Source organism: Noviherbaspirillum sp., from assembly GCF_035254685.1.
In the GTDB taxonomy this organism is placed as follows: Bacteria; Pseudomonadota; Gammaproteobacteria; order Burkholderiales; family Burkholderiaceae_D; genus Noviherbaspirillum.
In genome coordinates this window covers 1-54,815 of sequence record NZ_DATFAI010000019.1, presented here as the reverse complement: position 1 = coordinate 54,815, position 54,815 = coordinate 1, and the positions used below count along the sequence as shown (strand labels likewise).

Genomic DNA, 54,815 nt, shown 5'->3' with positions numbered 1-54,815 from the left:
CGCATGCCTGGACCACCTTCCGACGCAAATCCTCTGAATAGGGAGCAGCCATGAGGACACCTCCAGCTTCACAATCCCATGAGGACATCCTTTTGCGCCTGATGTTCCTTTCCCTTTTATTGATGTGAAAACCGCTCTAGTCCTTAATCCATGAGGTTGTTCCAACACGTTTGCGGCGGTTAACAGGCCGTACTGGTCTCCAAGATAATCCGCGCCGGAAATTGGCAGAAGTTGGTCACGTCGCATATCCCCATAAGTGCCCAGACCAAGGTGATCGTGAGCTACTGACCGGTCATGTGGCCAGCGGTACGCGAGATGCTGATGAATGCTTGAACCGAATTCGTCAATTGAACAATCTGCGCCGGATTGATCATCCTTCGACCGCAAGGCCGCATGGCGATTTCCGACACCGGGAATCTCACTCTTGATGCCGTCGGTCGTTTCACGGCGAGACAGCGTATTCGTCAGCCATGCCGGACGAGGCCTTTTTGGAGCTGCGGATGACACTGTTTCTGCGGCCTGGATGGCAATGACGCTTGCAGGCGCATCCGCCATGGCTGTATTACTCATCTGGCGGTCATCACGAGCAATCGGTGAAGGAGGCTGAGGTATTTTCATTTCACGTGAATTCTAAAAGTTCAGCAGGCCAGTCGATCTTCGACGCATCACAGGAATTCGAACGCGCAATCAGGTCGACACCCACCGGGGTGTTAAGAAACGTCGCGAGTGGGCCAGGATTGGAGGCGCGGAGTGCATACGTACGAGCAGCATGCCGTTCATTGCAGTACCCAAGCTGGCCAGGCGGCGTCACTGAGTCAGGTCAGGCATGCGCCAATTCGGTGGGGGAAATTTCTTGGCCAGGACTTGCTTCGAGTTGGGCAATCTGGCTTTCGATGTAGGGAATGGCATCTGGCGTGACGACCATCCAGACGCGTAGCAGCTCAAGTGCATCTTCCCGCGCTCCAGCCCGAAGATAGGGCAATTCTTCGGCCAGGTCGTACAGAGTGTCTGCGAGTTGGTCCGCCGGCAGATGCTCCACACGCTGGTCCAGAATATGCACCAAGTCTTGTTGTCGCGCGATGAGGTCTTGTGCGGATGCCGTGCTATTTGTACCCCCGACCTGCGCTGGCGTTCCGTCAAGTAATGCAACTTTCGCACCCACTCTGATGATATCGAAAATTGCCTTCCTCACTCTTCGAATCGTGGCTTCCAGCATTGCATCCCTGGAGATGTGCTGGACTTGCCGCTGCGGGGTGGTTCTGCTGGTCGCGGCACGGCGCAGTGGCGCCGCTGCTACGGGCGTGCGCTTGATATAAGCGTCAGGATATTTCTTCTCCCTGGCTTTCGCGACAGCTTGCGTTATTTTTTCAAGAACATCAGGCGAAACTTTGTCGAAGCGAACACGTCGCCCATCCTCCGACTCATAGGTGTTGACGGTGTTGGCCGTGTGTCGTTCATCCCACAGGTAAGGATCGACCCGCGTCGACATTGTCGCTTCAGCCCCGACGGTGATGGCATTCTCGGTGTGATATCGATGTTTGGTAACGGTACAGAAAACCGACTCTTTCACCCGTTTTGTTCCTGACTTTTCTGCTGCTTCTACTGCCTGACGCAAGACGCCTCGACATGCCGCATTAAAGGCTGCCACTTGCGCCTCCCGCTCGGCACGTGATCTGGCTATGACATAGTCGTCCCTGTGTTCAGCCGGGATGCGTGCTTCTTCATTGAACATACTGTCCGGAACCGACTTTTTGCCGATGCTGACGCTTATCAGCCGGGTTTTGTCCATCTTCGCCCCCTTATGCGTGGTCATGGCAACTTCCGTAAGCTGCTTTTCCTCCACTATCTTTTTTATCTTTTCCCTCGTGGCGAGGACTCTGGGCCGGTCATCCTCCGGCACTGCGTCCATATCGATTCTGTCATAGCGCATGACGCCTTGTGCAAGGCAATACCTGTCAAGCAAGTTACTTCGAATCCCATACCTATTTCTATAGACTTCTGCCATGGCGTTTTCAAAGCCCTCGGGTCCCACTTTTTGCTCCAGGCGATCACGAATTTCTTCAATGGCCGGAAGATTGAATGCGCTCGGTACAGGATCATGAGGCTCGCATTCTTCCACGATGGATGTATGTTTATACGAGGATTCTGAAGCCAGGCAGGAAGTGGGAACGATAGCCCAAGGATCGACCATGACGGGATTTTTTCCATCATGATCGATTAATACGTACATATGGTCATTCCATCTGTCGACAACCAAGGCCGCACGCAGATTGAGCGATTTGGCGATCAAATAGGCGGCTTGTGCGTGCTGGGCACATACTCCGGTCCGGGCAACAATGGTATTGGTCGCCATTGTGGTCCCATCAACATCTCCGTGAGAAAGGTGGAAGCGGGCGTACAACCCTACCCGGTCTGCAAGCCCGCCTGATTGCATCAACCCCAGTCTCTGATTCGGCGCATTCTTGTTGATCAAGGCTTTGACTGCGTCGGCAATCCCTTTACCTAGAACCAGTTTGTCAAATGTCTGCGGGTCTACGACGACAGGTTTCTTGCCGAACCGACCGCGAAGTATTTCACCAGGAACTTTCGCAGTCGCGTTTTGCGACGCCTCAGCGATCAGCTGCAGCACTCGTTCATTATGTGACGGCCTGTCTGCACCGGGCTGATTGTGCTCCGCCAATACGGTCTGCCTCACGTAGTTGAATTGATTTCTGATTTGGTCCATATACCTGCTCTTTGATTCACTTTTCTTGTTGGCCGGCTTGTTTTTCCATCAGCCGGGAGAGATGGTGCTGCGAACGTTGCTTCGTCATTGGCCGATCGATCCAATCCTTTGCAAAACGTGCAGTCTCAAGGGCGAAATCGAGCAATTCGATCGCGTCGCTATTGCTCATTGCGTTCAATCTCTTCCTTGTCCACAACTCTACGTTGCCGCTGGCTTCGTTATAGCCAAGCTTGAAATTGAGTTCGGGATGGATCGGTGTGAAGCAATTCAGCTTCAGGAGATTGATCAGCGCTTCTGTCCCCGATGCATCAGGCAGTTTGCCGAGATCGGCAATCACGTTCAGATACCCGACGGGAATGGAAAACAATTTCAGTTGCAGCTGTTGATCAACGCTGATTGTGTACACGTCGTTGCGCCGGTCGGGCGGCAGGTCGATTCCCATATGCTGCAGTAGTACCGTCATCAGGTTTTGAAATTGGATATCCATCGCTGCCCTTGGCATTGTTTCAGGTAGGTCATGAGCCGAATGTCGCCAGGCTTGTTCGGCTTATCGATGACGTTAAAGAAGACCGCAGTGCCATCTCGTGCCGCGCTTCAATGCGAAGCTTGAATTACCGATCCACCGGTTCACGGCTGATTGAGATCGGCTGTTCATGCCTGCATCATGTCAAGAGAAATTGAAGTCGTCCTGGGTGAGCGGTGCGGCGAGGTGTCATGGCGAGAGATGGAAAGGAGCACGGCCCTTCATCTGCTTCCGCCCTGGCGGGGCGCGACCTTGAATGCGCCACGGTTCCAATTCAATCACAACTGCAACAAGCAATTTCTCAACTTTCCTCAAAGTCTCACCAATCCTCATCGATTTCTCTTCGCGCGACGACGCCTCGCTATCGTTGCTTCACGGTAATCGCACACCACACATGCAAATCGCGATGCCCGATGTCCAGGTCGTCAATTCGAACGTAAAAAAAACCGGGAGGAGATTGTGATGAAAGAGACACTCGCTTCGGCAGAGGCCACCGCATCCAGAGAGAATGCAAGCAGCACCGCCATCGATTTGAACCAGTTGTATCGCCAGCATCATCATCACCTGCTCCGGTTCGTCCAACGCTATGTGCGCAATGCCGAAGACGCCGAAGATGTCGTGCAAAACACCTTCATGGAAGCGATGCGTTGCGCAGACCGCTTCGGTGGTTTATCGAAGCCGTCCACCTGGCTGTTCGGTATCGCGCTCAATCTGGCGCGCAACCAGGTGCGTCGCAATTGCGCCCACATGCACGAGCAGATCGACGAGGCGCTGCTGGACCAACTCGTCGACATTCATGCCGACCCGGCGCATCTTGTTGAAGTGCGTCAGATAGCCGACAAGGTCGAGGCGCTGCTCGCCTCTCTGCCGGGCGATATGCGAGCCACCTTCGAAGCCGTTCTTGACGGTGAATCGACCTACGAAGAGGCTGCGGAACAAATGAAGATTCCCGTGGGCACGGTGCGCTCGCGTGTATCGCGCGTACGCGCTTCAGTGCGCGCGGAATGTGCGTAATTCGGCGAGAGACGGACAGGCCGCGTGCTGTCGCATGCACGCAATGCGTTCACCGCTGGCTTGTCTGAATGGTGCTGGAATTTGTCAGGCGCGGGAACGGGTTCGATTCCGCATCTGACCGCGCCTGACGGCGCAGGCGGTGCAGCCAACAATGCAGCAGGTACGCGGTGCCGTGTGGCTGATATCGAGGAACGAGGAGTGGATATCGGGCGGGACGGCGGAAGAGGTGCGCGCCCCTCCGGAGCGAAGGGCGCGCTTCTGCCTGCGCAGCTTACTCGTTACCACGCATGTACTGCACCTGGAACATTTCCGGCGGCGACAGCTTGGGATCGACACGTCCCTTGAACTGGGCGGTGGTGCAGCGACGCGACTGAACGTCGACGATCGAGAAGCCGTCGTCCACGCCAATACCCATGCCCTTGTTCTGGGGCAGGTGGTGGTCGGCGTGGCTCTTGCCGACCATGAGCACCTTCCACAGGTCGCCCTTGCGGTCGTAGATTTCGTTCGCACCGTTCATGCTGCCCATCTGCGCATCCATGTAGAACACGCGCTTGCTGACAGGATGCGACGAATTGACCGGCGCGGCTTCCAGCACATATACCTTGCGCAATTGCCAGCTCCCGTTGAGGAAGCAGCCACCCTGTCCGCCGAAGCTGATGTACTTGTAGCCGTCCGGGTCCTTGAATTCGTCGCTCAACGCGAGTTCATTGTGGTTCCACGCCGGCAGCAGCACGAGCTTCTTGCCCTTGAAGGTCCACTTCATGTCGCTGATACGCCCGTTGTAGCCTTCGAAGTCTTCGATCATCATGTCCGAGCCGAGGAAGGCGTCCGTGGTCTGGCCGGTTGCCATGCGACGCACGCGCTTCTGGAAGCCGAGGTAGAGATAGGCGTCATCCACCTTCAGGTCGTCTTCGAAACGCTGAATGAGCAACTGTGTATTGCGCACGTCGTTAGGCTCCCACACTTTCAGGTACGTGCCCTTGAAGATCTGGGAAGGGTTCGGCGTGACTTCGGGCGTCGGCTGCTGCAGGACGCGATGCTTGAAGTTGAGGAAATGGATGTCCATCTTCACGCGGCGCTCTTCGCGGCCGGTTTCCATGTTCTTGTACTTCCAGATCATGTTGACGGCGGCGTTGTCGCCCCAGTTCAGGCCGTAGCGGAAATTCCATGCCAGCTTTTCGCCGGCGCGTGGGTCGTTGAGGTCCGGCTCTTCCGGGAACGGGCGACCTGCCACATAGCCGATGAGTTCGCCGGGCTTGGCGCCAAGCTTGGCCTTGTTCAGGTTGGCCTTGGTGGCGGCGACGTATGCCTTGTTGAGAGCGAAATCGGTGGTCGGCCCGACTTTGATCTCGAACAGGCCGTCCTTGATCAGCTTGTAGACGCCGGCTCCAAGAATTTCCTTGAACTGGTCGGCGTTGCCCTTGTTGATGGTCATGCCGGCGGACAGCCCCGGGAAGCTGGGCATGCCGTTCCGGTAGGGGCTGAATGCGTTGTCGACGTCGGCGTCGGTCGCCGCGTGGGCGGCGCCGAAGAGCCCTGCCAGCAGCAGGGCGATCATGCTCTTTTTCATGCTTGTCTCCTTGAATCGATCAGAACTTGTAGCTCAGCTTGAGATAGATATCGTTTTCCTTGAATGCCGTGCCGATCGGGCCGGCGCGGAAGCGGCCCAGCGGCTCGATGCCGCCGAGACCGAAGGACTGGCCGACAGCCTGCGTCGGGCCGTAATTGGTGAACGGCGCGTACGGGTTGCAGGAACGGCAGTCGTCGAAGCGGTAGTGGTCGTCGCCGTTCGCGCCCTTGTAGTTCGCGCCGAAGGTCAGCTTCAGGTCGTTGGAGAGGTTCCACTCGACCTGCGGCGATACCGCGAAGGCCTTCGCCCGGAAGTCACGCGCCAGGACCAACTGCGGGCTGACGGTGCCGTTGCGCAGCGAACCGCGGATCAGGAAGGTGCCGATCATGTTGTCCTTCCAGTCGGGCATGCCGACCTTGCCCAGCGGGCCGTCATTCAGCTCATGGTTGAAGATGTGCTGGTAGAACAGCTGCGCCGACAGCAGCGTGGCCGCGGAGGTGCTGATGAACGGGATGAAGGTCGGACGATCGACGCCGATGACCGAGCGGAACACCTTGTTCTTCGAGTACAGTTCGGGCCGCGCGGTGTTCGCGAATTCCTCGCCATTGGTCAGCGCGCCTTCGAGTCGCACGGCCGCGCCGAGCTTCTCGAGCTGCAAGTCCATCGAGCCGCCGATCAGGTTGACGCGCGGGAAATGCACGTCAAAAGCGATCAGATTGCTGACCGGCACTCCAGCGTACGGCGGCGTGGTATTGCCGTTGACCCCGGTGAACGGGTTGATCGTGCCATTGCCGTTGATGCCGCGCAGCGATGGCAACTGCGAGCGGTAGGTCAAGGCGTTCAGCGAGAAGGACAGGCCGTCCTTGGTGACGCCCTCGTATTTCATGCCGAGCTGCGTGTTCTGCAGCGACCATTCAGGCAGGTTGACGTTGCGGATCCCTGCCTGGTGCGGGCCAAAGTCGGTGGCGACATGGCCGCCCGCCGCAAAGTTGGCGACCGTGCCGCCGTTGTCCCACAGGTTCGACATCGCGCGCATCAGGCAGCCGGCGTCGAGCATGACGTTGGGCGTGCCGCACTGGCCGAGATTGCTCGCGCGGAATTTGTCGAAGTTCCACACGACCTGGAAGTTGCGGTCCTGCATGGAATCGCTGGCGCCCATGCGATATTCCGTCTGCAGCATCCACATCGGAATGCGTATGTCGGACAGCTCGTCGTAGATGTTGTTGCGCGAGTAGTCGACCGGATTGATCACGTCGAGCACGCGGAACAGGTCGGTGCGGCCCCATACCACCTGCTGCTTGCCGGCCTTGACGAAGAGTTGGTTGCCGTCGGCCATGCGGAATGTTTTCTTGGCGTAGAGTTCCCGCACGAAGTCGAGACGGCTGTTGAATTCCGGTGCTTCCAGTTCGGACAGCTTCTTGTTGCCGTATCCGCCGAAATCCCTGCAGCCGCGCGAATCGACATCGCAGGGGCGAACCGGCACGCCGAAGGCGACGCCGCCGTTGGTGGCGTGCCAGCGGTCACCGAGCACGCGCATGCCGTCGTTCGGATTCTTCGTCAGGTCGAAACCGAAACCGTTGGTGGGCGGCAGGCCAAGCGCGGTCGCGATCGGGTTGTTGATGCCGCCGCCGAACGGGACGTTGGGCAGGTTCAGCGGAGTGCCGGCGTTGGTCGGCACCGGCGGCAGCGCGGCATAGCCGGTGTTCTCGATCGTGACCGGACCGCCTGCCTTCTTGCCGTATTCGCTGCTGTTCATCCGGTAGACGCCGTCCCAGGTGCCGCGCAGCGTGCCCTGCACGGTCCAGTCGTCCTGCAGTCGCTTGTCGAATTCCACCTGCAGGGTATTGCGGAACTTCGCCAGGCCGGCATTTTCGCGATGCACGGTGTGGTTTTCGTAAGTAGTGTTGACGTTCATGGGCGAGGCGTCTTCGCCCAGTGACGGCAGATTGTTTTCTGCCAGCGCCGGGGCGGCGAATGCCAGCCAGATGGCGGCAACCCCCACCTTGAGGCGATACTGCGTGTACTGATTTGTCTCCTGCATGGATTTACTCCCCTATGCTGTTATCAGGCTGTTGGAAAGGTGCTTCTCTGCTTTCTTCCGGTGGTCCGGAAGTTCTTCTTGTCATGCGGCCTCCAGCACGCCGTCCTCGTCGTACTGGGTGGCCGTCACGAATTTCGGTTTGAACACGACGCACCAGGCCGGGACGATGAGCATGGCGGCAATGGCATTGACGATGAGCATGAATGACAGCAGGATCGCCGCATCCGACTGGAAGCGCAGGTCGGACATGAAGATCCACATGACGACGCCGGCAATGAGGGTCGCGGCGGTGAAGCTCACCGCGTAGCCGGTAGTGGCCACGGCATTGACCACCGCTTGCCGGATGTCGCGCAGCGCCGCGTACTCTTCGCGAATGCGGTCCATGAAGTACACCGCGTAGTCGATACCGACGCCCACGCCCACGGCGATGACGGGCACGGTATTGACGCTCAGTCCGATGTGCATCGCTCCCATGTAGGCATACGTCAGCAGCGTCGAAAACAGCATCGGCAGGACCATCAGCCAGCCGGCATGCAGCGAGCTGTAGTAGGCCATGACGATCAGGAAGGCGATGAGCATCACGGCCGGGATTATGATCATGTGGTCGGTATGCAGCGCCTGGTTGGCCGCGGCAGTGACGCCGATGATGCCGCCGCCGAGTTCGATGTGCAGGCCGGGGACTTCCTTCTGTATCTTTGCGATGCCCTCTTCCGCCAGCGCGACGACGCGGTTGATCGTGTCGGCCTGGTGGTCCTTGTAGTAGAAGACGATGTCTGCTTCGTTCTCGTCGGCATTGATGAACTCCTTCAATGCACCGGGGATCGGGCTGGATGCCATGTAGGCGAACATCAGGCCGCCGGTTTCATCGGCGTTGTCGGGCAGCTGCATCCAGCGCGGGTCGTCGTTGTGCGTCAGCTTGTTGACCACGCGTACCACGCCGGGAATCGCCTTGGTGCCGCCGAGCGCCGGGTCGGCCAGCATGTGCGCCTGGAAGCGTTCGATCGCGGCCATGACTTCGGGCCGCTTGATGCCGCCCTTCTCGTCCGTGCGCGCCACGACGTGCAGCTCCTCCGAGCCGGGGAAGCGCGTGTTGATGGCACGGGTGGAGATGTTGTAGTCGTGGTTGCGGTGCAGCAGCGGCGAGCCCGGTTCCGATTCGCCGAGTTGCACCTTGCTGACGAAGTACATGCCGCCGAGCGCGCCGATAAGGGCGAGGATGAGGATGGAACGCGCGCCGCCTTCGGTTCCGCCGGTGAGCGCCATGGCTTTGCCGAGGAAATTGCGCACGCCCTGGTTGGCGTTCTCGTGCTTCTTCGGCGCGGGCAGGATGGTCAGGGCCAGCGGCACCATGAAGTGCACCGTAAAGATGACGGAGAAGCCCCAGAAGCCGGCGGCCATGCCGAGCTTGTAATTGAAAGGCGCCGCGCCCAGCATCAGCACTGCGATGCCGACGGCATCCACGATGATGGCCAGCGAGCCGGGGCGGAACAGCGCGTCCAGCGCATTGCGTGCAGCGCGCTTGCCGTCGCGCACGATGGCGAGTTCCTCGTAATAGCGCACCACCAGCTGCACGCCGTGCGATGTGGCGCGCGCGGCGATCAGGAAAGGAATCGGCAGCGACAGCGGCTCGAGATTGATGCCGGTCAGCGCCATGAAGCCGAGGCCCCAGACCGAGGAGAGCGCGATGCCGAGCAGCGGCAAGGCGATGCCGTAGAAGCGACGGAAATAGACGATCAGCAAGGTCGCCAGCAGCGCGATGGTCCAGGCAAGGATCTCGACAATCTGGTTGAGGTAGGTGTAGACCCAGCCGGTCAGCACCGGATTTCCGGTGACATAAATATGGTGCCCCGGCGCGGCAAGGCTGGCGCGTACCTTCTGCAAGGCGGCGAAGGTGGCCGGGTAGTCGATGCTGGATTCATTGAGTTGCGCCTTGATGAGGGCGGCCTTCATGTCAGGCGAGACGAGCAGACCGTACATGGTCGGATTGGCGACCACGTCTTTCCTGAGCTGGTCGAGTTCGGCTGCCGTATGCAACGGCTTCATCGGATCGTAGTACGGCTGCGAAGCGAAGCCGCCCTGGTCGTCGATGAAGACCTTGCGTGCCGTGCGATGCGTCAGGCTCGATACCTGGTTGTGGTTGACGCCCGGCAGGCTGTCAATGCCCTGCGTCGCCGCATGTACGAGCTTGAGTGTCTCGTCATTGAAGATGGTGCCCTGTTCCACTTCCACAGCCATGACGATCATGTTGGCACCGCCGAAGTTTTCCTTTAGGCGGTTGTAGACCTTGATGTAGGCGTGGTTCTGCGGCAGCAGGTCGGCGAAGTCGGTGAAGATGCGCAGGCGCGGCAGCGCCAGGCCGAACAGGATGGTGACGATGAGCACCATCGAGAGGACGATCTTGGGATTGCGGAAAATCCACTCTTCGCCCCGGTGCAGTGCGTGGGTGATGGAATGACGTGCTTTGCTGACCATGTTGAGTATTCCTGAACCGCGTGAATGGCGTGAATGGCGTGAATGGCGTTATTGGGTTGCCGTGGTGCCGACGGCGCGCAGCAGGCCCCCGGGGCCCGCGATGAGCACGGCCGACTGGCCGCGCAGCGGTGCGCCGCCGCCGAGAAAGACCGGCACTGCGTCGGGATAGGGCATCGCGCGCCATGCGTCGCCTTCGAGGCGGGCGACGGTGCCACCGTTGCCGACGCCATAGGGCACGCCTTCGTGCAGGAAGAGGCGGTAGAGTGCGGCCTGGCTCAGGTTGGGCTGCTTCTGCCAGCTCTTGCCGCCGTCGGTGGTGTGCATCATCTGGCCGGCAATGCCGCTCACCCAGCCTTCCTGCCGATTGATGAACAGCGCCGCGTAGGGATAGAAATCGCCGGGAATCTTCGCGCCCTTCTGCCAGGTGGCGCCGCCGTCTTCCGTGTAAGCAGTGAGGCCGAACTCGCCAAGCGCGACGCCCGCCTTGGCGTCGATGAACTGGATTGATGTCAGTTGCGCGTCTTCGCCGAGATCGGTCACTTTCCAGGTCGCGCCCTTGTCGCGGCTGGCGGCGATGACGGAGCGAATGCCGCTCACCCACCATCCGCCCTGCTTGTCGCAAGTGACGGCAAGCGGGGTCTTCGGTTGCGAAAGCGCCACGGATTTCCAGTTGGCGCCGTCGGCATCGGCCGACCACACCTTGTGGTAGAAATCGATGGCGACGAAGCTGCCGTCGCCACAGGCGGCGGTGTCGATCAGCGAGGCCGCGCCCAGTGCCGTGCGCGTCCAGCTTTTGCCCTGGTCTTTCGATACCAGCGCAGCGCCGCTCTGTGTGCCGGCCACGATCACCTTGCCGTTGCTGGCGACTGCCTGGCCGATGTCGTAGCGTTGTACCGGCTTCTGCCGTTCGCGATCGATGGCCGAGGTGTTGGCGGCTTGGGTGCAGGCGCCGAGGATGGCGCAGGCCATCAGGGACAGCACGATCGATCGTCCTCGGGTGAGGCCGGCAGCCCGGCGAATGTGATTGGTTTGCATGCTTTGTCTCGAATATTGTTATCGTCGGAATCCGGCTGTAGGCCACGCTCACACGTTGCGGAACAGCGGGCTGCGGACCTGGCTCGCATCGGCGGCGGTGATGAACTTCTCCGTGAAAATGTCCTTCTCGAACAGGCGCCCCTGCATCAGCGTCTTGATGCAGGCTTCGATCATCACCGGCGGCCCGCACAGATACGCGCGGTGGCCGGCGAACATGCCGTCGAAGACGCGCTTTGCCACCTCATGCACGAAGCCGCGTTCACCTTGCCACGCGCTGTCCTCCGGCTCGCCGGAGAGTGCGGGCGAATAGGTGAAATGCGGGAATTGCCGAGCCAGTGCGAGCAAGCGCTCGTGGTAATACAGCTCCACCCGCGTGCGCTGCCCGTAGACGAGCGTCATCGGCCGGGAATCGCCCTTTTCCAGCAGGTCGTCGATCATCGACAGCACGCCGGCGAGCCCGGAGCCGCCGGCAAGAAAGATCAGCGGCAAGGTCGAGGATTCGCGCACGAAGAAGCGGCCATACGGTCCGGAGAAGCCGAGCGTATCGCCGACGCGCAGATCCTTGTGTATCCATGTTGTGGCGGCGCCGCCCTCGACGAGGCGCACATGCAATTCGATCTCGTCGCGCGACGGTGCACTGGCCGGAGAGAAGGCACGGCGAAGGCCCCCGCTGACCGGCAAGTCGAGATTGATGTACTGGCCGGCCTGGAAGGTCATGGGCCGGTCCGGCTTCATCCAGATGCCCTTGATGGTGGGCGTCAGGTCTTCCACGCGCGTGACGGTGGCGCGGTAATCTTCCACCGGATAATTCTTTGCATCCGGCTCAACCTCGATGTCGGCCTCGATGACAAGGTCGCTGGTCGGCGTCGCGCAGCAGGCGAGGCATTGACCGTTCTCGCGCTCGAAGTCCATCAGCGCGAAGGACGATGCCTCGCCGTGGTCGACCTCGCCATCCAGTACCTGCACCTTGCAGGTGGCGCACAGGCCGTGGCCGCAGGCATGCGGCAGATAGACACCGTGACGCAGCGAGGCGTCGAGCAGGGTCTGCCCCTCCTCCACCTCGATCGTCTGACCGAGCGGCTCAATCGTGATCTGGTAAGTCATGGAAATTTCACCTGCATAAGAAGTCAGCTAGCGGGCTGCGAGGCGCGTGGCGCCATCGAGCCTGATCACTTCGCCATTGAGCATCCGGTTGTCGAAAATCTGCTTGACGAGGAGCGCGTATTCCTCGGGCCGGCCCAGGCGTGACGGAAAGGGAATCGTCTTCGCAAGGCTGTCCTGCACCTCGGCGGACATGGCGCTCACCATCGGCGTGGCAAACACACCGGGCGCAATGGTCATCACGCGAATGCCGGATCTCGCCAGTTCGCGCGCGGCGGGCAGCGTGAGCGCAACGACACCGCCCTTGGACGCCGCGTAGGCCGCCTGTCCGATCTGGCCTTCAAAGGCGGCGATGGATGCAGTGTTGATGATCACGCCACGTTCGCCGTCTTCGGTCGGTGCGTTGCCGGCCATGGCAGCGGCGCCGAGGCGCAGCATGTTGAAGGTGCCGACGAGATTGATCCGCACCACGCGCTCGAACGTAGCGAGCGCATGCGGACCATCGCGGCCGAGAATCTTCTCGCCGGGCGCGACGCCGGCACAGTTCACGACGGCACGAACGGTGCCGGACGCGGCGGCCTGTTCAAACAACGCCGCCGCATCCTGTTCCGAGGTGATGTCCGTCCTGACGAAACGGCAGCGTTCACCCAGTTCGCCGGCGAGCGCCTCGCCCTGCTGCGCATTGATGTCGGCCAGGATCGCGTGGCCACCGTTGTCGATCACCATGCGCGCACATGCCGCCCCCAAGCCGGAGACGCCGCCGCTGATGACGACTGTTACATTCTTCAGTTCCATGTATCCCTCACAGCATTTCAACGGCAAGTGCAGTCGCCTCGCCGCCGGCCAGGCAGATGGCAGCGATGCCGCGCCTGCCGCCGGTTTTCTTCAGTGCGCCGATCAGCGTGGCGACGATGCGCGCGCCGGATGCGCCGACCGGATGCCCCAGCGCGCAGGCGCCGCCGTGGACGTTCATCTTTTCGAGCGGAATGCCGCAGTCGCGCATGGCGATCATGGGCACAACGGCGAAGGCCTCGTTCACTTCAAAGAGGTCTACCTGCCCCACATTCCAGCCGAGCTGCTCAAGCAGTTTGTTGATGACCATGGCGGGAGCGACCGGAAATGAGCGGGGCGCACCGGACCAGGTGGCCTTGCCGGCCAGGCTCGCAAGCCCCGTAACGCCAAGTCTGTCTGCAGCGGCGGCATGCATCAACACGGTCGCCGCCGCGCCATCGGAAATCGAACTGGAATTCGCCGCCGTGATCGTGCCGTCAGGACGGAAGGCCGGCTTGAGCGTCGGAATCTTGTTGGCGTCCGTGGTGAAAGGCTGTTCGTCCCTGTCGATCAGCACGGTCTTGCCGCGCGTCGTGCGCGTGACCTGCGCAGTCTCCCAGGCGAAGCTGCCGTCTTCGTTGGCCTGGCGCGCAGACTGGAGCGAGCGCAGCGCGTAGGCATCCTGCTCCTCGCGCGAGAAGCCATACTTCCCGGCCCACTCTTCGGCGATATGCCCCATCAGGTCGACTTTCTTACCCGGGCTGCGTTCGAACGCATCTTCCAGCGCGTCGTAGAGCATGTGGTCCAGCGTCGCGCCGTGCCCGAGGCGCCGCCCTTTCCGGCCGTCCGGCAAAAGAAACGGTGCATTGCTCATCGACTCAAACCCACCGGCGACAACCACGTGTGCGGAGCCGGCGAGAATTTCGTCATGCCCGATCATCATGGCGCGCATGGCCGAGCCGCAGGCCTTGTTGACCGTTGTGCACGACACCGACTCCGGCAGGCCCGCCTTGAGCGCCGCCTGCCGCGCCGGAACGTGGCCGAGGCCGGCGGGCAGCACGCAGCCCATGACGACGCTATCCACCTTGTCTGTAGCAATGCCCGCACGCGACGTAGCCGCATGGATAGCAGCCGCGCCAAGCTCGATGGCCGACACGTCGCCGAATACGCCCGTGAGCCCGCCCATTGGCGTACGGGCCGCGGATGCGATGATGACTTGATTCTCTTGTTTCAAAAACTCACCTCTTTTTTCCTGCCTTGTTGATTCCGATCCTCACCGCGTGTCGGGCATACCGAGCATCATGCTGCGCACTAGTTGCCCCCCGACCGCCCGTGTTCGATGTCCCTTGCCGGTCGTGTCTTCCGCGAGGATCACGCCGCCCGCACCAATCACCTGCTTGCAGCCGTCGGAGGTTTCGATTTCCACTGCACCTTCGAGAATGACCAGGTAGAGGCTGAACGGCGCGGTGTGCCAGCCGGAGTCATAGTCGGCGGCGGTTTCGCGAAAGAAGATGTCCGTGGCCGGCACCGGCGCGGAAAACAGGCCGAACTTGTCCTTCGGCAGGAGAGCGATCTCGTGCTCGCAGAAACGCGACTCGCCCTCCACGGCATAAATGCGGATTGCCTGCATGTCGCTCCCTAGATCGCGTGCGCGAGGAAGGAATCGATCTCCACCTCGTCGTAGTAGGACAGCGCGGCGCGGATGTTCGACTCGCTCCACACCACCGGCCTGAACCCCGGATGCGGCTCCGCGAGGCGGCCGCCGCTGCACAGTTCCAGCCGCACGCCGAAGGGATCGAAGAAATGCAGCGAGAAAGTGTTGCCGTAGGGCTGGCGCGTCGGGCCGAAGCTGTCCAGCTTCACACCGTCGTTGCGCAGGTACTGGCCGTCGAGCAGGATGTCCGAGGAGTCGTCCTTGGTGAAGGCGATGTGGTGCAACTTGCCTGCGTCGCCCGGGAAGATCGCGAGTTCCTGGCCGCCCACGTTCTTGGTCATGCGAAACATGAGTGCCGACACCGGATCGCCGCTTTCGTCTTCAATCAGTTCGGAGGTAAAGAAGCCGAGGTACTGCTTCAGGAAGGCGATGGTTTCGCGTGGATCGGGAACGCAGATGCCGACGTGGTTGAGGAATTGCGGCGCAGGTGTGCCCCGGATGCGCTTGGGCGTGACCCAGTCCGGCGCTTCAAAGCCTGTCTCGTAACCAAGCAGCGCCATGTCGGCGAACAGGCGGATGCGATGGCCACCGGGAATCGCGAAGCTGACCGAGCGGCCCAGCCCGGGAAGGTCCGAGGAGGCATCATGCCACATAATCTCAATGCTGCCGCGCGCAAGCCGCTCCGCAATATTGTCGAGATCTTCCTCATCGCGTACCTGGAAGCCGATTTCGGAGAGCCTGTGCGCATCGCTTTCGTCGATCACCACCGAGAAGTTGTAAGGCTCATGCCAGCAGCGCAACTGTACCTGCCCGGGTGCGGTTGCCGTCACAATCATGCCGAGCGTGTCGGCGTAGAATTTTTTCGCTGCGCGCAGCCCGGCGTCGTTCAATGCGAGCCTGACAAAACCGATGCGCGTGATGCCCTTGTGTTTCAATGCCATTTTCCGCCCCTCCTCAACTGACCACGGTGTAGAACTGTTCCGGAACGGACGCCTCGTAGTAGAACGTGGCCTGTCCGAGCGACTCCATACTCCAGCTGATGGACGGCACCCGGCCTGACGCGCCCGATGTCTCGTACGCACCGCACTGGAATTCATTCCGATTGCCGGAGGGGTCGAAAAAGTAGACGGTGGTCACGCCGGCCACGCCATGGCGGGTCACGCCATATTCGAGCGTGGGCACATTGCGATGCTTGAGCAGGTCGGTGCGGCGCACGACGTCGGCGCGGTCGACCACGTAAAACGCGATGTGATGCAGGCCGCCGTCCGGACCAGGGCCGATCGCCAGCTGATGCATGGTGTTGCCGGCGGAAAGGAAACCGAGGAACAGGCTGCCATCCGGCGCGGCGCCGCACTCCGAGAGGTTGAAATCGAGTACGTCGCGCAGGAAGCGGATGGTCTGGTCAGGGTTGCTGCAGACGATCAGCGCATGGTCGAGATGACTGACCGGATTGACGCCATCGACCCGCTCCAACACGAGATCGGGATCGCGCATGCCGGTTTCATAGCCGACGCATTCGGATTCATGGAACAGGTTGATGCGGTGCGCGGACGGCAGGGTGATCACCACGCCTTCACCTTGCCCGAGCAGCGTGCCGGATTCCATCCATTCCACCTTGAGCCCCGCTGCAACAGCCTTGTCCGCCGCTTCCTGCAGGTCTTCGTGCGCACTGACCTTGAAGCCGAGGTGGCACAGGCCGGCACGGTCGGACGCATTCAGGACCAGGCAATGATGGTCCTGCGAATCGGGTGCCTGCATGTAGACGCGCCCAGCCGACGTGCCCGTAGTGCGCAGGCCAACGACATGCGCATAGTGCTGCTCTGCCTTGTCCAGGTCCGTGACGTTGATGCTTGCATAGCTTAGTCTGATTACTGCCACTTACTCCTCCTTGTTTTCCTTGCCAGCTGTCGCCATCCGCCGCGACAACGGGGTCTTGTCAATGACGGACCACTGCCAGTCGGTGCTGAAACAGCAGTCTTGCGTCGGGGTCGCCTGGCACAGAAATACGGTCGCAGGCGGGCAACCCTCGAGCTTCGCCTTCGATACCGGTGAGACGTAATCTACGCTGCCCGAGCGCAGCGTCGCGGCGCAGATGCCGCAGCCGCCGCTCTTGCAGGAGGCGCGCACGCGATAGCCGGCGTCCCTCGCGGCGGCATGGATGGTCATGCCTTGCGCGCAGTCGAATTCGACCTTTGCGCCGGGATCGTTCGCGAGGGAAATCCGCCAGTGCTTCATGCGCGCACCGCTTCGCACATGCTTTGCGCAGACGCCGCCTGCTTGAGGTATTCCTCGCACTGCGGCCAATTGCCGGCCTGCTGCGCGAGCTTCGCGAGTGCTTCGCGTCCGATTGAAAGCGGATCGCCACCCTGGCGACGGATCGTAGACAGGTAACCGGCGCCCTCGGTAACGAAGGCTTCGATATCGGCCATTGCTTTCTTGCGCGTCCAGCCGTAGCCTTTCACGATGCGACCGGCCTCGGCGAGCACCAGCGCGATGCGCACATCCTCTCGTGCCGCAGCGGCGATTGCGTCGAGCCACTGCTGCATTGCCTTGGTCTCGCGCACGTGCCTTGACGAAAACGGCCGCGTCCAGCGGAATGCGGCGAGCAGCCGCAGGCTCCAGTAGCCGATCACGCCATTCGAACGCAGGCGCACCGGGAACTTGATGGAACTCGCATGTTCCCGCTTGGCGTCGTCTGACGGCTTCCGGAACAGGCGTTCGAGCGCGGGCGGCAGCGCATCAAGGAATTGCTCCAGGTCGGGCACCATGTAATCGCGCACTTCGACGATGCCCTTGGCGTTGCGGAACTCGGACGCAAGCCGCGCGAATCGGTCGGGAGACGACTTGATCTGCGCCACGCGCATGGTGTCCTCATACGCCATCCAGTTGGCCAGGTTCAGGCACAAGGGCTCGAACAGACCGGCGGCATGGCCCGGCACATTCTGCTGGAATGCCTGCTCGCACTGCGTTACCTTCCGCGCGAACTCGTCGGCGTAATCAGCATTCTGGTAGACCTCGAGCAGATTTCCGATCGAGACCAGCGTGTCGTGCGCAGCCGCATTGTCAGAAGCACGTTGCAGCAAGCCAAGGAATTGCGGGCCGGGCTGGAACACGAGTTGGGTTGCGGTTTTCGCCGGCGCCGCAACAGCGCCACTGATGCGCAGCCGCTCTTCTTCCGCCAGGCGCGCCAGTCGTCCATCGCGCGCCATCTCGTAACCGAGCAGGAAAGCCTTGCTGTTCGTTTCGACTGCGACCTGATCGGCGCGGATCGCCTCGAGAAATGGCTCGGGCGGCAGGCTGAATACCGGCGAGCCGACCGCCGCTCCGAGCAGAAAGGCATTGCTGGTCAGGGCGGGAAGCTGGTTGGTCGACACGACTTCCTGTGCGTGGACGAGGAAGTTGCGCTGCGGCGCGATGCGATTGACGGCGTTGACGATGTTGGTGGAACCGAAGATGCCGTCTTCGGAAGGCATCTTCTCCAACGTCGTCAGGTAGCGATAGGTGTTGCCGATGATGACGCAATCCTGTGCCGCATAACCGCTCTGGACGAGACGCCCCAGTTCCAGCAATTCCTGCCCGATCAGCAGGTCGACATCGCCCGCCATCGCGAACACCGAGTTGACGCGGCGCTGTTCCGATTTCGGCGCGGCTTCGCAGTAGTAAGTGACGGTGCCGGCGCGCTGCGACAGGCCGAGCAGGCCGATGCTGATGGCATCCCATCCGTGGTTGATCAGGCCGCGCACCAGCCAGGCGCTGAGCACGCCACCGCCCTGCCCGCCCACGGTGCCGATCAGGATGCGGCGGGTGCGGTTGTTGTTCAGGTTTTCCATTACTTGCCCTCCATGGCCAGCACAACATGACGCGGCAACAAGAGGCTGCGTATCGCGTTCACGAGTTTTTCCCGCCATGACGCGTTAGTGACGGTGGTCACCTTCACAAAGGACGGACAAAGCTGCGCCATGGTCGAGATCTCGCCGCAGGTGCCGCAGCCGACGCAGTTCTGGTCGATGTAGGCCTTGTCGCTCTTCTTCACCACGCCGTCCGACGGCTTGAGCGTGAGCGACGGACAGCCGTTGAAGCGCATGCAGGCGTGGTCGCCCACGCATACCTCGTCATCGACATAAAGCCGGTCGGTCGCGACACGTTTTCCCGCCTTGAGCGCCGCCGCGTTCTGCGGGCGGATGCGCCGTTGGCGCTGCAACTGACACTCCGCGTCCGAGATCAGCACGCGCACCTGCGGCTTCGACTTGTCTTCGTGGATGCGGATGAATTTTTTCTGGAAACCCTTGAAGTCATACGGATTGGCCGTCTCGATGTGCTTCACGCCCATGGCACGGAACGTCTTCTCGATGCTCATTTCCGTATTCATCGGCTCGCCGTTCATCAGCACGCCGACGTTCGGGTTCTCATGCGCGCCGGTCATCGCCGTCCAGGCGTTGTCCAGCACGATGTAGGTCGATTCCTGCTTGTTGTAGATGCCGTTGGCGACCGACGTATTGAATGCGCTGTGCCACAGCGTGCCGTCGCCGACCACCGAGACGTTCCGCTGCCGCGACAGTGCCGTGATGGCCGTCGCCGCCGCGAGCCCCGCACCCATGCCGATATTGGAATCGGCCATCTCGAAGGGCTTGAAGCCCGCCATGCCATAGCAGCCGACGTCACCCGCGTGCCAATCCTTTTCGCCGAACACGACTTCCCTGATCTTCATCTGCGAAAAGACCGGTCGCTCGGGGCAGCCGGTGCAGAAGGTCGGGATGCGTGCCGGAACCGGCTTGCCGATCGACGTCATCACGTCGCGCCCGCGCTGCAGCAGGGATTGCGCCTTGCGCTGGATCGCGCCGCCGCCGTCGATGCCCATGTCGCTAATGAGATAGCCCGACAGCGGCTCGATCAAACGTTCCGGCACGAGTTCACCAATGCCGGGAATCGCGTCGTGGCCGATGATCCGGCAGGTGATCCCGCGCTTGTGCGCCAGCGCGCGGATCTGCGATTCGATCAGGTCAGGCTGGCCTTCTTCGACGATCAGCACGGCCTTCTTGCCGGCCATGAATTCTTCGATCTGCGTCTCCGACAGCGGGTTCACCACGTTGAGCTGCAGCAGGTGCAGGCGTTCGTCCAGTTCGCCGAATTCATCGGCCATGCCGAGCAGGCTCAGCACGCGCAGGGTGGAATTGAACGTGGTGCCGTGAGTGATCAGGCCGAACTCCGCATGTGAACCGCCGAAGTACTCATTGAGGCCACGTTCGACGACGAGCCGCGCAGCAGTTGGCAGGCGGTGCAGGTAGCGATCCTTTTCCTGTTCCTGTGCATAGGGCGGCAGGGCGAACAGCGTCGGGTCCTTGCGGAAAGCTTCGACCTTGTTGACGGTGCTGATCGCGGGAATGACGTTGTCGCCGACGGTGATTTCCGCATTGGTATGCGATGCCTGCGGGCGCAACAGCAGTGCCACTACCGACTTGCTGTCACGCGACAGATCCATGCCTTCCTTGACCATGCGATGCAGCACCTGCTGGTCAGCACGCGGATCGATCACAAGCAGGCCGGACTTCACGCCCCATGCCAGCGTGCGCTGCACGACGGTGGTGCTCGATACACCGTAGTCCTCGCCGACCACGATCATCGCGCCGTCCTTCACGCCGAGCTGGGAGACATGGTCGACCACGTCGGTCGCCACGCCATTGCCGACCACCTTCCAGGTCACGGCGCCGCGCACCGGGCCATAGACCGACGTGGTGAGCAAGGCACCGGCCGACATTTCATTGCTTGAACTTTCGAAGTAAACGCCGTATTCCTTCAGCAGCGGCTCATAGGCATCAGCGACCGCATCCATCAGGTTCGCCGTGGGCGAGCCGGGATAACCGCCGAAATAGCTGATGCCGGATTCGAGCAGCGCCTTGAGGACGACCAGCGCGCCGTCACCATAAAGACGCTCGCCTTTTCCTCTGCGCAGTTGTGCTACGTCTTCCGGGGTGTATGAATGACCCATGTTGTCCAACTCATCCTTGTATGACTTCTGAAACCTTACTTAGCACTGTCCGTGCCAGCGAATAAGCAATTGTTTAGAAAGGGATTTTTGAAAATGCAGAAAAAGGGCGGCGAAATTTTCTGCAGAATTTTTAGCGCCCTCAGGGATGTGGCTAAAGACAGGGTGACAAGCCCCCGTCGACATCCACCTGCGTACCGGTGATGTAGGCCGCGTCTTCGGAACAGAGAAAGCGCACGACGCGGGCGATTTCCTCCGGCCGTGCCATGCGCTCGAGCGGCACGGCGTATTGCCGTGCCGTCAAAAGCTGGTACTCGTCCAGCGATACATCAGACGGACACCACGGCCGCCAGGCATCGGTCGCCACCAGGCCGAGGCCGACGGCGACGGCGCGAATGCCGTACGGCGCGCCCTCCTTCGCGAGCAGCTTGGTAAAGGAAAGGCAACCCGCACGGACCACGCTCGAGGCATAGAAGGAGACGTCGGGCGCGCGCGCGAACACGCTGTTGATGTTCACGATGACACCGCCGCCGTGGTCGTGCATGACATCGAACACGCCGCGCGCGGTGCGCACCATGGCCATCAGCTTCTGGTCGAATTCGCTTTGCCATTGCGCGTCGCTCAGGCTCATCAGATTGCCCGATTCCGCGCTGGCGCCGTTGTTGACGAGGATGTCGATCGTTCCGCATTCATCCAGCGCTGCGGCAATCAGCTTGTCTATGCCCTGTGCGGTACCCACATCCGCGACAATCGCCGATACGCAACCGGGAAATTCCTCGCGCAGCGGGGCGAGGGATTGCTGCAGGCGAGTGTCGTTCCGCCCGCAGTAGGTCACCCGGTCTCCCGCGGCGAGAAACTCACGCACCATGGCCTGGCCGATCCCGGCGGATCCGCCGGTGATGACAACCGATCGTTGCCCGGACACGCGGCGCCTCAGCATCCGCGAAAAACGGGAGTGCGCTTGCTCTTGAAGGCATCGAAGCCTTCTGCAAGGTCCTGCGTCGTGTGCAGGAAAGCCATGGCCAGCGATTCGGCATCCATGAAGGCATCGAAGGGCTGGCGCGGAGCGTCGCGCAGCGCGCGCTTGGCTAGCGCAATAGCCAGCGTCGGTTCCTGCGCCAGCGACTCGGCCAGCTCCATCGCCTGCGCATGCAGCTCCTGCTGCGGCACGACATGCGAGTACAGGCCTTTCTGCAAGGCTTCTTGCGCTTTGAGCTGGCGGCTACGGAAGATGATGTCACGTGCCGCCGCCACGCCGAGGTATTGCACCAGCAGGTAGATCGCCGCCGAGTCGGGCATGGCGCCGATCTTGCCGAAGGCAGGAATGAATTCCGCGTTGTCGGCGCCGATGATGAAATCGCAGGCCAGTGCGAGCGATACGCCTGCGCCCGCCACCGGCCCGTTGAGGGCGGCGATGACCGGCTTGTCCGACTGCATGATGCTGCGCAGTGCCGGCCGAATGCGGTCGTTCAGGAAACGCCGCACGGAATCCGGCGTCGCGCCGGTGAAGATTGCACGCAGGTCGCCGCCGGCGCAGAACACCGGCCCTTCGCCGGTCAGGACAATGGAGCGCACTTCCCGGTCACGGTCGGCGACAGTGATGTGCTGCGCAATGGCATCGAGCATGTCGCCATCGAGTGCATTGCGTGCGGCAGGACGGTTCAGTACGACGCGCGCGACTGCGCCGCTCTTTTCATAAGTGATCAAGTTGGGCTCCTGTTACTTGGCGGACGGCCTGGAACGCGAAAGGAAGGCGTTGACGGCGGTGTGATGGTCCTGCGTGCGGAAGGTCAGGCCCTCGAGCGCGAGCGAGGCGTGCAGGATGTGGTTGACCAGCGTGTTCACCTGGATATTGACGGAGCGCTTGGTCAGCTCGATGGCAAGGCGCGGACCGTTGGCGAGGCGTCGCGCCATGTTCTCGACACGTTCCTGCAGCTCGCCCGCAGGTACGGCGTGATTCACCAGCCCGATGCGTTCGGCCTGCGCGCCGGTGAGCGGGTCGCCCGTCATCAGGAACTCCTTCGCGCGATTAGGCCCAACCAGCAAGGGCCAGATGATTGCACCGCCGTCGCCCGCTACCACGCCGACACTCACGTGCGGATCGGCGATGACGGCGGCCTCATCCGCAAACACGATGTCGCCGAACAGTGCGAGGCTTGCGCCCACACCGATGGCGGAGCCGTTGATCATGGTGATGACCGGTTGCGGCAATTGCGCTACGCCGCGCACGATGTCCACGCCGTCGCGGAGGATTTCCTCGTAGCGTTCGCCCGACTGGGCTGCTTCGCTCACCCACTTCAGGTCGCCACCGGCACAGAAGGCCTTGCCTTCCGGATCGCCCTTGAGGATCACGACGCGCACGCTGCGGTCCTGCGAGATTTGACGCCATAGTTCGGGGATTTCGCGATGCATGATTTCATCCATCGCATTGCGGCGTTCCGGCTGGCTGAGCGCCACGGTAAGCACGCCATCGGCCTGTTCGATCTTCAGTCGCTTGTAGTGTTGATATTCCATGCTGGTCTCCATTGAAGGTCCAGCATGAAAAGCAATTTCAAGGCCAGTTGGTAAGTGCCTGTTTTGGAAGGGGAAAACTAATTGGAGGAAGTGTCGTGCTGCGGAATTTTCTGAAGAATTTTTGGTAGGGTCGGGAGTTGGCTCTCCGGGCAGCCAGTAATGTCCCGAAGAGCCATGAGCCTGGGAGTCCGTTTCGGCAGGCACTGCCTGCCGACATAGTCTCTTACTGCTTGATCTTCTTTAACGTATAGGAAACCTGCGCCCTGCTCAGTCCCAGGAACTTCGCCGCGTCGCTCAGGTTGCCCCCAGCGCGGTTCACCGCCGACAGCACCAGGTCATTCTGCAGGTCTTCCATGCTCTGCTTGTGCGCGATCATCTGGTCGAGCAAGCCGAAAGAAGGATCCGCGTCCGATGTTGTGGTCGCGTTCGGAACTGTGGTGCTCGTCTCCCGTTCCTGTGTCCCGAAGCCCTGGAGTATCAAATGCTCCTCGTCGATATAGCCGCGGTTGCTGGCGAGGATCACGCCGCGTTCGATCATGTTCTGCAGTTCGCGGATGTTCCCTGGCCAGGCGTACTCGGTGAGAATTTTCTTTGCCGCGTCCGTGATGCCCAACAGCTTCTTCGCGTGCTTGCTCGAATAGATGCGCAAAAAATCTTCCGCCAGCAGTTCGATGTCGCTCCTGCGCTGCCTGAGCGGGGGAATCGATATGGGGTAAATGTTGAGCCGGTAGTACAGGTCAAGGCGGAACCGCCCCTTGCGCACCGCTTCCGCAAGATCCACATTGGTCGCCGCGATGATGCGCACATTGATCTTCTTGCATTGCGTTCCGCCGACGCGCTCGATTTCTTCCTCCTGCAAGGCACGCAGCAGCTTCGTCTGCGCGGAGGCAGAAAGTTCGCCGACTTCGTCCAGCAGCAGCGTGCCGCCGTCGGCACGCTCGAACTTTCCGGCGCGCGAAGTCTGCGCGCCGGTGTAGGCGCCCTTTTCGACGCCAAACAGTTCCGCCTCGATCAGCTCTTCCGGAATGGCACCGCAATTCACTGCGACGAAGGGATGCTTGCTGCGGTTGCTCTGTTCATGGATGTAGCGCGCGAACCGTTCCTTTCCGACGCCGGTCTCGCCCAGCAGCAGCACGGTGACATCGGACCTGGCGACCTTGTCCGCGAGGACGATCGCATCGCGGAAGCCTTTCGATTTGCCGAGAAAGGGAACATTGCGGAAGCCTTCGTCCGCTTCCCGCCGCAGCAGGTCGATGCTCTTCTGCATGTCGAGCAAGCGTTCGACCACCGGGTCGGGCTGGTACAGCTTGAGCACGCTCTCGTCGAGGTCGTCCCACTGATCGACCGGCTTGCCGATGATGCGGCAGATCGAATCGCCCTTGCCGCGGCACTCGACTTCGCGATAGTAGACCAGACAACCCATCAGTGCACTGGTATAGCCGGTCGCGTATCCCACCGCTTCCCAGCACACGGCCTCGTCCTGCGTGCCATAGAGGTCCTTATGCACATCCGCTTCGTAGGACTGGTCCCAGATGAACTCGCCGTAGAAATGCTTGTTCCTGATGTCGATGTCGATCTTCACCACGCGGGTGGATGCGCCGCCGCGCACGCTGTGCAGGCGAGGACCGAAACGCAGGATTTCCTCCGGGTCCTTGTCACCGAGGATCTTCTTTGCCCACTCGAGATCGCGCGCACCGGACGCGAATCCCATCCGCATCAGCACGCCCTTGGCGCGTTCCATGCCGAGCGTGGAGATGAGTTCCTGGCGCAGGAAACCCATGCGGCTGGTATCGACCAGCAGCATGCGCTGGGCATCCATGAAAATCACGCCCTCCTGCGGCGATGCCTTCACGCGCGAGGAAATCTGCTCGTGCCCCAGCTCATTCAACGTCATTGTCCTGTCTCCTTCATGTCTTTTTTGTCATGCCCGCTGTCGATCATCGCCGACTCTGCCGCGCTGTCACGTCTCGGTTGCCAATCTAACCCGATACCTAAGGTAGATCGCGTTTTTTGACACACAGTTTCTCAAAAGATTCCCGCCAGCGCGAATGCACCTGCACGTCCGCCCCGGAACGTGATCAATACGATAAAAAAAGGCGCAGGGTCGCTGCGCCTTTGGTCAATTAATCAACTCTCTTGCAACATCGGGCATTCAGATCCCCAGCCCCTCGATGCCGTCGAGGCCAGGCGTGGAGAACCGGAGCGCAGTCTTGTGCCCGACGCCGTTCTCCGCGAAAGTGGCCGCAGGATCGGGCTTGAACATCGTCCCGCCCCGGTACCAGACCACCTCAGCCCAGTTGATCTTTTCCCAGTCGGGATGGCTTGCGTAGGCGGACGCCATCATGGTGTTGATGAAATCGCCAAACTTCATCTCCGGCTGGACGAGGAAGGCATAGGGATTGGTGAACATGAGGTGCCGGTCCCAGGAGATATAGACGATCCTGCCGCCATGAAAGTTGGTTTCCGCATCGCGGACATTTCCCTGGTAATCGGGATACAAGGCATTAACGGTCATTGCATGTGCTCCTTCAGGCCACTTTCTTGCCAACCGACGTCTGGCTCTTCCATTCTTCCCAGTTCTTGCGGTCGTCGGATTCCGCATAGTCGAAGTTGTCGTGCCCGCTGTCGATGCCAGACCACTTCAGCACGTCGTCCAGCGACGCGCCGCCGCAGTTGCCCTGGTAGACTTGGTGCGTCGGCAGCCATGCCTGCACATACTTCTCCGGTTCCGCCTGGAAGATGTCACGGCATCCATCCGAGCAGAGATGATAGTGCTCACCCTTGTACTCGACTTCGCGGTGGCACAACTGCGTCGGGTCGTCCGGCTCGGTGAACCACGCGGGAATCTGGCAGACCTGGCACAGCTGCGGGAGCGTCGTGCTGTAGAAGCGCTTGCCCTGCTGATGCTGCTCGTCCCAGTGCTGCAGGCGCTTCTGGTAGAACTGCGGGAAGGACGCGGGATATTTCTCCGCCAGCCATTCCATCTCTTCGCCGGTCGGGATCCAGGTGTGCAGGCCGCTCGCCGCACCGTAGCTGTACAGCGCAGCCCACGCCTCGTGCGAATAGCGGTCCTTCTCCTTGATGGAGACATCCGCGTACTTCGGCATGCGGAAGCCGTAGCGCGACAGGTCGTCGAACAGCGCGCCGCCGGCCTGCTCGAAATACATCTCCCACGCCTCGCTCCACGACATCACCTTCTTGGGCAGCATGTAGTCCATCATCATTGCCACCAGCACCAGCAGGCGGTAGCCGCGCCAGAACCACTTGTCGATCCAGCGCTGGATGATCGGAATGTTGTCCGGATCCTGCTCGGCCATGAACTTGATGACTTCCAGCCCCATGGTCATGTGGCGCGCTTCGTCCGATTGTGCAGAGAAGCCGAAAGTGACCGTCGCCATGTCGCCGTTGTAGGCGGCGCCCGACATGAATGGCATGAAGATCAGGTTGGTCAGCACGTACTCGAAGGAGAACGAGATCGCGGTGAGGAACTCGAACGGTCCGGCGGTCAGCGCATCCTCGAAATAGGACTTCGGCACCGACAGGTACCACAGCCGGTCATACATCTGCTGGAAGTTGTGGAACCCGGAGAAGTGCTTGTTGTAATGGCTGATGGCATGGATCTGCGTCTGTGCATGACGAATCTCGTCGATGGCCTGCATCTGCGCAGCGACGCGCGGGCCGACGCCGCCGAACTGGCGGCCGAGATGGATGAAGCCGCGATGCGCGCTGTACTCCGACAACGTGATCCCCTGCAGGAACAGCTTGATCGCATTCACGTAGCGCGCATCGGAGATGTTCAGGTGCCCGTTGTGCTGGCTGAACGCATCGATGATCGCATACAGCTTGCGGTCCTTCTCCGCCTGGTACTTCCAGTAGGCGTCCATCGTCAGGCGGAAGGGATCTTCCCATTTGTCCCAATCGTGGATCTTGATGCCTTCAAAGCTCTGGTACGGGAACACCTTGTCCATCGGCTGGTAAGTCGTTTCCCAGCCAAGGCCGCGCGTCATCAAACGGTATTTTTCGCGCAGGCCGAGTTTTTTCGTCGTGCTCATGTCATTGTCCTTTCGCCTGTGCGCTGCCCCAGCTCACGGTAAATTCATCATCGGTCTCGCTCACGTTGCCGGCGAGTGAAATCAGGTAGAGATGCAGTTCCTGCGGATCCCATTCGCGCTCGAGACGCCGTTCCACCGATTCCCTTTTCACGGTCAGCGCGCCTTCCGCTTCGATGCGCACCATCGCCGGATAACGGCGCACCGTCGCGCCCGGGTTGTCTTCGATGATCGACGCCACCACCGGGCCCGATTCCTCGTTTTCCTGGAAAGCCATGTAGACCAGCTTCATTGCGCACCTCCCGCGTCAATGCCCAGCTTCTTCGCGCGCGCGTCGAGCAGCGATGTGACCGTCTCCAGAGTTGCCTCAGTGCTGCCCATCAGTTCCGCAGCAATCGGCCGCAACGCGTCGACCAGGAGGCCTCGCCACTTGCCGTACCACGCCGACAATTGCTGGCGGTTCTGCGGCGATTCCGCAGCCGCGATCCTGACCACCGCATCGACCCACTTCGAGGTTTCGTCGAACCAGTCGGACATGAATTCCGCGAGCATGGCTACCGTCGATCCCTGCACCCCGATGTCCTGCACGAACTGTCGGTAGACCAGCGGATAAACCAGCCCGTCACCCACGAAGTTCTGGGCCATGAAGACTTCGAACCAGTCCTTCTCCACGAACAGGTCTTCAATGACCTTGCGCAAGCCCTGCCACGCCTTGTGATCGATCCAGGCCTCCTTGCCTTCGTCGATGGTTTCCACACCGCCGAGTAGCAGCCCGATGCGCGTGAGGTATTGCGCGATACCAAGGCGATCCATTGCATGGAAGGTCGCCGGAACGTTGAGCATGGAACCGTAGGCGAACGACGCGACAAAGGAGTTGTTCATGTTCGCGCCCCATTCATAGTGGCGCAGCGGGATCAGCACGCGCGCCATCTTCGCGCGCGCCGCCTCATCGACGAACTGCAGGAGATTTCGCTTCTCCACGAATGCGAAATTGCTCTCCGCTGCCTCCTGCTGGCGTGAACGCGCGTTGGTATAGGCACCGTAATGGAACTGGCGCGGATCGAGAAACTTGTACCAGTCCCCCATCACGATCTTCGTTCTCGCCGGGTCGTAGAGCGCATGCTCCTTGTCCCACAATGCCTGGTAATGGAAGTTCGCTTCCGACTGCAGCTTCAGCGTGCCTTCCAGATAGCGTGACGCGGGCTTGTCGCCGCCCAGTACGCTCGCCACATGGTCAAACGTGTTGCGTATCGGCTCTATCGTCGCCGTACGGATTTCCACCATTTTCTTGCTCCTCTTGACTTGCCTGAAGCGCCGCTATCGGTCGCTATCGCCGTGCCGCCACGTCAGGCGCTCCATATCCACTTGGGCTCCCTGTGCTGGTGTCATGTAGATGACCTGGTTGGCCTGGCAAAACTCGACGAAGGCCTTGGGCGGAAGGATCAACTCGACGCTCAAGTCCGGTTCGCCGATCGCGAAGTCAAAAAGGATGTATTTGTCATCCTTGACTTCGAGCACCCGCACATATTTGCTGACCATGACCATCTCCACAGAACACACGCGGGATGCTACTAAGCACAATTCAGGCCAAAGCGCAGGTCGTTGAATTTAATGGGAAATTCTTCGTGCCGAAAAAACCGCAGGCGAAAATTCTTAATACTTTCGACGGCGTTGCGCGTTCGAGAAAAAGGATCGGGCGAGACTGCGGCTGATCCTTGCCGGATCGGCAAGTATCAGTGGGAACGCGCCCGCAGGAGGCACGCCATCCCGCAGATCGAGAACAGAGCGGCGATGCCGAAGGTGAGCGCGTAGCTGTGGAGGAAGGCGTAGCTTCCCGCAAAGATCGAGGGCCCGATCAGTACGCCGCCGAAGGTGAAGAAAAGCGCGCCGCCGGTTGCGGCGCTGGCCTGGTCGCGCGGCGCCACGTGCGCAACCTCTGCCAGGAAGACACCGTTCCAGCCGATCGCCGTCGCGCCGAGGGCAAGCAGCACCACGGTAGTCCACGCCGCGCTCCAGCTTGCATCCAGCTTCATAAGGGCAAGTGTCGCCAGCGTCATGATGCCGCCGAGGACAAGTAGCACGCCCATGCTGGAGCGCAGGCGGTCCGCGGCCCAGCCCCAGAAAATACGTCCGAATGCACCTGAGAGCTGCACCAGCGACAGCATGAAGCCGGCCTGCACGAGGCTGTAGTGCGCCTCGGCGACCAGCAGCGTGACGGTGAACGCCATCACGCACAGTTGCACGCCGCCGAAGCACAAGGCGGCGAGGGACAGGTAGCGCAAGGGCGGTGCGCGCCAGATCAGGGCGACGCCGCCGAACAGCTTGCCGCGAAACTGCGTCGTCGGCGCGCGGTCATCATCCCACTGCTTGCGCGGAACCTGTAGCAGGACAGTCATTGCAAGCCCCAGCATGGCCACCAGCAGCAGTGCAGAGCGCCAGCCGAATGCACCGGTCATCGCGGGCCCCGCGAGCGCAGCGAGGATGCCGCCGAGCGGCACGCCGGTCTGCTTGATCGAGAAAATGAGATTGCGTCCTTGTGCCGGCGTATAACGCACCAGCAGATGGGACGCAGCGGGATTGGCCAGTCCGTAGCCCAGGCCGATGAGCACGGATGCCGGGAACAGTACCGCGAGGGACGGCACCATCACGAGCAGCATCCCGGCGGCGACTGCCGACAGGGCGACCTGCGTGGTGCGGCAGGCGCCCAGGGCGCGCACGGCGTTGCCGCCGAACGCGGCGCTGAACATGGCGCCCGCATAGACGATGCTGATCTGGTAGCCGATGGTAGAGGGATCGACCCCGATCACTGCCGCGTAGCGCGGTGCAATCGCAGGCAATGTCAGGGTGCCCATCGATACTGCCGCCTGCGCTACCAGCGTGGCGGCAACCACCATCAGGGCGGAGCTCACTACCGGATGCTGCCAGCCAGGCCCGTTGCCAGCGGCGGGAATATCGCCACCAGTGCCAGCACCACCGCCATGATCAGCACGTAAGGCATGGTGCCGGCAATGATCCGGCTCAGCGGCACGTCACGCACCACACCTTGCACCACGAACAGGTTGAGGCCGACCGGCGGCGTGATGAGCGCCATCTCCATGTTGATCGTCATGATGATGCCGAACCACACCAGGTCCCAGCCGAAAGCGGCGACGATCGGTACAAGAATCGGCGTGGTGATGACGATGATGGAGAGCGTCTCCATGAAGCAACCGAGGAACAGCAACAGCAGATTGATGGCCAGGAAAACCATCCATGGCGACACATGCAGGCTGGCGACGGTGCGCGACAACACGGGCGCTACCTGCGTCGTGGTCATGACATAGCCGAAGGCCATGGCGGCGGCGATGATCATGAGTACCATGACGCTGCCGCGCGCCGATTCCTTCAGGATGACGATGAACTTGGCGAAGCTGAGTTCGCGATAGATCACGGCACCGAGAATCAGGCTGGCCAGCGTGCCGAGCGCCGCGGCTTCGGTCGGCGTGGCGATGCCCTGGTAAATCGACCCCAGCACGATCCAGATCAGGATGGCAATCGGTCCAATGTCACGCAAGGCACGCATGCGGTCCGCAAAGCTGGCCCTGGTGGTTTTTTCAACGCGCTTTTCACGAGCCTGCACGCGCAAGGCCAGCCAGACCTGGTACACAATGAAACCGCCGGCCATCACCAGGCCGGGCACAACCCCGGAAATGAACAGCTTGCCAATCGATTGTTCGGCGATGATGCCGTAAACGATCATGGGAATGCTGGGCGGGATCAGGATGCCGAGCGTACCGCCAGCTGCGACGGCGCCGCAGGAGGCGCTGTCCTGAAAGCCGAAGCGGCGCATTTCACCCACTGCAAAGCGCCCGATGGCGCCCGCAGTGGCCACGCTCGATCCGGACACGGCAGCCATCACGGTGCAGGCCACGGTAGTTGCCACCATCAGCCCACCGGGTACGCCGTCCATCAGCGTGGCAAGCGCGTTATAAAGCCGTGAGCCCATGCCGGAGGCCGAGATGATCGCGCCCATGAGAATGAACAACGGGACTGCCGTCAGGGTGAAGTTCGTCACCGATCCCCAGACCGTCGATGCGATCAGGCTGAGTCCGTCCAGCCCTCCATCCAGCATGTACAGCGAACCGATTGCCACGCCGAACAGCGCGAATGCAACCGGCACACCGACGACCAGCAGGGCAATCAGCGCGACGAACAGCGCCAGCCCGATCCATATTTCCATACCGTCTCCTTGCTATTTCCGTGTTGATGCTTTCCGCTATCCTGCGGCTTGCTTATTCGGCCCTGCATTCGGCCTTGCTTAGTCGACCATGTTTATTCAGCTCTATTTATTCGGTCCTGCGGCGCATCATCCGTACAACCTGCACGACCAGCAGCCAGACCATGCCCAGCGCAAAGAAGGAATAGGGAATCCAGAGTCTGACCTCGAACAATCCCCATGACTTCTCGCCGCTGGTCCATGCATCCCACCAGAATGCGCAGCTGAGCCACGCAAGCGCAATCGTCACGACGAGAATGATCACGTCCGCGATCCCGCCCATCAGGCGTCGGGCGCGGTTGCTGACGCGTTCGAGCACCAGGTCTACACCCACGTGCGCGCCCTCGGCCAGCGCGTAGGCGGCGCCGCCGAAGGTGATCAGGCCCATCAGGTAGCCGGACACATCGTTCACCCAGCCGGTGGTTGAGCCAAATACACTGCGCGCCAGGACTTCGTAGGTAACAAGAAGTGCGATCAGGAATGCGGCCAGTCCGACGATGACGCCAGACAACTGGACCGCGCCCTCCAGGCAACGGGCTGCGCGCCCGGGTGCAAGGTTTTGTGCATGCGGATTTGTCATGATGAGCTCCTGCGGTGCCGTTTACTTGGCTGGTACGCCGGCCTGTTGCAGCAATTGCTCGCCGTTCGGGATGTCCTTCTTGAATTTCTCGAAGCTGTGCTGGGCGAACCATGCCTGCCACTTCTTCCAGTCGTCCAGCGTCATCTTCTCGACCTTCACGCCCTTGTCCGCGAACAGCTTGGTCACGCGGACATCCTCATGCTTTGCACCTTCCAGCGCGCTTTGCTCCAGGCTCGCGCCGACCTCGGACAGGATCTTCTGCTGGTCGGGGGTGAGCTTCTTCCAGGTGCGCATGCTGATGGCGATCGGCTCGATCGTGTAGTACACGCTGTAATCCTCGGGCGACACGTAATATTTCGCGACTTCATTGATGCGATACGCGCCGAAGGAGCCCGACGAGGTCCACATGCCGTCCAGCAGGCCGAGCTGCAGGGCCGAATAGTTTTCCGACGACGGCATGGAAACCGTGGTCGCGCCCGCCTTCTGCAGCGCATATTCCATGTACTTGCCGGCGGCGCGCAGTTTCATGCCCTGCACATCGGTCGGAACATGGATCGGCTTCTTGGTGGAGGCGACGCCACCCGAGATCTGGATCCAGGTCAGCGTCTTGAAGCCGTAGTTCTCGGCCTTTTCCTCCAGCTTCTTCCAGGCTTCGGACTTGCGGAACTTGAACACGTCTTCATGCGTCTGCCACAGTCCGGGCAGCAGGACCATGTTCATTTCGGGAATCGCTCCCGCGGAATAAATGTAGGGGTAGATCGCAAGATCGACCGAGCCGGCCTTCAGCGCCGTATGCGTCGCGGCGGCCTTGACCAGCGATTCGGCCGGGAACATGGTGATCTTGATCTGGCCGTTGCTGCGCTTCTCGACCTCCTGCGCGAACTTCTGGCCGGTGGCGATCACGTAATCGGCCTCGTCCTGCGGCCACTGGTGCGCCATTTTCAGATTGAGCACATCGGCCATGGCAGTGCCGTTCATTGCCACGAGGGCTGCGGCGACGATCATATGGAAAGCTTTTGGTTGCGTTGTCATGATTGCTGTCTCCTTCTCTATGATTGGAATGCGTACCCGAATCGGAATGTCGTCTATCCGGGCGGTGCCAGTCGGGCCAGCACAGCCCGATATGTTTCTTCCAGCGCATCATCAAACTGCTGCGGGGGAATTTCGGTGATCGCCTGCGCCAGGCGGCGTGACAGCAGGCGGTGGATCCGGTAACGGTTGAGCCTGCGGCGGCGTTCCTGCTCGGTGACCTCTTCGCGCCGCCGGGAAAGCAGGGTGTCGAGCGTTTCGCTCAGCTTCAGGATGCCGCCCTCCTCGTCCTTGTGCACGAGCACCAGCGGAGGCGCTGCGTGTTTTGCGGCACGGCTGTTGAAGACGGAACGCAGTTCGGCCATGGTGCGATCAGCGCCCGGCAGATCGGCCTTGTTGATCACGATGACATCGGCCGTCTCCAGGATGCCGGCCTTCATGGCCTGCACCGCGTCACCGAGGCCCGGCATGAGCACCAGCACCTCGACGTCGACCAGCGCGCGCACGCCGTACTCGGTCTGGCCGACGCCAACCGTTTCCACGATCACTTCCCCGAAGCCGAAGCGGTCCACGGCGGCCAGCACCTCGGGCAGGTTTTCGCTCAGGCCGTCATGCGCTTCGCCGCTTGGAAGCGAGCGGATGTAAAGGCGGGGGTCGTCCACGATGCCTTCCATCCGGATTCGATCACCAAGCAAAGAACCGGAGGAATGCGGGCTGCTGGGATCGACTGCAATCACGGCCAGCGGCGCATGCTGTTCGAGTCGGTGGCGCGCGAGGCGGCCGATCAGGGAACTTTTGCCGACGCCGGGTGCGCCGGTAATGCCGATGCGAGGTGCGGGCGCCACATCATTCGCGGCATTCACCAGCGCGTCCTCGACACTGGCACGTGCCGCCTCGGTCAATGCCCGGGCCAGTGCGCGGCGGTCGAGGGACGATGCCATTACCGGCCCTCCTCCGGTAGCAACACCTTGTTGTGTTCGCCCAGGTGTGGCGGCGGTCCGAATTCTTCGGTTGCGCCGGCAATCTTGATCGGGTTGCCCACCGCGCGGATAGTGCCTTCCGGTGTGGCGATTTCAGCCGTCATGCGGCGTGCCCGACTATGCTCGCTGGCCAGCGCGTCTTCGAGGCTTTCGACGGCAGCCGCGACGATGCCCAGCGGCGCCAGCCGCGCCACCCAGCCATCGGTCGTGTCGGTGGCAAGCACCTCGCCGACCAGCTTGAGGACAATTTCGCGGTTCTCGCGCCGCGCAGCCATGGTGGCCATGTGCGGATCGTCGATCCATTCCGGACGCCCGACTTCGTTGCAGAAGCGCCGCCAGAAATCGTCATGCGTGATGAACAGCGTGAGCCAGCCGTCGCGCGTCGGGAAAATCTGCGCCGGCACGATGTAGGGATGGGCCGATCGCGGATAGCGCTCGGCGTGCTCACCGGCATTCAGCCACGCGCCCGCGAGGTAGTTGAGCTGGGACAGCATGACATCGTACATCGCGATATCGACCTGCCCGCCCTTGCCTTCCACCAGCTTGGACAACAGTCCGACCGCGCCCATGATGCCCACCGAATTGTCGACCGCCGAGTAGCCGGTCTTGGTCGGCGGGCCGTCCGGATCGCCGGTAATTGCCATCACGCCGGTCAGCGCCTGGATCACGTAATCATAGGCAGGCCGCTCCGCGAAGGGGCTCTCCAGGCCGTAGCCGGTGAGCGCTACACAGACGATGTTCGGGTTCCACTGCTTCAGGTTGTCGTAGGTCAGGCCGAGCTTGCGGATGGCGGCGGGCCGAAGATTGGTGACCAGGCCGCGCGCGCTGCGCACCAGTGCCGCAAGCCCGTCGCGCCCTTCCTCGGAGGCGAGGTCCAGCACCACGCTTTGCTTGCTGCGGTTGAGGCTGGCGAAGTAGGCGTTGTGCGAGCCGATCGAATGCGGGCTGACACGGCGACCGATATCCCCCTCGGGCGGCTCGATCTTGATGACCTCGGCGCCGAGGTCGGCGAGCAGCATGCCGCAGTAAGGGCCCATGAGCATGTGGCCCACTTCGATGATGCGCACGCCTTTGAGGGGTTGGTTCATGACAGCGTCCGGACAATGGTGTCGATGACGTCGGCCAGCGGCATGTCGCTGGTGAACACGCCGCGCACGCCTTGCGCACGCAGCGCTTCCTGGTCGTGGGCCGGAATGGTGCCGCCCACGAACAAGGGAATCCCCTCGCCTTTCAGCGCGTTGAGCTGTTCGATGGTCTCGGCCACGAGGTCGTTGTGGCTGCCCGAGAGGATCGACAGGCCGACCGCATCCACGTCTTCGTCGACCGCCGTTCGCGCGATGAAGCCAGGCGTCTTGCGCAGGCCGCTGTAGATCACGTCGGCACCGGCATCGCGCAGGGCAAGGGCAATCACCTTGGCGCCCACATCATGGCCATCGAGGCCGGGCTTGGCGATCAGGATACGTTTGCCGCGCAGCGGTTGCGTGGACGTGGCGGACTTGGCGGATGAGGTGGTCATAGGCGTACAGGCTCCCGGAATTCGCCCCACTGCTTCTTGAGTCGGGTCACCATCTCGCCCACGGTCGCGTAGGCGTGGCAGCAATCGATCAGGTAGGGCATCAGATTTTCGTCGTCTTTCTTGGCTGCCTCTTCCAGGCGATCAAGCGTGCGCTGGACCTCGGCATCGTTGCGGCTGGCGCGCACCGCCTCGAATTTTTCGAGTACGCGCTTGCTGGCATGCGGGTCGAGATGGAACACCTCTCCCGGCGCGACCTGCTGGTCCTCGCGCTGGAAGCAGTTCAGGCCGACCACCGGGATCTCGCCGCTGTCGAGGCCGAGCTTGCGCTCGTGCGCGCGACGCGCCACCTGCAGTTGCAGCCAGCCATCCTCGATGGCCTTGACCGCGCCGCCGTAGTCATCGACTTCCTTCATCAGCGCAGTAATGCGTTCTTCCATCTGGTCGGTCAGGTTTTCCACGTGATAGCTGCCGCCCAGCGGATCGACCGTGCGCGCAATGCCGCTCTCGTAGCCGATGATCTGCTGCGTGCGCAGTGCCAGTTCGGCAGAGAACTCGGTCGGGATCTGGAAGGCTTCATCGTAGGCGCAGGTGAAGATCGACTGCGCGCCGCCCATCACTGCTGCAAGCGTCTCGACCGCCACGCGCACCACGTTGTTGTAAGGCTGCGGCGCGACGAGAGACGAGCCGCCGCACACGACGCCGAAGCGGAACATCTGCGCCTTCGGATCGGTCACGCCATAGCGTTCCTTCAACAGGCGCGCCCACAGGCGGCGGCCGGCGCGGAACTTCGCGACCTCTTCGAACAGGTCCATGTGGACATAGAAGAAGAAGGACAGCCGCTTGGCGAAATGGTCGGCACGGCCGCCGCGACTGATCAGCTCGTCGACATAGGCAAGGCCATTCGCCAGCGTGTAGGCCATTTCTTCCGCAGCGGTGCAACCCGCATCGCGCATGTGCGCACCGGCGATCGAAATCGTGTTGAAGCGCGGCGTGGCCTGGTTGCCGAACAGGATGGTGTCGGAGATGAGGCGCATCGACGGACGCACCGGAAAGATCCAGGTGCCGCGCGCCACATACTCTTTCAGGATGTCGTTCTGGATGGTGCCGGTCAGCTTCTCGCGCGGCACGCCCATGCGGTCGGCGCAGGCACAGTACATCGCGTAGATGATGGCGGCAGTGCCGTTGATGGTGAATGACGTCGAGATGCGCGACAGGTCGATGTTGCGAAACAGGATCTCCATCTCCGACAGATTGGAGAGCGACACGCCGACCTTGCCGATCTCGGGACGCGCCATCGGATCGAGCGGATCGAGGCCGCATTGCGTCGGCAGGTCGAGCGCGACCGACAGGCCGGTCTGCCCCTGGTCGAGCAGGAAGTGGTAGCGCTCGTTGGATTCTTCCGCCGTGCCGAAGCCGGAATACTGGCGCATGGTCCACAGGCGCCCGCGGAAGCCATCGGCGAAGATGCCCCGCGTGAAGGGGTATTCGCCGGGCTGGCCGATATCCTTTGTCTTTGGCATGTCCGGTGTCACGACCACCGGCACTTCAATGCCGGAGGGCGTCGTTCCGCTCAGTCGCGGCGCTTTATCGGGGGATGCTTCCTGCTTCACGGCACTCATAGGCTTCCTCATGCTTTACGGGCCAGCACGCGGTCTGCAGCTGCCCAGTGATCGGGATGGACCCAGGTCTCGACGAACCCGGCTTGTTCGTTGCGTTCACGCTCGGCGCGCGTCAAGCCAAGGCGTTGTCCCAATGCCTGCGCCTTGAATGAGCGCAGTACCTGGGGAACATGGGCATACAAGGGTTGCAGGAAGCGCTCGACACACTGATCGAGCGACTCTTCCTGTTCCGCGACGGCATCGATGAGGCCGATGGCGCGTGCCTTGTGCGCATCCATGATCTCGGCGTTGATCAGCAAGCCGAGCGCGCGATGGGCGCCGACCAGCTGGATGAGGTCGGTGCCGCCGCCAAAGCCGGTGGAGATGTTGAGCTTGCCCTGCACGAAACCCATGCCGGCATGTGTCGCGGCCACACGAAAATCGCAGGCCAGCGCGAGCTCCGCGCCGCCGCCGAGTGCCACACCGTTGAGCGCGGCGATGACCGGCACGGGAAAGCGGCGTATGGCGCTCAATGCCTCATTGGCGTGGCGGAACAGGCCTTGCGCATCCTCTTCGCTGCGCAGGGCGACGAATTCCTTGAGGTCGCCGCCTGCCGCGAAGCTCTTGTCTCCGGCACCGGTCAGGACCGCGGCGCGCAGGCTCGTGTCCGTGCTGTGATCTGCGAAGACCTGGCCCAGTTCGGCCAGCACGTTGCGGCTCAGGCAGTTGCGCTTTTCGGGGCGGTTGATGCATACCCGCAGCACGTTGTCACTGATCGTGACGATCAGGCTCTCGGTCGATGTCATTACTGGAATGCCTCCTCGATGGCCTGGCGCGCTTCCAGCAGGCGCCGGGCATGTTCTTCACTGCGGACGGCCATGCGGTGCGTCGGGCCAGCGACCGCAAGGCCAAGCACTTCATCGTTGACCTGCACGGGCGCGGCCAGTGCTGTCACGTCGGCCACGTTTTCGCCCTGCGTCATGAAGTAACCACGGCGACGGCTCTCCTCCAGGTCGGCACGCAGCTTTTCAATATCGTTGATGGTGTTGGACGTGATAGCGGGAAGTTCATGCGACGCCAGCCAGCGATCCAGTTCGGCCTTCTTCATGCTGCCCAGCATCAGTTTTCCGATGGAACTGGAATGCAAAGGCTTGTATTCGCCGGCATTCGCCGTGTAGCGCACGGTATGCAGACCCGGAACCACTTCCAGGTAAAGCACCGAATCGCCCTGGCGCTTGCCGAGGATCACGGTTTCCTCGGTGCCGTCGCGCAGCTGCTCGAGGAAGGGCTCGATGCGTTCAAGGAAGGGGTCGTGCGACACGATGGTCTGCGCCACGTCGAGCAGGCGGCGCGTGGGGTAGATGTCCTTGCGCCGGCTGACCCAGTAGAGGTAGCCGCGGTCAAGCAGCGTCTGGACCAGGCCATGGCAGCTGCTGACCGGGACCTCGGCCTGTTCGGCCAGTTCGCTCAGCGACATGGGCCGGCATGTGGACTCGAAAGCTTCGAAGATTCCCAGGGTGCGGTCGGCGGTTCTGACGTGGGACATGGGTTTTCCGTTTTCAACAGGTTGAAATGCATTTTGAAATGCTGAAAACGGAATGTCAAGGGTAAAAATCAGTTCCATCATGCGGCGTGGGGGAATTGCGTTTTTGGCATGTTTCGATTGGTAAACGCAGGAGGAAGGACGAACCCCGGCCGCAGTGCATGACTTGGATGATCCGGACGGCACAGGGGACTGGAGCGATGGCATGGCGGTGGTTGGGCGCCGTGGGTGGGGTTGACGATGCGAATGCAAGCGTTCGAATGGCGCGAGGGCAGGCGGCAGCTTTATTTCAGCCCGCGGAGAATTTCTCCTTCATGATCCTTTGCTGCCGCAAGATAGACCTCGGACGAAACAACGGAACCGAAGCTCGATAGCGCACTCTCTCGACATGGCGTGATGGTGGCAGACCTTGGACAAGCATCGGCGCAACCGTGAAAACCGAAAAGGAAAAGATGCTCGCTGGCGAGCTGTATGACCCGTTCGATCCTGAACTGGTTTTCGCTCGGGAACGCGCTCACGCCTTGTGCCAGGCCTTCAATGCCACAAGGGAGACGGAGCAGGACGAAAGACGTCGCATCCTGAAAGACCTGCTTGGCGCTGGCGCCGATTCAGCCTGGGTGCAACCGCCGTTCTACTGTGACTACGGCTTCAATATTCACCTTGGCGCACGCGTATTTTTCAACTTCAACTGCACGGTTCTTGATATATGCGACGTCCGTATCGGTGATTACACGTTGTTCGGACCAGGCGTGCAGATCCTGACGCCATTACACCCGCTCGATGCAGGTCTGCGCAGAAAGCAGGAATACGGAAAGCCCATAGACATCGGCTCGGACGTGTGGGTCGGTGGCGGGGCATTGATCCTGGCCGGTGTCCATATCGGTTCCCGAACGATCATTGGAGCGGGCAGCGTCGTCACGCGCGATATTCCGGATGGAGTGCTTGCAGCGGGAAATCCGTGTCGGGTCATTCGCAATATCTAGCGCGAGTGCAGGCGCAACCCGTTCCTTCAGCCCATGCGGGACTGACGCTGCAGCCGACGCAAGGCTATCAGCGGGAAGCACGTGTCATCGGTACGCGTTCGTAGAGTGCCACGGTGAATTCGGCTATCGACAAATAGAAATCAACAGCTTTGCGATGCGTGCACCATAGTCGTCGCCTTGTCTGGCCGTAGTTACTGCGACTGACGTGCTTCCCGTCAAAGCCGCCGTTCAAACGCATGTTTTGGGCGGCTCTTCACTGTCCAAAAAAGCCGATGTCGATTCACTCTTTACCGTTCAATAAGACGAAACAGCGCCAACTACGAAATAATGCGAGCACAGGCACACAGTACAGCTAAATTATTCCTGCGATACAAATTCAGGCGCAATTTTCGGTGTAAAAAAACGCTCGCTCATTTCTTCTAGCCCCAGCTCCCGCATCACCTCTTGCAAGCGCTTGCTTGGACGTCCGCTTGGCAATCCCTTGTAGCTGGCAATAATCAATTCATTCTTCATGGAATGCTCCCACCCCACCAGCTCCGTCACATTGACCTGGTAGCCGTGCGCTTCCAGTTGTAAACATCGCAGGACATTTGTTACGTGGCTGCCAAATTCACGGGTGTGAATGGGATGACGCCATAGTTCGGTCAAGGCGTCCCGGCCCAGTGATTTGCCTTTGTTCTTCTTTAAGACGGAAGCAACTTCCGCCTGGCAGCACGGCACAAGCACGACGAACTTCGCCTTTTTCTGTAATGCGAAACGAATGGCATCATCGGTTGCGGTATTGCAGGCATGCAGCGCGGTGACGACATCGACCGTCGCCGGCAACTGCGTCGAACTGATCGACTCGGCCACCGACAAATTCAGGAACGACATGCCGGAAAACTTCAATCTCTGCGCCAGTTCCTGCGATTTCGTCACTAATTCGTCACGGGTCTCGATGCCGTAGATGCGCGATTTGTCGTTCAGTTTTTTAAAGAACAGGTCATAAAGGATAAAACCGAGATAGGACTTGCCCGCGCCGTGGTCCACGAGGCTGATATCCGCTTGATCCTGCTGCACAGCCTGTAACAGCGGTTCGATGAACTGGTAGAGGTGGTAGACCTGCTTGAGTTTGCGGCGGCTATCCTGGTTTAGCTTGCCGTCACGGGTCAGGATATGCAGCTCTTTCAGCAGTTCGACGGACTGACCGTGTTTGATATCGGGATTGTTGCTCATGATGGAAAGGTTCGTTTCAGAAGTACTGGCGGCCGGATTTTGACCGTTGAGTTCGGGCACGGTGGGTTTGAGACGTTTTACTGTACCACCAATAGAGAATGCATCAGGTGACCGGGGCCGAATGAAAAATACGATCCTAACGACACTGATTAGTGTACGGGACGATGGTGGAAAGGGACGTGCATCATGGCGGGTATTGGCCCCACCTCGTCTGATCGTCGTCTCCTGGTGCCGGCAATTATAGACTGCGTTCCCGACGGTTGCTCATCAGCTTCAATCTGATGCACGCGACCCTGTATCCGTTCGTGTGATTTCCTTGATCGCCTTCCTTAAATGCAGCGAAAAGCGACGTCGGCAGCTTGCTGTATCATCCCGCTCCTGATAACGAAAGCCGCTCATGCTCATCATCACCATCAAACAGGGTAAGGAAAAAGGCCTGCTTTCCGGCGACCCGTGGATTTACGTCTCGTCCATCGAAAAGGTCGACGGCAAGCCGCAGGAGCGCAACAAACCGGGCGCCACGGCGATCGTACAGTCGTCGGCTCGCCAGTTCCTGGCCCGCGCGGCCTATAACGCCAAATCGCAAATCGCTGCCCGGGTCTGGACGTTGCGCGAGGACGAGCCGGTTGACCACGCGATGATAAAGCGGCGCGTACAGGCTGCCGTGCTTCTTCGCACCAATGCGCTGCGCAGCGCCGATCCGCAGGCCCTGGTCCAGCTGGTCGATGGCGAAAAGGACGGCTTGCCGGGTCTCCTGGTGCACAGCTACGGCGCCATCGCCGGCTATCTGGTTTGCCAGTTCAATGCCGGTGGCGTCGACCTGTGGAAGGTGCCTGTAGTGCAAGCGCTCCTTAATGCCACGGGTTGCCGCAACGTTTTCGAACGCTGCGACCCACTGTTGCGCAGGGGCGAAGGACTATCCGTTACGCCGCGCGCGCTGGCAGGTGAGGAGCCGCCCCAGCGACTAATGGTGCGCGAGGGCGGCCGTCTGGTAACGATGGACATTCGCACCGGCTTCATCTACCCGCGCTGAGAGGCGCACCGAAAGGAAATTGCTGGAACAACGCTCCAAGGCATGTCGGATTTGTATGCCAAATATCTACCCAGGACTTGGTTGGCTGCTTTGAAGCGGTACCTGCCTCATTCTTGTGACTGCAATTGGCCGGACCGGGCCTGTATGCAACACTGTGACATCGACCGCAATCCGACTTCTGACCGCTTGTGCCCACGAAGCCTAAGATGATGTGCTTTTCCAGAGAAACAGGTCGCTTTAAATTTTCGGCCCGCCTTTATACCTCGGCCTATTCTGCAATCTCAAGCGCGTCATCAACCTCAATCCCAAGATACCGAACGGTGCTTTCAAGCTTGGCGTGCCCCAGCAGAAGCTGCACTGCACGCAGGTTCTTGGTCTTCCGATAAATCAGCGTTGCCTTGGTCCGCCGCATAGTGTGAGTCCCATACGCAGCGGGATCCAGGCCGATCGACTCCACGCAGGATTCGACAATTCTTGCGTACGGCCTCGTCGACAGGCGAGTAGAGCTCGTTATCCGGCTCGCAAACAGGAACAGATTGCCGGGCAAGTGCGCCTTTTCCATCCAGGATGCCAACGATGTCCGCGTTTGCTCGGTGGTCTCAAACTGGACCGGACGCTTGGTCTTCTGCTGCATCCCGATCGCACGCGGCAGTATCCGGTTTCCCTGTGCAATGTCGCTTACTCTCAAGCCAGGCAGATCCCGCCCGCGCAGCTTGGCGTCGATCATAAGATTGAACAGCGCCAGGTCACGGGTGCGCTTTTCCATCTGCAGCCGTATACGGATAGCCCAGATCTCCTTGAGGCACAAAGGTGCTTTCTGGCCAACCGGTTTTCCCTTGTTCCACGGGATACGCGTTGCCGTTTGGTAAAGGTTCGCTTCCATGGCATCCTCCCATTTCAATGGGAAGGAACCCCATTGTGGGCCGATTCATTTGAATGGGCGATAACACCTTTAGAGCAGACATTCAGAGTTCACCAGTCATCTCGAAGAGTCGACCCGGAGCGGAAATAGAAACTTTCTAAAAGCGGACGTTTAACGCCTCTCGTGACCTGTAAGCGGATGCGGGCAAAAGCCGTCGAAGCTTGTCCCTTCGATGGGAAGGTCATGGGCTTGATGTGCGTTAAAGGCGCTCATATGTGGTTAAGGCAATCTGCCTCGATCAGCCTAAGATGTTCCATTCAAAGCCTGAGAATTCTCACTGCCATAGTTAGGAGGAGATGTAATCGATCGGCGCGCTATGTTAGCGGGTCTGCCGCTTCAGCGATGAGGTTGGCCCTGGTCCAAGGAATGCTGCATATACAACAGACCGGCAACGTTTTCCGGATTTGGTACTCGTGAATGGCGCTCCAATGTCGATGGGGAGCCAATCCGTAATTCGAAAGACTTCGCAAAGGTCTGGTGTGACCTGACTACGCCGAAGGCACCGACGTCGTCTATGAAGCGCGTTTCAGAAGTGAGTCTCTATATTGAGAATTATAAGGAGAGAGAACCATGTGGTCACAGACTTACGATCCAATAAACAATGCTGTGTTGTCAACCGCGATGGCTGCCATCCCGGTGGTCGTCATGCTTGCAGCATTGGCGTTTTTCCATATCAAGGCACACATTGCTGCGCTACTGGGCTTGACCGCTGCGCTGCTCGTGGCGATCTTCGGATATTCGATGCCCGCTTCCATGGCAGTATCATCGGCCCTGCTGGGGGCGGCCAACGGCTTGTTGCCTATCGGCTGGATCATCCTTAACGTCATCTTCCTGTACCAGCTTACCGAACGGAAAGGGTACTTCAGGGTGCTGCAGGAAAGCATCACCGGCATCACCACCGACCGCCGTCTGCAATTGCTGCTAGTGGCGTTTTCCTTCGGTGCGTTTTTCGAGGGCGCCGGCGGTTTCGGCACACCGGTGGCTGTGACCGGCGCGGCACTGATCGGCTTGGGCTTTGCGCCGCTGGCTGCCTCGGGCCTGTCACTCATTGCCAATACCGCGCCAGTGGCCTATGGCGCACTAGGCACCCCCATCATCGCTTTAGCCGGCGTGACCGGCTTGGACTTGCTGCAACTATCCGGCATGGTCGGCCGCCAGTTACCGTTTTTCTCGCTACTCGTGCCGTTCTGGCTGATCTGGGCCTTCTGCGGCTTTCGCGGCATGGTGGCAATCTGGCCAGCCATTCTTATTGCTGGCGCGACTTTTGCCGTTCCCCAGTATCTGATCTCGAATTACCACGGGCCCTGGCTGGTCGATGTCGGTGCGGCAATCATTTCGATGGCTTGCCTGACGCTATTCCTCAAGGTATGGAAGCCGAAACAAATCTGGACTTCGGCCGCAGGGAGATTTAGTAGGGGCGAGCCCGATACCAGCGTTGGCGCCCAAGTTCACAATTATTCCGGCAAGGAAGTGATGCGTGCCTGGCTACCGTGGCTGATCCTTTCCGTGCTGGTATTTCTATGGGGCGTTCCAGAATGGAAGAAAGTGCTGGACGCGATTTCCTTGCCTAAGTTCGAGTGGCCGGGGCTGCACAAGCTGGTGCAACGAGTCCCGCCAGTCGTTCCCAAGGTAACTCCCGAGGCCGCGGTTTACTCCTTGAGCTGGCTGTCGGCTACAGGTTCGGGAATTCTGGTGGCAGCGCTGATTTCTGGCGTAGTCATGGGCTACAAGGTACGCGAGTTATTCAAGGTGTACTGGGATACCGTCAAACTGCTGCGCTTCTCGTTGATCACTATTGCCGCCATGTTGGCCCTGGGCTTTACCACCCGCTACTCCGGCACCGATACGACCCTGGGCCTGGCGTTTTCTCACACCGGCGTGCTGTACCCGTTCTTCGGTACGCTGCTAGGTTGGCTGGGTGTTGCCCTGACCGGTTCGGACACCGCGTCAAATGTGCTGTTCGGGGGATTGCAGCGCACTTCCGCGCAACAGATTGGCCTCAATCCAGTGCTTATGGCTGCGGCCAACTCATCTGGTGGCGTCATGGGAAAGATGATCGATGCACAATCGATTGTGGTGGCATCAACCGCGACCAAATGGTATGGGCATGAGGGCGACATCCTGCGCTATGTGTTTTTCCATTCGATCGCATTGGCCTGCCTGGTCGGCATCCTGGTGACTCTGCAGGCGTATGTGTACCCCTTTACGTTGCTGGTGAAATGAAATAGTGCCACACGCCTTTTACTCGTGATTCAAGCGCTCCGGCCTACTCCTGAAAACCCTACATGGCAGGAGCAAGCGCACTATCTGAAAAGCCACACCTTTCCAGGTGGGGCTTTTTAACATCTCGTTCGTTCAATTCTCATATGGTCAATACGGTTAAGGCACAGCGGTTCAGGCATTTTTTCAAAATAACTGCTCAACGGCTGCTTTAAGATTCAAACCCGGTAGGAACTGCTCGACCGCAGCGATGATTCTATGGTGATGATTTATCTGAGTGTGTTAACTCGGTACGGGCGTCGGACCGTGCTGCCAATGAGCCACATCAAGCACGTTATATGTACTCTTAACGTACTTTTAATGCCCGCTTTCCGGGATTAAATAGTTACCATAACTGTCTGCAATTGGCCGGTAGGGTTTGGCCCGCACTGTTGAGGCACCGGCTGCTGTCCGCTGCCTTTCAGACGATCACACGGATTGGATGAAGGAGAACATCCGACCCAAACCGGTCATTTGACTTCCTCGAAAGCGGACATAACCGTGTCGAGTTTCAACGATTGATCTCAGCAGCAGCCCACCAGGGCTGTCCGCTGCAGCGAATTGTTAGGCGGCGTCGCCAACATCGCTTTTACATACCTCATAACGGAGTTCCGCCATGCCGGCGCCAATCTGGCGAACCGAGACCAAGCGCAAGGTTGGGCTCAACACTCTGCGAGGGAACAGCTGCTTGCCCCTGCCAAGGGTGACCGAACCAATCTGGATGATTAGCTCGTCCAAAAGGCCGGCATCATGGAACTGCCCTGCGAGGTCGCCGCCTCCGACAATCCAGATATTCTTGGTGCCGGCTGCAGCTCGCATTTCGTCGTGAACATGGCGAACGTCCCCTTTCACGAACCGGATGTCCGCACCCTCGATGATCGGGAGCGCGCGACTGGTGAATATCCATACAGGCTGTGTATATGGCCATGGTGATCCCGTTTCGGAAGCGACCTTTTCTGCATGGAGAAGCATCCACTCGTAGGTGGCCGATCCCATTGCCAGTGCACCAATCTCAGCAATGAACGCCGGATAACTTGCGTCGCTCAGGTCGCCAAGTGGAAAGAGCCAATCCAGAGAGTTATCCTCCGTGGCGATGAACCCATCAAGACTTGTGGCTGTGAAGTATTGGGTTTTCATTACTGTGTTCTGCTCCAAATCTTATTCGCGGTCGCCTAATGCCACGCTCTGCGGCAAATTTGGAGCGAAGCGTAAAATTTGTCCATCAGCAGCGCATTGTTAGCTATGACTTTCTCCGCATGTACAGCAAATATCATATTCAATACTTATTACATTGCCTGGGCATGCTTCTTGAGAACAATCTTCTCGTTCAATAGGGTGCAATGAATCGCACACAAAACAGTCAGTAGGCTGGGATGCAATCCCAGCAACACCATTCATCTGAAAATAGGTTGTATCGGGTATCGAGTCATGTGGATAGATTCACATGTGACAATGATAGCTGGGATTGCATCCCAGCCTCCTGCACTGCAGCTGACGCAAGGCAATCAGCGGGAAGCGCATATCATCGGTACGCGGTCGTAGAGTGCCACAGTGAATGCGACTATCGACAAACAGGAATCAACAGCTTCGCGACGCGTGCGCCATAGTCGTCGCATTGTCTGGCCGTAGTCACTGCGACTAACCTACTTTCCGTCAAAGTAAGTACAACTGGCTGATTGTCCAACTCACCGTCCTTCATTACCTGTTCATGCAATGGGGGGCTTTTTGACGCCTGCTTTCGAAGGCATCGCGGACTGTCGGTCGGTGCATGTCAGCGCGCCTTGCGACCCATTGCTGAAGTTGCAGTTATCAAAAGCTGCCGCTCGGCAGGCGATAGTTCGTGACTGCAGCTATAACACAGAGAAATTTTCGGGTCCAAACGACTCAATACGCGGCCCAAGCATAGAGGAACAGAGTATTGTTATCTTTTGCGTTTCGACCTGCTCCATCGTAGTTTATGGAGGCGCCATGAAAGCGATTGAATGCATAGAATTGCGCACCTATCCGCAGATACACCATGGGAGTCCAAAAGACTTCTGGAATCCAGCCACGGGTTCCGGGGTTTCCGCCCGGATCCGGATAGAGTGTGCTGTCCGAACTACCCGTAGTGTTAAAGTAGCCAAGACTCGCCCCATAAGTGTTGCGGTAGACATAGCTGGTTTTCAGCTTCAACTGGTTTAGATCCTCAAATGCGTTGGCCGCAATTCCGGTAATGTCCCCGTTACGGATTGTTTCCTTGATGAAGCTCATCTGCGCAGTGAATGTGTGCGGGCTTAACAGATATTGATACTGCATGTCGATACCACGATCGCGATAGCCAATAGTTGGTCCAGTTGGCGCGAGATTGATTGGATACACATCAGCATTCATGGCGAATGCTCCAATCATTGCACTATGCGGCCCCCAGTCATGGCTTAGCGCCAGCCGTAGGTAAGGATTCATGCCTTGGAGTTTGGTCTGATCGGCATCGCTCGTGCCCTGGCTGAGGAACGACCAGATCCCATCGGCAGTGCGATAGGCAGACAATTCCGCGTAAAGGGTTTGATCCCAGAATGCATAGGCGCTCAGCCCGGCAGCCTGCTGGCCGAGTTGCGACACGATAGGAGTTGCATCTGGGCCAGTAATGCCAAAGCGTGTTGGCACATACTGTATCCACGCTGGAGCGGTATTCCATGGGTCGGCAACCGAGGGATTGTTGTTCAGACTGATGCCAGCGATAAGCCCCTTTTCCGCCAGCATCATGTTGTCAGCGTAGCGCAGATCGAAGTTGTCGGATGCCCATTTTCCTTGCCATGCACCGGTGCCCGAATCCTGACTATCGTAATTATTGTAGGTCGCCTGTGCAAGGATACCCGCTTTATCGGTGATCTTCCCCGCAAGGAAGACACTGCCGGTCTGGAACAAGGCCGCAGCATCCTTTGCAAATGCTTCATCAGAGGTTGGATTGCGCGACTTCGTAACGCTGGCCACCCCCATTACTGAAAGAGGAACGTGATGTGTTCCGATCGTATAACCGGTGAGTTTGAACAGGCGGCCAAACGAAGTCAGCTCTGGAAATTGTCCTCCTGCATGACAGACTGCACAGTTCTGCCCGGTCTGTCTTGCGAATGCAGGCAAGGCATGAGCAGGCAGTGGAGTAAAAAAAGCTTGCACTGCGATTAGCCAAGGTAACAGCGCGAATCCGATTATTCGGCCGCAACGCAGTATAAGTGTCTTATTCATAGTTTTGCCCTCATTCGGCTTTCATGCGTCTGTTACATCCATGCCTAGTGCGTTCTGGCCAAACGCTGCGTTCCATTACAGGTAGCCTTTGTTATGACTCGATGACGTTGTTGATATCGGAGCACAAGAAATTTGATTCGAGTTAACTTTGCAGAAATCATAGGGCGAAGCGCCAGCTAGAAAACCTCAATATATCCGTTACGCTTTGCCGTCCACCGCAGAAAAGTCAAACCGGAACGCGGTCACGTATCAACATGCCCACATTCGGGTCATTCTGTTGATCTCATTGGTGAACGGCGTTATGTGAGCAGACTTGGCGGGAATAGCCGGTTTCGGGTGAGGCCAGCAGGAATTGAATGTTTGTAACCGGGCGGGAGCGGAAGTACAGATGGCTTGCACCACTGACCGATTTGTGGTCAAAAGTCGTCGCTGTCAACCTTGCACCGCTACCGCCCCCAAAAAGGCTCAGCGGTTCACTCGCTCGCCGTTCTTCGTTTCCCATCCCTTGCCAGCAAAGGTAGGCCAGTTGCACTAACTGTGGCACTCAGCGGCAAATAGGTGACGCTAGTCGCGATTACTACGCCGCCCTGCGGCGGCCGCAAACCGCGTGGTAGCGGCTACAACTCAGCTGTTTCTCAGGTCCCGTCCGGCCAACTGCAGACGCCCGGCGGCTTCGCATACCGCCGGAAGCCGTCGCTTGATGTTTCCCTAAGGAGCCGACTCGATGGGTCGCTTTGCTCAATAAACTCCCCGGTGCCGACCGATGTGATGTTCCCAACCTTAAACATTCATGTAAAATAAATCTATTATTAAAGTAATGATCTTGAGCATGAGCTCAGGTGAAGAAACTCGAATGCACACTAACGACAGGAACCTCGCGCTGGCGCTTTCACCCGGAGTCTGGAGCACAGACGATTACATTCGCCGATGGGCACAAAGCCAGGGAATGGCCGGCGAATGCATCGTCCCGCTTCAAAGCCTGCAGGGTGAATGGACGGCGAAGATCAATTTCGACCAGGACGGACACCCGGTCGAACGCATTGCCGTATTGGCACAGCCTTGCATATAGCCGATCACGATCGCTGCAATACCTGAATTTTTCTCTTGGTTTTTTTATGGCTCACATTCCGACACCCCTGCTTAACCTCCGCAAACTGAGTAGTGACGCTGGCGACGTGACCGTCGCGACGCGCGAGAACATCAGCGTTCCGGTGCATACACATCCGACCACCAATTACGTCACCGTGACAGAAGGAATTCTGTACCTGACCTTACAGGGCGTGGAGAGGGAAGTCCTGCCGGGCGAATGGTGCATCATTCCCGCACATGCTGAACATGCCGAGCGCTTTGTGGAAAAGACCTCGGTAGTCGTCTTCTGGATCAAGGACCAGGCTGCACACGGCGGTGTCACAACGGCCTGAGCAAGCTACCAGGTTGCACGCTGATGACTAGGACTGTCGGTATGCTTCCTCAAATACTCCCGCAGGTATTCGACAAAACAAGCCACCTTGGCGGACAGGTTCAGTCGTTGGAGATAGACAGCATAGACATCTGCTGGGGGAGTCTGGTAATCGGCGAGTACCTGGATCAAACGGCCACTGCGCAGGTACTTGGCCACGTCCCACTCTGCCCGCATCAGGATGCCATGTCCATCCAGCGCCCGGTTCAGCGCGACTTTGCCGTCATTGGTGCTGAGCTTGCCATAATAGACACATGAAATAAACCAGGAAATGAATGGATTAGTTCGCCTGCTTCCTGTATATTGAATTCGCTGCACTTGCATCAAGTCGTAATCGTTGTCGGTCTCTTTCCTGTCTTGCTCTTCTACAGAGCCATTCCCGTTTGAATTCCTTCAGTTAGATCTCTCTTGGTTCCGGGTGCGTTTCGGGCGTCGCCCATTATCTTTTCAACAAGGAAATAACATGAGTACTCAAACCGGCACAGTGAAATGGTTCAATGATTCAAAAGGTTTCGGCTTTATCACTCCGGATAACGGTGGTGCCGACTTGTTCGCCCACTTCCAGGACATTCAGGCAAATGGCTTCAAGAGCCTGTCGGAAAACCAGCGCGTCTCGTTTGAGCGCGGCACTGGTCCGAAAGGCGAAAAGGCCAGCAACATTCGTCCCATCTAATATGCCGCGGCTGCCATGTGCGGCCGTTCAATGAGTTATCAGTCGCGAATGCCGGTATCGGTTTTTCTCGACAACCAGCACGGTAAATTCAAGCACTGACGACACCACGCAGATAGCATGGGTCCAGGAAGACTACACTGGCGACGATAACCAAGATTCGCAAAGACCCATGGGGTCTCTACTCACACATGGCCCGATGCGTTCAGGTCGTGAGGGCATCATGCAGATAGCATGGGCGCTCACAATATCTGTTCAGGCGCACCACGCAGATAGCATGGGTTGCCGCGACGGTGCGGTGAGTAGCAAGGAAGCTCGCTTCGGCGAGCTTTTTTTCTTTATGCGCCGAGAATCCGCCAAGTCGCCCTTTCGTTATGCCGAAGCGCCATGAAAAGACGTCGTGAAGCTTTCGTTGCACCGCCCCGATCACCAGGGTTGTACAGGGTCTTGGTCAGACCGCGTAGTGCGTGCGTTTGGCTTCAAGGGCATGAAAGGCTTTAAGAGCATGGAGACGCCACCAGACAAGACCGGAGAGTTGAACATGGAACGAATGAACCTTGGTGACGCAAGCGATGCTGTGTCCAGTATGCAGGTGTTGCGTGAAGAACTGGTCGAGGATCTGAATGACATAGAAAAGCGCATCGACGAGCTCTCGCAGTCGCCCCTCGCTGCATCGGATAGCGGCATTACCGACATGCAAGTTTATCGCGTAGCTCGGGCTGCTCTATATAGCGGCATTGCCAGTATCAACGAAGTGCTGGGATGGGTGCGCCTAATGGCTGCAAAAGATTCTGATGGCAACGTGGCGGAGATAGTGAAGTCGCTGCCGACGGTACCAGTGTTTTCACTTCATTAGATACAAGAAAACAATTCAACCGTTATAGGATTGGGCAAGCAAGTTCGTGAGTGAAAGTCAGGACGCAAGAAAAGCAATCAGGAAAGAGCCCGCGAAGACGTTGAAAGAAAAGAAGGCCGCAAAAAGTAAATAAGGAAGAAAAGAGGAGCGGCAGCAATAAGTCTCCCCGCTGCATCACCCCAAGCGAGCTGCTTCTTAGTTATGTGTTGGCCTTCCTCCGAGCCGCATATGGAATTGCGTCATACTCGGAACTTCCCGTGATTTGTCTTGCCTATCTGTCTACGAAGGTCGGGTACTTCTAGGGCGAGGCAATAATACGGCCTCGAGTGTGCGCGCTGGCGCATCACAACGGACAAAGGAAGGGTTTTATGCCAACAGGAACGGTGAAGTGGTTTAACGATGCGAAAGGTTTTGGTTTCATTGCGCCTGACCAAGGCGGCGAAGATTTATTTGCGCATTTTTCAGCTATAAGCGCCTCGGGATTCAAGTCCTTGCAGGAAGGCCAGAAAGTTTCTTTTGATATTACTGAGGGGCCGAAAGGGAAGCAGGCGTCCAACATCAAGCCGATATAAACCCGATTCAGCAGAATGCGGGTTTCGCTAGTCGGCCCTCTTTTACGTTAAGTGAAGAAGGTTCTCTTCAAAATAACGTGAAGCTGGTTCAAGCGCATTGACGTCGTCACTGCGATGAATCAGCTTGTCATGTACGTAGGTGCAGGCACCCGCGTTACCAACTGGGTAACCGCACGGTGCAGCCGGTCCTCGATGCGCTCCTGTCGTGACGCCTCCTTTCGGGATGTGTTCCCCGATGTCGTCAGATCCAGGTCGGGGAAATACACGCGTACCGTGTTGGTCGCGGTGCTGATTTCCAACCGATGTGCATACTCGTGCGAAAGATCAGCCCCCATATCCCATACGCATCCGGAAACAGCCACGCCAAGCTTGGCTCCAACTGCGACTGCCATTGCGGAAATGACCTCGGCGCCCGCTGAACGGTCAATTTTCATGCTGCTATCTTTGTTCATACACTGACCTCGTTTGCTAACGTCGACGCTGGTAGCCGCCAGGAGCAGGGCCGCGCTTTTCGATATGGCGAAAGGTGATCCGTCCCTTGCTTAAATCGTACGGAGACAGCTCGAGCGTCACCTTATCGCCTGCGAGGATGCGGATACGGTGCATCCGCATCTTCCCTGATGTGTAGGCAACTAGCTGGTGCCCGTTGTCGAGGTTGACGCGAAATCGAGAGTCCGGGAGCACTTCTTCCACAAGGCCGTTCATTTCAAGGAGTTCTTCTTTAGACATAAGTTATTCCCATATAAAGGGTGACGGCCGGCAAAACAGCAGGCCACAAGCTGGACGTTGCGACGTCAGCCGGATTTGTGTCGATGATCCGTGAAGGATAGGCCGGCTTGCGAACAAGCCGGTTGTGCGCTCTCATCGTGCGCCTGCCCAGGAGACACAAAAATTGAGAGCGTTGAAGGGGTGTGCTAGCGCGGCCCCTTGTTGAACATCACAAACATGAGAAGTGATCGGCACACATGAAGCGTTGAAACGTGTGCACGGGCAGGCCATGAAAGACCGGAGGAGTGACCGCCAATTCTACAAGGAGGAAACCTCTCCACGAATTTTCCAGCAGATCGTATTCAAAAGAAACAAGTGACTCTGTTGGGCTGTCTCCACTAGCAATCCATTGACCTATTGCTTGCAAGACTTGAGGATGCTGGAATTACAGTACTGTGCTGGTCGGCAAGTCGTTCTGTCCAGCCTCATTACATGGTTTGACAAACTGCAAGCTCATACGTTCCATGAAGCTGGCAGTAGCCATCCTTTGGTACTCGAAAAAATAGCACTCCCCCGACGGCACCGTGTTCAATTTGTCCAATGAAGGAAATGGCCGGGGAGCTGAAAATCAAACGTTTCCGTTCTTTATGGCCTCCGAAAATGGCGACCACGTCTGTATCGGCGTCGCACAGGTAATCACAAGCACTGCCGCCCAAATTTTCGCTCTACGCTGGCAGAAGCAAGCACGGTTACATGGCGAATATTCACATCTCCTCCGTTGAAATCTCCACATCCTTTGCCGCAGCCGTACGCAGGTCATGGTCTACGCGGTGCGTTTCAACGGGTTGATGCTCCCTCAAACAATACTCGACGTCCGCGGCAGCAAGATTGGCCTCGAACGCATCTGCTTTCCATACCGCATCGAATTTATAAATCATGGAATCCACTTGAACTTCCTTTGTCGTTACACGAACAGTTGCCATCGGTCACCATCAAGTTTCGTTGATAAAAAATGAAGGGATACGAACATCAATCACGTCGATAGTTCCCTGGGCAAGTTGTCGACGGGTGCATCGTCGCGGGCGCCTGCTGGCGCGATCTGTCGAATGATTCATTAACAGACGCATCTTTGAACTATCGTTCTGCTTCGCCACCTAAACAGGCACCTATAGCAAATTTCGCAAGGAGCTATTCATGAACAAGGACCAAGTCAAAGGTGCAGTGAAAGATGCGGCCGGCAAGGTGCAGCAAAAGGCCGGAGAAATGACAGACAGGACAGATCAGCAAGCCAAAGGTGTCGAAAAGCAAGCTGAAGGCAAGACGCAAAAGGTCGTGGGCGACGTGAAAGAGGCGGTCCGCAAGCATTGACCGTTGAAAGCCAACGTGCCAAACAGCCCGCCGCAAGCGGGCTGTTTTGTATTCGGGTGTGTTATTCCCGCTGTCAATATCTGTTATACGATCAGTGAATTAGACGGATCACTCACATGTGAGTATTATTCTTCCTGTCTCCTCCAACTCTTCTTGAATTGGATTTACCCGCTACCGCAAGGCTAGCGGGTTTTTTTTCGCCTGGATCGCCGTTCTGACAATGGATCTGCCGGCGCAGGCCGACACGGAAGAGCAAGGCCCCCTCGGGAGCGAGGGAGCACGCTGCTCTCAGTGGCTCACTCTATCTGCTCACTCTTCCAACTGCTCCGTCACATGCTTCGCGTGCATGCCGAGCTTCTCCAGCAGGGCGGTGTCCGCATCCGCATCGGGATTGCCCGTGGTGAGCAGCTTGTCGCCGTAGAAAATCGAATTCGCGCCGGCCAGGAAGCACAGCGCCTGCACCGCCTCGCCCATCTCGCGCCGCCCGGCCGACATGCGCACGCGCGCCTTGGGCATCGTGATGCGCGCCACCGCCACCGTGCGCACGAACTCCAGCGGATCGATCGGCTCGGTGCCGTGCAGCGGCGTGCCTTCC

At 59.4% G+C, this 54,815-nt stretch carries 52 protein-coding genes and 2 pseudogenes; 10 read left to right on the top strand and 44 right to left on the bottom strand.

All coding sequences use genetic code 11. The features are described 5' to 3' along the window. From VJ698_RS05980 to VJ698_RS05970, 3 genes are all read right to left on the bottom strand, one after another. On the bottom strand, positions 1-618 hold a 618-nt coding region (locus VJ698_RS05980; protein ID WP_324101803.1), incomplete at its 3' end, for a hypothetical protein. A 202-nt stretch (positions 619-820) separates the two neighbouring features. Further along, complete coding sequence (locus VJ698_RS05975) at positions 821-2,725, bottom strand: hypothetical protein (RefSeq protein ID WP_324101802.1); 1,905 nt, start codon at positions 2,723-2,725, stop codon at positions 821-823. Positions 2,726-2,741: 16 nt separating this feature from the next. Further along, positions 2,742-3,212: a CesT family type III secretion system chaperone gene (locus VJ698_RS05970; protein WP_324101801.1), complete on the bottom strand. Its 471-nt coding sequence runs from the start codon at positions 3,210-3,212 to the stop codon at positions 2,742-2,744. Between the two features lie 498 nt (positions 3,213-3,710). Between VJ698_RS05970 and VJ698_RS05965 the strand changes: the two genes are divergently transcribed. Continuing rightward, positions 3,711-4,262, top strand: a complete 552-nt coding sequence (locus VJ698_RS05965; RefSeq protein ID WP_324101800.1) for an RNA polymerase sigma factor — start codon at positions 3,711-3,713, stop codon at positions 4,260-4,262. 271 nt (positions 4,263-4,533) lie between these two features. Here the strand turns inward: VJ698_RS05965 and VJ698_RS05960 are convergent, their stop codons facing one another. The 32 genes from VJ698_RS05960 to VJ698_RS05805 all read right to left on the bottom strand — a co-directional run bounded on the left by VJ698_RS05960 (position 4,534) and on the right by VJ698_RS05805 (position 38,956). After that, the gene (locus VJ698_RS05960) at positions 4,534-5,832 is read right to left on the bottom strand and encodes a DUF1329 domain-containing protein (RefSeq protein WP_324101799.1); all 1,299 of its coding nucleotides are present in this window, start codon (positions 5,830-5,832) and stop codon (positions 4,534-4,536) included. A gap of 19 nt (positions 5,833-5,851) precedes the next feature. Continuing rightward, on the bottom strand, positions 5,852-7,873 hold the full coding sequence (locus VJ698_RS05955) for a DUF1302 family protein (RefSeq protein WP_324101798.1): 2,022 nt from the start codon (positions 7,871-7,873) through the stop codon (positions 5,852-5,854). Positions 7,874-7,954: 81 nt separating this feature from the next. After that, positions 7,955-10,345 (bottom strand): efflux RND transporter permease subunit, encoded by a 2,391-nt coding sequence (locus VJ698_RS05950; protein ID WP_324101797.1) that lies wholly within the window; start codon positions 10,343-10,345, stop codon positions 7,955-7,957. Between the two features lie 48 nt (positions 10,346-10,393). Continuing rightward, the gene (locus VJ698_RS05945; RefSeq protein WP_324101796.1) at positions 10,394-11,380 is read right to left on the bottom strand and encodes a WD40/YVTN/BNR-like repeat-containing protein; all 987 of its coding nucleotides are present in this window, start codon (positions 11,378-11,380) and stop codon (positions 10,394-10,396) included. 48 nt (positions 11,381-11,428) lie between these two features. Beyond that, positions 11,429-12,484 carry a 2Fe-2S iron-sulfur cluster binding domain-containing protein gene (locus VJ698_RS05940; RefSeq protein ID WP_324101795.1) on the bottom strand — a complete coding sequence of 352 codons (1,056 nt, stop codon included), beginning with the start codon at positions 12,482-12,484 and terminating at the stop codon, positions 11,429-11,431. A 27-nt stretch (positions 12,485-12,511) separates the two neighbouring features. Beyond that, positions 12,512-13,276, bottom strand: coding sequence for an SDR family NAD(P)-dependent oxidoreductase (locus VJ698_RS05935; protein WP_324101794.1), 765 nt, complete (start codon positions 13,274-13,276; stop codon positions 12,512-12,514). A gap of 7 nt (positions 13,277-13,283) precedes the next feature. Further along, a complete protein-coding gene (locus VJ698_RS05930) occupies positions 13,284-14,486 on the bottom strand; it encodes an acetyl-CoA C-acyltransferase (protein WP_324101793.1) in 1,203 nt (400 codons plus the stop codon). A 39-nt stretch (positions 14,487-14,525) separates the two neighbouring features. Further along, positions 14,526-14,882: a hypothetical protein gene (locus VJ698_RS05925; RefSeq protein ID WP_324101792.1), complete on the bottom strand. Its 357-nt coding sequence runs from the start codon at positions 14,880-14,882 to the stop codon at positions 14,526-14,528. 8 nt (positions 14,883-14,890) lie between these two features. Continuing rightward, entirely contained in the window at positions 14,891-15,847 is a 957-nt protein-coding gene (locus VJ698_RS05920) for a VOC family protein (RefSeq protein WP_324101791.1), read from the bottom strand. A 13-nt stretch (positions 15,848-15,860) separates the two neighbouring features. Then, entirely contained in the window at positions 15,861-16,784 is a 924-nt protein-coding gene (locus VJ698_RS05915) for a VOC family protein (protein WP_324101790.1), read from the bottom strand. Next, a complete protein-coding gene (locus VJ698_RS05910; protein WP_324101789.1) occupies positions 16,785-17,141 on the bottom strand; it encodes a 2Fe-2S iron-sulfur cluster-binding protein in 357 nt (118 codons plus the stop codon). After that, positions 17,138-18,736, bottom strand: a complete 1,599-nt coding sequence (locus VJ698_RS05905; protein WP_324101788.1) for a DUF6537 domain-containing protein — start codon at positions 18,734-18,736, stop codon at positions 17,138-17,140. The genes VJ698_RS05910 and VJ698_RS05905 overlap by 4 nt, the downstream gene beginning before the upstream one ends. Then, complete coding sequence (locus VJ698_RS05900; RefSeq protein ID WP_324101787.1) at positions 18,736-20,892, bottom strand: indolepyruvate ferredoxin oxidoreductase subunit alpha; 2,157 nt, start codon at positions 20,890-20,892, stop codon at positions 18,736-18,738. Before VJ698_RS05900 ends, VJ698_RS05905 begins: the two co-directional genes overlap by 1 nt. A 151-nt stretch (positions 20,893-21,043) precedes the next feature. Then, the gene (locus tag VJ698_RS05895) at positions 21,044-21,814 is read right to left on the bottom strand and encodes an SDR family oxidoreductase (protein ID WP_324101786.1); all 771 of its coding nucleotides are present in this window, start codon (positions 21,812-21,814) and stop codon (positions 21,044-21,046) included. An 8-nt stretch (positions 21,815-21,822) separates the two neighbouring features. Next, on the bottom strand, positions 21,823-22,596 hold the full coding sequence (locus VJ698_RS05890) for an enoyl-CoA hydratase/isomerase family protein (protein WP_324101785.1): 774 nt from the start codon (positions 22,594-22,596) through the stop codon (positions 21,823-21,825). 12 nt (positions 22,597-22,608) lie between these two features. Continuing rightward, the gene (locus tag VJ698_RS05885; protein WP_324101784.1) at positions 22,609-23,403 is read right to left on the bottom strand and encodes an enoyl-CoA hydratase/isomerase family protein; all 795 of its coding nucleotides are present in this window, start codon (positions 23,401-23,403) and stop codon (positions 22,609-22,611) included. A gap of 223 nt (positions 23,404-23,626) precedes the next feature. After that, the gene (locus VJ698_RS05880) at positions 23,627-25,297 is read right to left on the bottom strand and encodes a sigma 54-interacting transcriptional regulator (protein WP_324101783.1); all 1,671 of its coding nucleotides are present in this window, start codon (positions 25,295-25,297) and stop codon (positions 23,627-23,629) included. A gap of 258 nt (positions 25,298-25,555) precedes the next feature. Further along, on the bottom strand, positions 25,556-25,918 hold the full coding sequence (locus VJ698_RS05875) for a phenol hydroxylase subunit P4 (protein WP_324101782.1): 363 nt from the start codon (positions 25,916-25,918) through the stop codon (positions 25,556-25,558). A gap of 13 nt (positions 25,919-25,931) precedes the next feature. Then, complete coding sequence (locus VJ698_RS05870; RefSeq protein WP_324101781.1) at positions 25,932-27,455, bottom strand: aromatic/alkene/methane monooxygenase hydroxylase/oxygenase subunit alpha; 1,524 nt, start codon at positions 27,453-27,455, stop codon at positions 25,932-25,934. Position 27,456: 1 nt separating this feature from the next. Next, positions 27,457-27,744, bottom strand: a complete 288-nt coding sequence (locus tag VJ698_RS05865) for an MmoB/DmpM family protein (protein WP_324101780.1) — start codon at positions 27,742-27,744, stop codon at positions 27,457-27,459. Next, positions 27,741-28,736 carry an aromatic/alkene monooxygenase hydroxylase subunit beta gene (locus VJ698_RS05860; protein ID WP_324101779.1) on the bottom strand — a complete coding sequence of 332 codons (996 nt, stop codon included), beginning with the start codon at positions 28,734-28,736 and terminating at the stop codon, positions 27,741-27,743. The genes VJ698_RS05865 and VJ698_RS05860 overlap by 4 nt, the downstream gene beginning before the upstream one ends. A gap of 33 nt (positions 28,737-28,769) precedes the next feature. Next, a complete protein-coding gene (locus VJ698_RS05855) occupies positions 28,770-28,991 on the bottom strand; it encodes a phenol hydroxylase subunit (RefSeq protein WP_324101778.1) in 222 nt (73 codons plus the stop codon). A 194-nt stretch (positions 28,992-29,185) separates the two neighbouring features. Further along, positions 29,186-30,361, bottom strand: coding sequence for an MFS transporter (locus VJ698_RS05850; protein WP_324101777.1), 1,176 nt, complete (start codon positions 30,359-30,361; stop codon positions 29,186-29,188). Continuing rightward, positions 30,361-31,671, bottom strand: a complete 1,311-nt coding sequence (locus VJ698_RS05845; protein WP_324101776.1) for a TRAP transporter large permease — start codon at positions 31,669-31,671, stop codon at positions 30,361-30,363. Before VJ698_RS05845 ends, VJ698_RS05850 begins: the two co-directional genes overlap by 1 nt. Before the next feature lie 106 nt (positions 31,672-31,777). Beyond that, positions 31,778-32,287 carry a TRAP transporter small permease gene (locus tag VJ698_RS05840; protein ID WP_324101775.1) on the bottom strand — a complete coding sequence of 170 codons (510 nt, stop codon included), beginning with the start codon at positions 32,285-32,287 and terminating at the stop codon, positions 31,778-31,780. A gap of 21 nt (positions 32,288-32,308) precedes the next feature. After that, positions 32,309-33,319: a TRAP transporter substrate-binding protein DctP gene (gene dctP, locus VJ698_RS05835; RefSeq protein WP_324101774.1), complete on the bottom strand. Its 1,011-nt coding sequence runs from the start codon at positions 33,317-33,319 to the stop codon at positions 32,309-32,311. 53 nt (positions 33,320-33,372) lie between these two features. Beyond that, on the bottom strand, positions 33,373-34,257 hold the full coding sequence (locus VJ698_RS05830) for an ArgK/MeaB family GTPase (RefSeq protein WP_324101773.1): 885 nt from the start codon (positions 34,255-34,257) through the stop codon (positions 33,373-33,375). Beyond that, entirely contained in the window at positions 34,257-35,384 is a 1,128-nt protein-coding gene (locus VJ698_RS05825; RefSeq protein WP_324101772.1) for a CoA transferase, read from the bottom strand. The genes VJ698_RS05830 and VJ698_RS05825 overlap by 1 nt, the downstream gene beginning before the upstream one ends. Beyond that, positions 35,381-35,812 (bottom strand): cobalamin B12-binding domain-containing protein, encoded by a 432-nt coding sequence (locus tag VJ698_RS05820; RefSeq protein WP_324101771.1) that lies wholly within the window; start codon positions 35,810-35,812, stop codon positions 35,381-35,383. Before VJ698_RS05820 ends, VJ698_RS05825 begins: the two co-directional genes overlap by 4 nt. Next, a complete protein-coding gene (locus tag VJ698_RS05815; protein WP_324101770.1) occupies positions 35,809-37,431 on the bottom strand; it encodes an acyl-CoA mutase large subunit family protein in 1,623 nt (540 codons plus the stop codon). The genes VJ698_RS05820 and VJ698_RS05815 overlap by 4 nt, the downstream gene beginning before the upstream one ends. 8 nt (positions 37,432-37,439) lie before the next feature. Next, positions 37,440-38,216 (bottom strand): enoyl-CoA hydratase/isomerase family protein, encoded by a 777-nt coding sequence (locus VJ698_RS05810; RefSeq protein WP_324101769.1) that lies wholly within the window; start codon positions 38,214-38,216, stop codon positions 37,440-37,442. Beyond that, on the bottom strand, positions 38,216-38,956 hold the full coding sequence (locus VJ698_RS05805) for an IclR family transcriptional regulator (protein ID WP_324101768.1): 741 nt from the start codon (positions 38,954-38,956) through the stop codon (positions 38,216-38,218). The genes VJ698_RS05810 and VJ698_RS05805 overlap by 1 nt, the downstream gene beginning before the upstream one ends. A gap of 428 nt (positions 38,957-39,384) precedes the next feature. On the opposite strand from VJ698_RS05805, the gene VJ698_RS05800 reads away from it, so the two are divergent. Then, the gene (locus tag VJ698_RS05800; protein ID WP_324101767.1) at positions 39,385-39,936 is read left to right on the top strand and encodes a sugar O-acetyltransferase; all 552 of its coding nucleotides are present in this window, start codon (positions 39,385-39,387) and stop codon (positions 39,934-39,936) included. A gap of 357 nt (positions 39,937-40,293) precedes the next feature. Here the strand turns inward: VJ698_RS05800 and VJ698_RS05795 are convergent, their stop codons facing one another. Further along, a complete protein-coding gene (locus tag VJ698_RS05795; RefSeq protein ID WP_324101804.1) occupies positions 40,294-41,151 on the bottom strand; it encodes an SAM-dependent methyltransferase in 858 nt (285 codons plus the stop codon). Between the two features lie 397 nt (positions 41,152-41,548). On the opposite strand from VJ698_RS05795, the gene VJ698_RS05790 reads away from it, so the two are divergent. Then, entirely contained in the window at positions 41,549-42,184 is a 636-nt protein-coding gene (locus tag VJ698_RS05790) for an SAM-dependent methyltransferase (RefSeq protein WP_324101766.1), read from the top strand. Between the two features lie 268 nt (positions 42,185-42,452). On the opposite strand, the gene VJ698_RS05785 is transcribed toward VJ698_RS05790, so the two are convergent. After that, the gene (locus tag VJ698_RS05785; protein ID WP_324101765.1) at positions 42,453-43,067 is read right to left on the bottom strand and encodes a tyrosine-type recombinase/integrase; all 615 of its coding nucleotides are present in this window, start codon (positions 43,065-43,067) and stop codon (positions 42,453-42,455) included. A gap of 609 nt (positions 43,068-43,676) precedes the next feature. On the opposite strand from VJ698_RS05785, the gene VJ698_RS05780 reads away from it, so the two are divergent. Beyond that, a complete protein-coding gene (locus VJ698_RS05780) occupies positions 43,677-45,329 on the top strand; it encodes an L-lactate permease (RefSeq protein WP_324101764.1) in 1,653 nt (550 codons plus the stop codon). A gap of 600 nt (positions 45,330-45,929) precedes the next feature. Here the strand turns inward: VJ698_RS05780 and VJ698_RS05775 are convergent. Together VJ698_RS05775 and VJ698_RS05770 are read right to left on the bottom strand one after the other, a co-directional pair. Then, a complete protein-coding gene (locus VJ698_RS05775; protein ID WP_324101763.1) occupies positions 45,930-46,502 on the bottom strand; it encodes a dihydrofolate reductase family protein in 573 nt (190 codons plus the stop codon). Positions 46,503-47,249: 747 nt separating this feature from the next. Next, a complete protein-coding gene (locus tag VJ698_RS05770; RefSeq protein ID WP_324101762.1) occupies positions 47,250-48,587 on the bottom strand; it encodes a cytochrome C in 1,338 nt (445 codons plus the stop codon). 853 nt (positions 48,588-49,440) lie between these two features. Between VJ698_RS05770 and VJ698_RS05765 the strand changes: the two genes are divergently transcribed. Both VJ698_RS05765 and VJ698_RS05760 read left to right on the top strand, forming a co-directional pair. After that, positions 49,441-49,656 carry a hypothetical protein gene (locus VJ698_RS05765; protein ID WP_324101761.1) on the top strand — a complete coding sequence of 72 codons (216 nt, stop codon included), beginning with the start codon at positions 49,441-49,443 and terminating at the stop codon, positions 49,654-49,656. Between the two features lie 46 nt (positions 49,657-49,702). Next, positions 49,703-50,008: a cupin domain-containing protein gene (locus VJ698_RS05760; protein ID WP_324101760.1), complete on the top strand. Its 306-nt coding sequence runs from the start codon at positions 49,703-49,705 to the stop codon at positions 50,006-50,008. Positions 50,009-50,013: 5 nt separating this feature from the next. Here VJ698_RS05760 and VJ698_RS05755 read toward each other — a convergent pair. Beyond that, positions 50,014-50,292 (bottom strand): annotated as a pseudogene (locus VJ698_RS05755) (LysR substrate-binding domain-containing protein); the annotation flags it as partial. 217 nt (positions 50,293-50,509) lie between these two features. Between VJ698_RS05755 and VJ698_RS05750 the strand changes: the two are divergent. The 3 genes from VJ698_RS05750 to VJ698_RS05740 all read left to right on the top strand — a co-directional run bounded on the left by VJ698_RS05750 (position 50,510) and on the right by VJ698_RS05740 (position 52,144). Beyond that, the gene (locus VJ698_RS05750) at positions 50,510-50,719 is read left to right on the top strand and encodes a cold-shock protein (RefSeq protein WP_324101759.1); all 210 of its coding nucleotides are present in this window, start codon (positions 50,510-50,512) and stop codon (positions 50,717-50,719) included. A 484-nt stretch (positions 50,720-51,203) separates the two neighbouring features. Beyond that, positions 51,204-51,572 (top strand): hypothetical protein, encoded by a 369-nt coding sequence (locus tag VJ698_RS05745; protein ID WP_324101758.1) that lies wholly within the window; start codon positions 51,204-51,206, stop codon positions 51,570-51,572. A 368-nt stretch (positions 51,573-51,940) separates the two neighbouring features. Then, positions 51,941-52,144, top strand: coding sequence for a cold-shock protein (locus VJ698_RS05740; protein WP_324101757.1), 204 nt, complete (start codon positions 51,941-51,943; stop codon positions 52,142-52,144). Between the two features lie 119 nt (positions 52,145-52,263). Here the strand turns inward: VJ698_RS05740 and VJ698_RS05735 are convergent, their stop codons facing one another. The 3 genes from VJ698_RS05735 to VJ698_RS05725 form a co-directional block, all read right to left on the bottom strand. Continuing rightward, positions 52,264-52,596: a hypothetical protein gene (locus VJ698_RS05735; RefSeq protein WP_324101756.1), complete on the bottom strand. Its 333-nt coding sequence runs from the start codon at positions 52,594-52,596 to the stop codon at positions 52,264-52,266. Positions 52,597-52,612: 16 nt separating this feature from the next. Beyond that, on the bottom strand, positions 52,613-52,873 hold the full coding sequence (gene infA / locus VJ698_RS05730) for a translation initiation factor IF-1 (protein ID WP_324101755.1): 261 nt from the start codon (positions 52,871-52,873) through the stop codon (positions 52,613-52,615). A gap of 743 nt (positions 52,874-53,616) precedes the next feature. Next, positions 53,617-53,799, bottom strand: coding sequence for a hypothetical protein (locus VJ698_RS05725; RefSeq protein ID WP_324101754.1), 183 nt, complete (start codon positions 53,797-53,799; stop codon positions 53,617-53,619). A 247-nt stretch (positions 53,800-54,046) separates the two neighbouring features. Between VJ698_RS05725 and VJ698_RS05720 the strand changes: the two genes are divergently transcribed. Continuing rightward, on the top strand, positions 54,047-54,220 hold the full coding sequence (locus tag VJ698_RS05720) for a CsbD family protein (protein ID WP_324101753.1): 174 nt from the start codon (positions 54,047-54,049) through the stop codon (positions 54,218-54,220). A gap of 309 nt (positions 54,221-54,529) precedes the next feature. Here the strand turns inward: VJ698_RS05720 and VJ698_RS05715 are convergent. Next, positions 54,530-54,815 (bottom strand): annotated as a pseudogene (locus VJ698_RS05715) (biotin synthase BioB); the annotation flags it as partial.

Coding starts and splice junctions, on each gene's coding strand:
- VJ698_RS05870 (WP_324101781.1), bottom strand. CDS start 27,455: ATGAGCACGACGAAAAAACTCGGCCTGCGCGAAAAATACCGTTTGATG.
- VJ698_RS05970 (WP_324101801.1), bottom strand. CDS start 3,212: ATGGATATCCAATTTCAAAACCTGATGACGGTACTACTGCAGCATATG.
- VJ698_RS05825 (WP_324101772.1), bottom strand. CDS start 35,384: ATGAACCAACCCCTCAAAGGCGTGCGCATCATCGAAGTGGGCCACATG.
- VJ698_RS05780 (WP_324101764.1), top strand. CDS start 43,677: ATGTGGTCACAGACTTACGATCCAATAAACAATGCTGTGTTGTCAACC.
- VJ698_RS05760 (WP_324101760.1), top strand. CDS start 49,703: ATGGCTCACATTCCGACACCCCTGCTTAACCTCCGCAAACTGAGTAGT.
- VJ698_RS05860 (WP_324101779.1), bottom strand. CDS start 28,736: ATGGTGGAAATCCGTACGGCGACGATAGAGCCGATACGCAACACGTTT.
- VJ698_RS05950 (WP_324101797.1), bottom strand. CDS start 10,345: ATGGTCAGCAAAGCACGTCATTCCATCACCCACGCACTGCACCGGGGC.
- VJ698_RS05790 (WP_324101766.1), top strand. CDS start 41,549: ATGCTCATCATCACCATCAAACAGGGTAAGGAAAAAGGCCTGCTTTCC.
- VJ698_RS05885 (WP_324101784.1), bottom strand. CDS start 23,403: ATGGAATATCAACACTACAAGCGACTGAAGATCGAACAGGCCGATGGC.
- VJ698_RS05785 (WP_324101765.1), bottom strand. CDS start 43,067: ATGGAAGCGAACCTTTACCAAACGGCAACGCGTATCCCGTGGAACAAG.
- VJ698_RS05810 (WP_324101769.1), bottom strand. CDS start 38,216: ATGACATCGACCGAGAGCCTGATCGTCACGATCAGTGACAACGTGCTG.
- VJ698_RS05740 (WP_324101757.1), top strand. CDS start 51,941: ATGCCAACAGGAACGGTGAAGTGGTTTAACGATGCGAAAGGTTTTGGT.
- VJ698_RS05925 (WP_324101792.1), bottom strand. CDS start 14,882: ATGCAGGCAATCCGCATTTATGCCGTGGAGGGCGAGTCGCGTTTCTGC.
- infA (WP_324101755.1), bottom strand. CDS start 52,873: ATGTCTAAAGAAGAACTCCTTGAAATGAACGGCCTTGTGGAAGAAGTG.
- VJ698_RS05880 (WP_324101783.1), bottom strand. CDS start 25,297: ATGACGTTGAATGAGCTGGGGCACGAGCAGATTTCCTCGCGCGTGAAG.
- VJ698_RS05720 (WP_324101753.1), top strand. CDS start 54,047: ATGAACAAGGACCAAGTCAAAGGTGCAGTGAAAGATGCGGCCGGCAAG.
- VJ698_RS05940 (WP_324101795.1), bottom strand. CDS start 12,484: ATGACTTACCAGATCACGATTGAGCCGCTCGGTCAGACGATCGAGGTG.
- VJ698_RS05765 (WP_324101761.1), top strand. CDS start 49,441: ATGCACACTAACGACAGGAACCTCGCGCTGGCGCTTTCACCCGGAGTC.
- VJ698_RS05945 (WP_324101796.1), bottom strand. CDS start 11,380: ATGCAAACCAATCACATTCGCCGGGCTGCCGGCCTCACCCGAGGACGA.
- VJ698_RS05830 (WP_324101773.1), bottom strand. CDS start 34,257: ATGGCATCGTCCCTCGACCGCCGCGCACTGGCCCGGGCATTGACCGAG.
- VJ698_RS05815 (WP_324101770.1), bottom strand. CDS start 37,431: ATGAGTGCCGTGAAGCAGGAAGCATCCCCCGATAAAGCGCCGCGACTG.
- VJ698_RS05845 (WP_324101776.1), bottom strand. CDS start 31,671: ATGGAAATATGGATCGGGCTGGCGCTGTTCGTCGCGCTGATTGCCCTG.
- VJ698_RS05875 (WP_324101782.1), bottom strand. CDS start 25,918: ATGACCGTTAATGCCTTGTATCCCGATTACCAGGGAAATGTCCGCGAT.
- VJ698_RS05935 (WP_324101794.1), bottom strand. CDS start 13,276: ATGGAACTGAAGAATGTAACAGTCGTCATCAGCGGCGGCGTCTCCGGC.
- VJ698_RS05960 (WP_324101799.1), bottom strand. CDS start 5,832: ATGAAAAAGAGCATGATCGCCCTGCTGCTGGCAGGGCTCTTCGGCGCC.
- VJ698_RS05865 (WP_324101780.1), bottom strand. CDS start 27,744: ATGAAGCTGGTCTACATGGCTTTCCAGGAAAACGAGGAATCGGGCCCG.
- VJ698_RS05770 (WP_324101762.1), bottom strand. CDS start 48,587: ATGAATAAGACACTTATACTGCGTTGCGGCCGAATAATCGGATTCGCG.
- VJ698_RS05820 (WP_324101771.1), bottom strand. CDS start 35,812: ATGACCACCTCATCCGCCAAGTCCGCCACGTCCACGCAACCGCTGCGC.
- VJ698_RS05775 (WP_324101763.1), bottom strand. CDS start 46,502: ATGAAAACCCAATACTTCACAGCCACAAGTCTTGATGGGTTCATCGCC.
- VJ698_RS05910 (WP_324101789.1), bottom strand. CDS start 17,141: ATGAAGCACTGGCGGATTTCCCTCGCGAACGATCCCGGCGCAAAGGTC.
- VJ698_RS05840 (WP_324101775.1), bottom strand. CDS start 32,287: ATGACAAATCCGCATGCACAAAACCTTGCACCCGGGCGCGCAGCCCGT.
- VJ698_RS05920 (WP_324101791.1), bottom strand. CDS start 15,847: ATGGCATTGAAACACAAGGGCATCACGCGCATCGGTTTTGTCAGGCTC.
- VJ698_RS05750 (WP_324101759.1), top strand. CDS start 50,510: ATGAGTACTCAAACCGGCACAGTGAAATGGTTCAATGATTCAAAAGGT.
- VJ698_RS05805 (WP_324101768.1), bottom strand. CDS start 38,956: ATGTCCCACGTCAGAACCGCCGACCGCACCCTGGGAATCTTCGAAGCT.
- VJ698_RS05795 (WP_324101804.1), bottom strand. CDS start 41,151: ATGAGCAACAATCCCGATATCAAACACGGTCAGTCCGTCGAACTGCTG.
- VJ698_RS05975 (WP_324101802.1), bottom strand. CDS start 2,725: ATGGACCAAATCAGAAATCAATTCAACTACGTGAGGCAGACCGTATTG.
- VJ698_RS05955 (WP_324101798.1), bottom strand. CDS start 7,873: ATGCAGGAGACAAATCAGTACACGCAGTATCGCCTCAAGGTGGGGGTT.
- VJ698_RS05900 (WP_324101787.1), bottom strand. CDS start 20,892: ATGGGTCATTCATACACCCCGGAAGACGTAGCACAACTGCGCAGAGGA.
- VJ698_RS05965 (WP_324101800.1), top strand. CDS start 3,711: ATGAAAGAGACACTCGCTTCGGCAGAGGCCACCGCATCCAGAGAGAAT.
- VJ698_RS05735 (WP_324101756.1), bottom strand. CDS start 52,596: ATGAACAAAGATAGCAGCATGAAAATTGACCGTTCAGCGGGCGCCGAG.
- dctP (WP_324101774.1), bottom strand. CDS start 33,319: ATGACAACGCAACCAAAAGCTTTCCATATGATCGTCGCCGCAGCCCTC.
- VJ698_RS05745 (WP_324101758.1), top strand. CDS start 51,204: ATGAAAGGCTTTAAGAGCATGGAGACGCCACCAGACAAGACCGGAGAG.
- VJ698_RS05905 (WP_324101788.1), bottom strand. CDS start 18,736: ATGGAAAACCTGAACAACAACCGCACCCGCCGCATCCTGATCGGCACC.
- VJ698_RS05855 (WP_324101778.1), bottom strand. CDS start 28,991: ATGGTCAGCAAATATGTGCGGGTGCTCGAAGTCAAGGATGACAAATAC.